Genomic DNA, 57,671 nt, shown 5'->3' on the forward strand with positions numbered 1-57,671 from the left:
GAGATTCGAACTCACACTGCACGGGTTTTGAATCCGTTTCCTCTGCCAGTTGGGATACGAGGGCCTGTTCGGCGTATTACCTTAAGCGGCCTCCCACCATAGAGGATCGGTGTGGTCACCGGTTCTCACTGCCCCCGATGTCGCTGGTCGCAGCGATCCACGAGAGAATGTTCGTCATGACAGGCCCCACGACCGACACCGACGCCGCTGTGCCGCGCCGGGTCCTGATCGCGGAAGACGAAGCGCTGATCCGTATGGACTTGGCCGAGATGCTACGAGAGGAGGGGTACGACATCGTCGGCGAGGCAGGCGACGGCCAGGAAGCCGTCGAGCTTGCCGAGCAACACAAACCCGACCTCGTGATCATGGATGTGAAGATGCCGCGCCGTGACGGCATCGACGCAGCGTCCGAGATAGCCAGCAAACGCATCGCACCCATCGTGGTGCTGACCGCGTTCAGCCAGCGTGACCTCGTCGAACGGGCGCGCGATGCCGGGGCGATGGCCTACCTGGTAAAGCCGTTCACGATCAGCGACCTGATTCCGGCCATTGAGTTGGCAGTCAGCCGATTCGGCGAGATCAGGGCGCTGGAACGCGAAGTCGAGACGCTGTCCGACCGGCTGGAGACCCGCAAGGTCGTCGAGCGCGCCAAGGGCCTGTTGCAGTCCAAGCAGGGCATGACCGAACCCGAGGCGTTCAAGTGGATTCAGCGTGCCGCCATGGATCGGCGGACCACGATGAAGCGGGTGGCCGAAGTCGTGTTGGAAACCCTCGGCGACGCGTCCGACGAGGCGTCTGGCTAGCTGCTCGTCATCGAGTGTGCGCCCGCGGCGTTGAGTGTGCGTCGAGGGCGCCCAGGATGCACACTCGCGGTTGAGCTCCGGTCTTAGGGCCCTAGCGGGCGACGATCACCGACGAACCATGGCCGAACAGGCCCTGATTGGCCGTGACGCCCACCGTGGCGTTCTCCACCTGCCGGCCGGTGGCCTGGCCACGCAGCTGCCAGGTCAGCTCGCACACCTGGGAGATGGCCTGGGCCGGAATGGCTTCGCCAAAGCACGCCAGCCCGCCGGACGGGTTGACCGGCACCTTGCCGCCGATGGTGGTCGCACCGCTGCGCAGCAGCGTCTCGGCCTCGCCCTTGGGGCACAGTCCCAGGTGCTCGTACCAGTCCAGCTCGAGCGCGGTGGACAGGTCGTAGACCTCGGCCAGGCTCACGTCCTCGGGCCCGATGCCCGCTTCCGCGTAGGCCGCATCCAGAATCTGATCCTTGAACACCCGGTCCGGCGCGGCCACGACGGCGGTGGAATCCGTTGCGATGTCCGGTAATTCGGGCAGATGCTGCGGGTACTGCGGCGTGACCGTGCTGACCGCGCGCACCGAGGGCACGCCGTCGAGCGAGCCGAGGTGCTTGCGGGTGAACTCGGCGCTGGCCACGATCAACGCAGCGGCACCATCGGAGGTGGCGCAGATGTCGAGCTGCCGCAGCGGGTCGGAGACCACCGGGCTGGCCAGCACGTCCTCGACCGACGATTCCTTGCGGTAGCGGGCATTCGGGTTCTGCAGGCCGTGCTGGGAGTTCTTGACCTTTACCTGGGCGAAGTCCTCCGACGTCGCCCCGTACAGGTCCATTCGGCGGCGCGCGAGCAGCGCGAAGTACACCGGGTTCATCGCACCGATCAGGTGGAACCGCTGCCAGTCGGGGTCGCTCTTACGTTCCCCGCCGACCGGGGCGAACGCGCCCTTCGGCGTGGTGTCGGCGCCGATCACCAGCGCGACGTCGCAGAACCCGGCCAGGATATGGGCGCGAGCGCTCTGCAGCGCCTGCGAACCGCTGGCGCAGGCGGCGTAGCTGGAGCTGACCGGCACGCCGTTCCAACCGAGCTTCTGCGCGAACGTCGACCCCGCGATGAAGCCGGGGTAGCCGTTGCGGATGGTGTCGGCCCCGGCGACCAGCTGGATTTGTCGCCAGTCCAGCCCGGCTTCGGCCAGTGCGGCGCGGGCGGCGACGACGCCGTATTCGGTGAAGTCGCGGCCCCATTTGCCCCAGGGGTGCATGCCGGCGCCGAGGATGTAGAGCGGGTCGGGAGTACTCATGTCAGGCGATCCTCCAGGCGTGCACGAGGCGCTCGACGCCGTCTTCTCCGGTGTACAGCGGCATCGTGGTCAGTTCCATCTCCATGCCGACCTTCAGGTCGGCGGCCAGCGTGCCCTCGACCACCTTGCCCAGCACGATGATTCCTTCGTTGGCCAATTCCACCGCGGCGATCGCGAACGGCTCGAACGGGTCCGCCGCGGGGTAGGGCGCAGGTGGCGGATACCGGTTTTCGGTGTAGCTCCACAGCGTTCCCCGGGACGACAATGCGACGGACTCTAGGGTGTCGCTGGCGCAGGCCGGGTTGGGGCAGTTGTTCTCCCGCGGCGGGAAGACATAGGTGCCGCACTGCGGGCACTTGCTGCCGATCAGATGGGCATTTCCCGCGTCATCGGTGGCGAACCACCCGTCGATCGCGGCTTGTGTACTGCTGACCTCTGGCACTCGGTCAGACTACCCAGCTCAAACGCAAAACTGAAACGTGTTGCAGTTCTGCCCCGGGGTTGGTCGGGGCGGCAGAGCCGTCACCCCCGGTGCCTAGAGTAAGAGCCGTGCCTGCGCCCCCCGCTGCGAAGACAGAGGAACAGACCAAGCCGACGCTGATGTTGCTGGACGGCAACTCGCTGGCTTTTCGGGCGTTCTACGCGCTGCCCGCGGAGAACTTCAAGACCCGCGGCGGCCTGACCACCAACGCGGTCTACGGCTTCACCGCCATGCTGATCAACCTGCTGCGCGACGAGGCGCCGACGCACATCGCCGCGGCGTTCGACGTGTCGCGGCAGACGTTTCGGCTGGAGCGTTATCCGGAGTACAAGGCCGGCCGGTCGGAAACCCCGGACGAGTTCCGCGGCCAGATCGACATCACCAAGGAAGTGCTGGGTGCGCTGGGCATCACGGTGCTCGCGGAGCCGGGATTCGAAGCCGACGACCTGATTGCGACGCTGGCCACGCAGGCCGAAAACGAGGGCTACCGGGTGCTGGTGGTCACCGGCGACCGCGACGCCCTGCAGCTGGTCAGTGACGACGTGACGGTGCTGTACCCGCGCAAGGGTGTCAGCGAGCTCACCCGCTTCACCCCGGACGCGGTCGTCGAGAAGTACGGGCTGACCCCCACGCAATACCCCGACTTCGCCGCGCTGCGTGGCGATCCCAGCGACAACCTGCCCGGGATTCCCGGCGTGGGGGAGAAGACCGCCTCGAAATGGATCGTCGAGTACGGATCGCTGCAGGGCCTGGTCGACAACGTCGACTCGGTGCGCGGCAAGGTGGGCGACGCGCTGCGGGAGCACCTGGCCAATGTCATCCGCAACCGGGAACTCACCGACCTCGTCAAGGACGTGCCGCTGGCTCAAACGCCGGACACGCTGCGGCTGCTGGGGTGGGATCGCGACCAGATTCACCGGCTTTTCGACGACCTCGAGTTCCGGGTGCTGCGGGACCGGCTGTTCGACACGCTGGCGTCGGTGGACCCTGAGGTGGACGAGGGATTCGAGGTGCGCGGCGGCGCGCTGGAGGCCGGTCAGCTGGCCGTCTGGCTGGCCGAGCACAGCTCGGGCAAGCGGTTCGGCCTGGCCGTCGTCGGCACCCACCTGGCCTACGACGCCGACGCGACCGCGTTGGCCATCGTGTCCTCCAACGGCGAGGGCCGCTACATCGACACCTCGGCACTGGATCCCGACGACGAGGCGGCACTGGCATCCTGGCTCGCCGACCCCGGCCCGCCCAAGGCGCTGCACGAAGCCAAGCTGGCGATGCACGACCTGGCCGGGCGCGGCTGGACGTTGGCCGGTGTCACCTCCGATACCGCACTGGCGGCCTACCTGGTGCGGCCCGGTCAGCGCAGCTTCTCCCTCGACGACCTTTCGCTTCGCTATCTTCGCCGTGAGTTGCGCGCAGAAACAGCTGAGCAGCAACAGCTTTCACTTCTCGACGATTCTGACGGTGTCGACGACCAGGCGGTGCAGACGCTGATCCTGCGGGCCATGGCGGTGCTGGATCTGGCCGATGCGCTGGACGAGGAACTGGCGCGGATCAACTCCACCTCGCTGTTGGGCGGCATGGAGCTGCCGGTGCAGCGGGTGCTGGCAGGGCTAGAGCACGTCGGCATCGCGGTGGATCTGCCGCAATTGTCGGAGCTGCAAAGCGATTTCGCCGCTCAGATCCGCGACGCGGCCGAAGCGGCCTACGAGGTGATCGGCAAGCAGATCAATCTCGGCTCGCCGAAGCAGCTGCAAACGGTGCTCTTCGACGAGCTGGGCATGCCGAAAACCAAGCGCACCAAGACCGGATACACCACCGACGCGGACGCCTTGGCGTCGCTGTTCGACAAGACCGGCCATCCGTTCCTGCAGCATCTGCTCGCGCACCGCGATGCCACTCGGCTCAAGGTCACCGTCGACGGGCTGCTGAATTCGGTGGCCTCCGACGGGCGCATTCACACCACGTTCAACCAGACCATCGCCGCGACGGGCAGATTGTCGTCGACCGAGCCGAATCTGCAGAACATTCCGATCCGCACCGAGGCCGGCCGGCGCATCCGCGACGCGTTCGTGGTCGGTGACGGCCCCGACGGACCAATGGCCGAGCTGATGACGGCGGACTACAGCCAGATCGAGATGCGGATCATGGCCCACTTGTCCGGCGACGAGGGCCTGATCGAGGCGTTCAACACCGGCGAGGACCTGCATTCCTTCGTCGCGTCCCGGGCGTTCGGCGTGCCGATCGAGGAGGTCACTCCCGAGCTGCGCCGCCGGGTCAAGGCGATGTCGTACGGCCTGGCCTACGGATTGAGCGCCTACGGGTTGGCCGCCCAGCTCAAGATCTCCACCGAGGAGGCCAAGGAGCAGATGGACCAATACTTCGCCCGATTCGGCGGTATCCGCGACTACCTGCGCGACGTCGTCGAGCAGGCCCGCAAGGACGGTTACACCTCGACGGTGTTCGGTCGTCGGCGCTATCTTCCCGAGCTGGACAGCAGTAACCGCAACGTCCGCGAGGCGGCCGAGCGGGCCGCGCTCAACGCGCCCATCCAGGGCAGCGCGGCCGACATCATCAAGGTGGCGATGATCGAGGTCGACAAGGCGATCAACGAGGCCGGGCTCACGTCGCGGATGTTGTTGCAGGTACACGACGAATTGCTGTTCGAAATCGCGCCCGGCGAGCGAGAACAGGTGGAAGCGCTGGCACGCGACAAGATGGGCGCCGCCTACCCACTTGACGTCCCGCTCGAAGTCTCCGTCGGCTATGGCCGCTCATGGGACGCCGCCGCGCACTAGCGCGGGCAAACGGGACGCGGGCGGTAATCGCGCCCGGAATTCGCCGAAATGTAACGTCCGCGTCAGATATGCAAACGCTATTGGGGGCCGAGTTTGGCCAGCGTGTGCCTAGTCGAGTAACCTCAGCAGGGTAAATCCCTGAATTGTCCCTACGATCAAACCTGTCCGGAGCAACCCAACAACATGCCGAGTCCCGCCGTCACCTCGCCGCAAGTAGCCGTCAACGACATTGGCTCCGCCGAGGACTTTCTCGCAGCAATAGACAAAACGATCAAGTACTTCAACGATGGCGACATCGTCGAAGGCACCATCGTCAAAGTTGACCGGGACGAGGTGCTCCTCGACATCGGCTATAAGACCGAAGGGGTCATCCCCGCCCGCGAACTCTCCATCAAGCACGATGTCGACCCCAACGAGGTCGTTACCGTCGGTGATGAGGTCGAAGCCCTTGTTCTCACCAAGGAGGACAAAGAAGGCCGTCTGATCCTGTCCAAGAAGCGCGCACAGTATGAGCGCGCCTGGGGCACGATCGAGGCGCTCAAGGAGAAGGACGAGGCCGTCAAGGGCACCGTCATCGAGGTCGTCAAGGGTGGCCTGATCCTCGACATCGGGTTGCGCGGCTTCCTGCCCGCGTCCCTTGTCGAGATGCGTCGAGTCCGCGATCTTCAGCCGTACATCGGCAAGGAGATCGAGGCCAAGATCATCGAGCTGGACAAGAACCGCAACAACGTGGTGCTCTCCCGCCGCGCCTGGCTGGAGCAGACCCAGTCCGAGGTGCGCAGCGAGTTCCTCAACGAGCTGCAGAAGGGCACCATCCGCAAGGGTGTGGTCTCGTCGATCGTCAACTTCGGCGCGTTCGTCGATCTCGGCGGTGTCGACGGTCTGGTGCACGTCTCCGAGTTGTCCTGGAAGCACATCGATCACCCGTCCGAGGTCGTCCAGGTTGGCGACGAGGTCACCGTCGAGGTGCTCGACGTCGACATGGACCGCGAGCGGGTTTCGTTGTCGCTCAAGGCGACTCAGGAAGACCCGTGGCGTCACTTCGCCCGCACCCACGCGATCGGCCAGATCGTTCCCGGCAAGGTCACCAAGCTCGTCCCGTTCGGCGCGTTCGTTCGTGTCGAGGAGGGCATCGAGGGTCTGGTGCACATCTCCGAGCTGGCTGAGCGCCACGTCGAGGTGCCCGACCAGGTGGTGGCCGTCGGCGACGACGCGATGGTCAAGGTCATCGACATCGACCTGGAGCGCCGCCGAATCTCGTTGTCGCTCAAGCAGGCCAACGAGGACTACACCGACGAGTTCGACCCCGCGAAGTACGGCATGGCCGACAGCTACGACGAGCAGGGCAACTACATCTTCCCCGAGGGCTTCGACTCCGAGACCAACGAATGGCTCGAAGGATTCGACACCCAGCGCAACGAGTGGGAGGCCCGGTACGCCGAGGCCGAGCGCCGGCACAAGATGCACACCGCGCAGATGGAGAAGTTCGCCGCTGCCGAAGCGGCCGGGCACGCCGACAGCGATCACGCGCCGGGCAACGGTGCGTCCTCGCCCAAGGAGGCGGGCGGCTCGCTGGCCAGCGACGCTCAGCTGGCTGCGCTGCGGGAAAAGCTCGCCGGCAACGCTTGATCTTTTTGGCCCAGTCCACGTAATGCTGCGCATCGGTTTGACCGGTGGCATCGGCGCCGGGAAATCGGCGCTGTCTGCCACGTTCGCACGCAGCGGTGGGATCATCGTCGATGGCGACGTCATTGCTCGAGAGGTCGTCCAGCCGGGCACCGAAGGGTTGGCGTCGCTCGTCGAGGCGTTCGGTGACGACATCCTGGCCGAGGATGGATCGTTGGATCGCCCGGCGTTGGCGGCCAAGGCTTTTACCGACGACGCGTCGCGTCAGAAGCTGAACGCAATCGTTCACCCGTTGGTGGGGCAGCGGCGCGCGGAGATCATCGCGGCGGTGCCGCAGGATGCGGTTGTGGTCGAAGACATTCCGCTGCTGGTGGAATCCGGCATGGCGCCGCTGTTCCCATTGGTTGTCGTGGTGTACGCCGACGTCGAGCTGCGAGTACGGCGGCTGGTCGAGCTGCGTGGCATGCCGGAAGACGACGCCCGCGCCAGGATTGCGCTGCAGGCCAATGACGAGCAGCGTCGGGCCGCCGCCGACATCTGGTTGGATAATTCGGGCAGCGAAGAGGATTTCGTCAAACGAGCTCGTGAGGTCTGGACCGACCGGATCGTGCCGTTCGCGCACAACCTGACCGAGCGACGATTCGTCCGCGCCCCGGCGCGGGTGGTGTCGGCCGATCCGACCTGGCCGGACCAGGCGCGGCGCATCGTCAACAGGCTGGCGACGTCGTGCGGCCATAAGGCGTTGCGAGTCGACCACATTGGATCGACAGCGGTGCCGGAGTTCGACGCCAAGGACGTCATCGACATCCAGATCACTGTCGAATCACTGGCCCTCGCCGACGAGCTCGGCGAGGCGTTGCTATCGGCGGGCTACCCCCGCATCGAGCACATCGACCGTGACGACGCCAAGGCCGATGCCCGCAGCACGGTCAGCGACTACGACCACACAGACGATCCAGCGTTGTGGCGCAAGCGAATTCATGCCTCGGCCGATCCCGGTCGTCCGACCAACGTGCATATCAGGGTGGCCGGCTGGCCCAATCAGCAGTTCGCCTTGCTGTTCGTCGACTGGCTGGCCGCAAACCCCGCGGAGCGGGTGAACTACCTGACCGTCAAACACGAGGCCGAAAAGCCCGCGGACGGCGACACCGCGATCTACGTCGAGGCCAAGGAGCCGTGGTTCGCCGAGGCATACCGCCGGGCGTGGGAATGGGCGGATTTCACCGGCTGGATGCCGTAGCCGTTACGTGGGCAGCGGTGCTCCGCATTGCAGCACACCGTTATTGGGGTCGGAAACCCCGGGTGACGGCCGGACCATCTGGTCGGCCTGGGTGAAAACGTCGTCGTCGACGTCGATCTCGCAGTGCACGTTCGCCGAGTACGGGAAATGCAGCACGATCCGCAGGCCTGCTTGACCAGGATCGGGCAACACGGTGTTGGCTTCGAACGCGTTGCCCGGCATCGACGGAAGGTTCGTGGTGCTGGTCTGGCCGCCGTTGGTGATGAACGTGGCCTGACTGCCGGTCGTCAGGGCGTCGATTCTCGCCTTATAGGTGATGTTGTGCAGATCTGCATGCGCCGTCGCCGGAACCAACTGCGAGCCGATCACAGTCACCGCAATCACCGACATCCACCGGCGTTTATCAGGGCTCATAGCTGCTGAGATTACGCCCAGCGTGATCGGAACAACCACACGAGTTCCGCCGGGCTTTATGGCGATTCGGCCAGATCGTCGGAGTACATCGCCGGTTCGGGTTGGCCCGTAACGGGTTTACGCCGCGGATCGACGTCCTCGTCTTTGCGCTTGAACAGCAGCCAGGTCTCGTCCTCGCCGTCCCGAATCCTGGTAAGGGCGAAGCCGCCGCACAGCTTCTCGCCCTGCAGCCAGAACGAAAGGTGGCCGCGGTCCAGGCATTCGGCCATCTCACGCTCGGTCGCGTTGGCGTAGCTGCCGCGATCCCAGACGATCGGTGCGTCGTCGCCTTCGGGGCTCCCCAGTGGGTGATCCGCGGTGCGGCGCGCCATCCGCCGCTCCCTCGGGTTTGTCGACGGCCCACTGGCGATCGCCCACGACACGAGCACGCCCTGAATCTCTAGGCGCAGGTCGTAATAGTCGCCGCGGGTTGTGTGGTGCGCGATGACGAAGCACGGCTCGTTTTTGCGGGCGCGGCGTCTGCGTCCCAGCCGGCCGCGTGGCTCGGGGCCGGGGCCAGATCGACGGTTGCGCCGGTATTCACTCAAGGGCATACCGGATAGTTACCCCCGGTGTGCCGCCGCGAAAACGAGCGGAGATCATCGACGGACCTGCCAGGTGAGCTCGATACCGTTGCCGGCCAGCCAGCGGCGCAGGTCATAGCCGTTTCGGGCAAGGCCTTCGACGGCGTGCACGGCCCGGCGCACCGCTTGCTCGGCAACTTCGGGAGTCAGCAGGCCTTGGCGCACCGCTTCCAGTAGTTCGTCGACATCGGCGAGTCCCGCCCCGGAGCCGGTGCGCACCTCGATGTCGAGGTAGTGGTCCTCGGCGTTCCACACATCCGCACCGGGCGTGTATTCGCCCACATCGAGGTAGTAGTCGTGGTCACGTTCATGGCCCGGGTTGAAGTGGAACACCGTGGCACGCAGTCCCAGCGACGGCAGCAGCCAGGACTGCAAGTAGTGGAACTGCGCTCGACCCGGGGTGGGACGGGCGACGTAGAGCCCCCACGGGTATACGGCGTACTCGTCGACCGCCCGCACTATGCCTTTGGGGTCGGTGTTGGTGCGGGCGACCAGGTCGAACGTTTCGTGCTTCGGCAGATGGATGGCGTCACCTTTCCCGAGGATCGCGATGGTCAGCGGCGCAGCCGGATTTTCCACCGGACGGAGCCGAGATAAACCAAGGACAGCGCGGCCAGCATCCCCATGTCGAGCAGCCAGGTCTTCAACGTGTGCTGCCAGAACCGGTCCTGGGAGAGCAGCGAATCCGGAACCAGGTGCCGCAGGTCGACCGTCGAGGCCGCGGCAGCGTAACCCCAGCGCGCCGGCATGGCGAACGACAGCTGGTCGAGCCCCAGGCGGCCGGTCACCGGGACCATGCCGCCGCACAACACCAGCTGCGCCATGACCGCCACCACGAACAGCGGCATGATCTGCTCGCTGGAGCGGACTAGCGACGAAATGGCAAGGCCCAGAATGGCCGACGCGACACAGGTCGCGGCGACGGTCGCGAACAGTTCGACGGTGGCGGCCGACGTGCCGTGGCCCAGCAGCAGGCCCCCTTGCGACGGTGCGCTTTTGCCGATCACCACGATCGCGGTGATGATCGCCGACTGCACGAGCGCAAACCCGCAAAAGACCGCCGTCTTAGCGAGCAGATACGCCGTCGTGGACAGCCCGACGGCTTGCTCGCGTTGGAAGATGGCGCGTTCACCGACCAGGTCGCGGATTGTCAGCGCGGTACCCATGAACGCCGCGGCGGGCATCAGCAGTGCCAGTATCTGGGCGGATTCGTCGGGCGTGCCCGCGTTGGCGCCCGGGAGATGGAAGCCATTGGCGCCCGGCACCGTCAGCGACAGCGAGCCCAGGATGAACGGCAACAGCGCCAGGAACATGAAGTAGGCGCGGTCGGCGACGACCAGTCGGATCTGCCGGCGGGCGACTGTCGAGATCTGGCGCCGCATGCTGGTATGGACTGGCTCACCCAGCTCGCCGGGCTCATCGTCCTTGGCCGCCAACGGTTTCTGCGGTCGTCGCTGCGCATCGCGCCGTTCCAGAAAGCGCCGGTTGGCTTCGTCGGGATCGGCGCCCACCTTGGTGAAGATCTTGGCCCAGTTGCTGGTGCCCATCGCCGTACCGATCTGGTCCGGCGGCCCGCAGTAGGCGGTCTTGCCGCCCGGTGCGACCAACAGCAACTGGTCGCACAGTTCGAGGTAGGACAGCATGTGCGTCACCACGATCACCACGCGGCCGGCGTCGGCCAACTGACGCAGCATCATCATGACCTGGTGGTCCAGCGCGGGGTCCAGGCCCGACGTGGGCTCGTCCAGGATCAGCAGCGACGGGCCGGTCAGCAGTTCCAGCGCCACCGACGCGCGTTTGCGCTGTCCGCCGGAGAGCTTGTCGACGCGGGTTTCGGCGTGCTTGGTCAGGTCAAGCTCCTCGAGCACCTGGGTGACGACTTTGGCGCGGTCGGTTTTGCTGGTGTCGGGTGGCAGCCGTAGTTCGGCGGCGTAGCCCAGCGCCTGGTTCACGGTCAGCGGGCGGTGCACGACGTCGTCTTGCGGGACCATGCCGATCCTGCTGCGCAGCGACGCGTACTCGGAGTGAATGTTGTGGCCCGCGAAGGTAACTGAACCAGAGCTGGGGGTGGTGTAACCGGCGATCAGGCGGGCCAGGGTGCTCTTCCCGGCGCCCGATCCACCGATGACGGCGGTCAACGTTCCGGGGCGCGCGGTCAACGAGATGTTGTCCAGCAGTTGTTTGCCGTTGTCGACAACGTACTTGACATCGCGCACTTGCAGGCCGCCGGCTCGGGTGGCTGCTTCGCTGAGTTTGATCAGCGTTGCGTCGCGGACGACCAGGTCGACATTGCCGATGGTGACGACGTCGTCGTCGCTCAAGATCGCCGACCCGACCCGGGTGCCGTTGACGAACGTTCCGTTGATGCTGTTGTCCCGGATCTCCATGCCCAGCGGCGTCGGAATCAGCGTCGCGTGTTGGCGCGAGGCCAGTACGTCGGAGACGACGATGTCGCTTTCGGGGGCGCGGCCGATCGTCTTGGCGCCGACGGTTCCCGCGGCCGATGAGGCGCGCGGTGAGAGCAGCTTCACAAAGCGTGTGGAGAGGTTCGACACGTCGGCTGTCTTGGCGTCGATCACGGTGGACTCGGCGGGGGGTGTCGCGCGTATCGGCGGTGGTATACGTGGCGGTGCTTTTCGTGGTTGCACACCGGGATACCTTGGCGGACTGGGTATTTGAGGCCGCCGGGGCAGTCGCGGGAGCGGGTGGGAGGTGGTTGTCGGCATGTCGGACAAGGCGGACCAGGCGATCGTGGGTGGCCCGGAACCAGGCGTCGACCTCGGTTGGGGCGGCCCGCTGATCTGACCCTGTTGCGGTCCGATCGCGAAGGTCAGCTGCGGACCCTGAGGGTTTCCGATGTTAATGCTCTGGCCGTCGTGAATATCGATGACCGGCATCCGGTAGCCGTTCACGTAGGTCCCGTTCAGCGAGCCGTTGTCGATGGCCAGCCAGCGGCCTTGTTCGAAGCGCAGGACCAGGTGGGCACGAGATATCCGCGGGTCGGCGATGCGCAGGTCCGCGTCTCGATCCCGGCCGACGATCACCTCGTGGCCCGCGGCGAAGGTTCTCTGAGACCCGTCGAGCCGAATTGTCAGGACAGGAGGGGCGGGTCGGCTCACTACTCAAGTATCGGTCCGTCGAGTCAATGCCTCCCCTTGGACTCGCCTGTGACTTGGCTTTGTATCGGTCGCCGGCTTCATAGCTGGTTCATAGCGTCCAACAGCCTTTTGCCTATCCGCGTCCGGCATTGTTCGAACTGAAGGAGCCAGAGGGGGATCTGTTCACACATGGACGAGGCGAAGCGCCCAACCCGGCGCGTCGGCAGCGGCCGACGGCTGCTGACTAATCCGCGACTGGCCGGTGCGGCGCTGCGCGCGGGGTTTCAATCGCTTCCGTCAGCGACCGTCGCACATCTGTTGCGCCGCGTTCCCCCGGTCAACTCGACGCCGAACGTGGAACCCCCGTACAGCCCGGTCGGTGAGGCCGGCGGATCGCGCCTGGCGATGGCCAACGGCGCTTCCTTCGCGGGCTACACCATCCTGCGGCCGCTGGGCGCCGGGGGGATGGCCGAGGTCTATCTGGCTTTGCATCCCCGGCTGCCGCGCCGCGATGTGATCAAAGTCCTTGCTGGGGCCGTCACCGCGGACAGCGAGTTCCGCGAAAGGTTCAATCGGGAAGCCGATCTCGCCGGCACTCTCTGGCACCCGCACATCGTCGGTGTGCACGATCGCGGTGAATTCGACGGCCAGCTGTGGATCTCGATGGACTACGTCGAAGGCACCGACGCGTCCCGGCTGGTGAAAGAGCGCTACTCCGACGGGATGCCGGTCAGCGAGGTATGCGCCATACTCGAAGCCGTCGCGGGCGCACTCGATTACGCGCACGATCGCGGCCTGCTGCATCGCGACGTCAAGCCTGCCAATATCCTGCTCACCCATCCCGGGTACGACGATCAGCGAATCCTGTTGGCGGACTTCGGTGTAGCGCGGCATCTGGCCAATATCAGCGGGATCACCGAAACCAATGTCGCTGTCGGGACGGTCGCGTACGCGGCGCCCGAGCAATTGACCGGATCCAACATCGATGGCCGGGCTGACCAGTATGCATTGGCCGCCACCGCATTTCATCTACTCACCGGCGCTCCGCCGTTCCGGCATTCCAACCCCATCGCGGTGATCAGCCAGCACCTGCACGAGGACCCGCCCCGGCTCAGCGATTACCGCCCGGACTTGGTGCACCTCGACGACGTGTTCTTCAAAGCCCTGGGCAAGCAACCCGCGGAGCGGTTCGAGCGGTGTCGCGCGTTCGCCGCAGCGGTCGGCGAGCAGATCGATGCCGTCGCCGAGATCGAGCCGAGTACGTCGGTTTCCGAGATCGTTCCACACCGGCGCCGCGGCGCCCGCGGCCTGGCGGCGACGGCCAAAGACAGGTTCTCGTCCAGGGTCCGCTGGTCGGCCGCGCTGGTGTGCGCGGTGCTCGTTGCCGTCGCGGCGACCTGGTCGACGCTGTACTCGTTCCAGCCGGCAAGTCCGCAACCCAACCCCGCGCTGGCATCGAGACCGTCCGCGCCGGCGGCCAGTGCCGCGCCCAGGCCCGGGGGACCGGCCCTGGGTGGCACCTACCAACTGACGTACGACCGGACCAAGCGGACCACCAACGGCGTCGCGATCCGGCACGACGGCTCCGACACCAACTGGTGGGCGTTCCGTTCCGCCTGCACCACCGACGGATGCGCTGCCACCGGCGCGAAGCTGGACGACGCCAACCACCAAGTGGCCAGCACCGCCGACGGTGGCGAAACCGACACGCTGCGGTACGCCAGCGGATATTGGCAGGGCACGCCTGCGCAGGAACGGGTCGGTTGCCGCCAGCCCAACGGGCAGGTCACGTCGACCCAGCAGGAGACCGTCGCGTGGTCGTTGGCTCCTCAGCCGGACGGCACGCTGCGGGGAACCGAAACCGAGACCGTGTTGAGCAACGAGTGCAGCGCGCAGGGCGCCGTAGTGCGGGTGCCGGTGGTAGCCACCCGGGTGGGGGATGCGCCGGCGGGGGTGACCTTGGGTGATCCCAACCAGGTGATCACCACCTCGACCTCGCCTGCGCACCCGGCACCGGCTGTTCTCGGCGGGTTGTGCACCGACGTCGACAAACTCTCCTACGACCCGACCAGTAACCAGCAGGTCGTGTGTGAAGGCAACACGTGGGACAAGGCGCCGATCGCGTCGGGCGTCCATGCCGCGGGCAGCTCTTGCGACCTGCCCGACGTCCCGGTGTTCGCGATGTCCACCTCGAACGACGGCTACCTTCTGCAATGCGATCCGGTCACTCGGATGTGGACCCGGCACTGACGGGCATTTCCGGATCGAGTGGTGGTTCCCCCGCGGTTCTGGTGTGGCAGCTGTGGTTGAGCGCGCGATTGGCAGACCGGCATCGGGACACTTGTCGGTGCGCGCCTCTACCCTGGTGGCATGGCTTTCGCCACCGAACATCCAGTAGTCGCGCATTCCGAATACCGCGCGGTCGAGGAGGCCGTGCGCGCCGGTGGCGACTTCGAGGTGGTCAGCCCGCATGATCCGGCCGGTGACCAGCCGGCCGCCATCAACGAGCTGGAACGACGGATCATGGCGGGCGAGCGCGATGTGGTGCTGCTCGGGGCGACCGGCACCGGAAAGTCGGCCACCACCGCCTGGCTGATCGAGCGCCTGCAGCGGCCCACATTGGTGATGGCACCCAACAAGACGCTAGCCGCTCAGCTGGCTAATGAACTACGAGAGATGTTGCCGCACAACGCGGTCGAATACTTCGTCTCGTACTACGACTATTACCAGCCAGAGGCGTACATCGCGCAGACCGACACCTACATCGAAAAGGACAGCTCGATCAACGACGATGTGGAGCGGCTGCGGCACTCCGCGACGTCGTCTCTGCTGTCTCGTCGCGACGTGGTGGTGGTGGCCTCGGTGTCGTGCATCTACGGCCTCGGCACGCCGCAGTCTTACCTGGACCGCTCGGTCGAGCTGCGCGTCGGTGCCGAAGTGCCGCGCGACGGGTTGCTGCGGTTGCTGGTCGACGTGCAGTACACCCGCAACGACCTGTCCTTCACCCGCGGCTCATTCCGGGTGCGCGGCGACACCGTGGAGATCATTCCGTCATATGAAGAGCTCGCGGTGCGTATCGAGTTCTTCGGTGACGAGATAGAGGCGCTGTACTACCTGCACCCACTGACCGGTGAGGTGGTCCGTCAGGTCGACTCGCTGCGGATCTTCCCGGCCACCCACTACGTGGCCGGCCCCGAGCGGATGGCGCAGGCGATCTCGACCATCGAGGAAGAGCTCGCCGAGCGGCTCGCCGAATTCGAGGGTCAGGGCAAGCTGCTGGAAGCCCAGCGACTGCGGATGCGCACCAATTACGACATCGAGATGATGCGGCAGGTCGGTTTCTGTTCGGGCATCGAGAATTATTCGCGGCACATCGACGGCCGGGGACCCGGCTCGCCTCCGGCGACGCTGCTGGACTACTTCCCCGAGGACTTTCTGCTGGTCATCGATGAGTCACACGTGACCGTGCCGCAGATCGGCGGCATGTACGAGGGCGACATGTCGCGCAAGCGCAACCTCGTCGATTTCGGGTTCCGGTTGCCGTCGGCGTGCGACAACCGCCCGCTGACCTGGGAGGAGTTCGCCGACCGGATCGGGCAGACGGTGTACCTGTCGGCCACCCCTGGCCCGTACGAGCTCAGCCAGGCCGCCGGAGAGTTCGTCGAGCAGGTGATCCGCCCTACCGGGCTGGTGGACCCGAAGGTCGTGGTCAAGCCGACCAAGGGGCAGATCGACGACCTGATCGCGGAGATCCGCAAACGGGCCGAAGCCGACGAGCGGGTGCTGGTGACGACCCTGACCAAGAAGATGGCCGAGGACCTCACCGACTACCTGTTGGAGATGGGCATCCGGGTGCGCTATCTGCACTCCGAGGTCGACACGCTGCGCCGGGTGGAACTGCTGCGCCAGCTGCGCCTGGGCGACTACGACGTCCTGGTCGGCATCAACCTGCTGCGCGAGGGCCTCGACCTGCCCGAGGTGTCGCTGGTGTCGATTCTTGACGCCGACAAGGAAGGCTTCCTGCGATCGTCGCGCAGTCTCATCCAGACCATCGGCCGCGCCGCCCGCAACGTCTCCGGCGAAGTGCACATGTACGCCGACAAGATGACCGACTCGATGACCGAGGCCATCGACGAGACCGAACGGCGGCGCGAAAAGCAGGTCGCCTACAACGAGGCGAACGGCATCGACCCGCAGCCGCTGCGCAAGAAGATCGCCGACATCCTCGACCAGGTCTATCGCGAGGCGGACGATTCCGAAACCGTGGAGATCGGCGGATCGGGACGCAACGCGTCGCGCGGCCGGCGTCCGCAGGGGGAGCCCGGACGCGCCGTCAGCGCCGGCATCATCGAGGGCCGCGACACCGCCAGCATGCCGCGCGCCGAACTGGCCGACCTGATCAAAGACCTCACCGCGCAGATGATGGCCGCGGCCCGTGACTTGCAATTCGAACTGGCCGCGCGGTTCCGCGACGAGATCGCCGATCTCAAAAAGGAACTCCGCGGAATGGACGCTGCCGGTCTGAAATGACGCTCGCGGCACCTCTTACGGTGTAAGGGTGACGGAGACGGGGAGCGACACCGGCAGTTGGCGCGAACTGTTGGGCAGCTACCTGGGCACGTCTACCATCCTGGCCGGTGGTGTTCTGCTATACGCCACCAACGAGTTTCTGACCACCAGCCTGCTGCCAAGCACGGTCGCCGAAATCGGTGGCAGCCGCCTGTATGCGTGGGTGACCACTCTGTATCTGGTCGGGTCGGTGGTCGCCGCGGCCACGGTGAACGCTTTGCGGCTGCGCATAGGTGCGCGCTCCGCATTCCTGTGGGGGCTGGCCGTCTTCGGCATCGCGAGCGTCGTGTGCGCACTGGCGCCGAACATGGAAGTTTTGGTAGGCGGGCGTGCCCTGCAAGGGGTGGCCGGCGGTCTGTTGGCCGGCTTGGGCTACGCGCTGATCAATACCGCCCTCCCGCGCTCGCTGTGGACCCGCGGCTCGGCGCTGGTGTCGGCGATGTGGGGAGTCGCGACCTTGGTCGGGCCGGCGTTAGGCGGCCTATTTGCGCAGTTTGGTTTGTGGCGGTGGGCATTTGGCGCGATGGCCATCCTTACCGCACTGATGGCCGTGTTGGTGCCAATGGCTCTCACCGACGGCGACGTCGGCTCCGATTCACAAGGTGCCGGTGCGGTCGCTCTTACTGATGGGCGCCGCTGCCCTGGCGGTCAGCGTTGCGGAGTTGCCGCACAACGTCTTCGCGACGGTGGGGCTCCTGGTCGCCGGCGCGTTGCTGGTCTGCGCATTCGTGTTCGTCGACTGGCGAACGCAGGCAGGGGTGTTGCCGCCCAGCGTATTTGGCCGCGGGCCGTTGAAATGGATCTATCTGACGATGGCGGTGCAGATGGCCGCCGTGATGGCCGACACGTACGTGCCGTTGTTCGGTCAGCGGTTGGCGCATCTGACGCCGGTCGCGGTGGGATTTTTGGGTGCCGCGTTGGCACTCGGTTGGACGATCGCCGAGATCGCCAGCGCATCGCTGAGCGACCCTCGCGTTGTCGGCCGGGTGATTGCGGCGGCACCGTTGGTGATGGCGTTGGGGCTGGCTCTTGCCGCGGCAACGCAACGCGCTGACGCTCCGATCGGGATCGTCCTGTTGTGGGCGGCCGGGTTCCTGGTCGCCGGAATCGGCATCGGGATGACCTGGCCGCATCTGTCGATGCGCGCCATGGACTCGGTCGACGACCCGTCAGAGGGGAGCGTGGCGGCCGCGGCGATCAACACCGTCCAATTGATCTCCGCTGCCTTCGGTGCCGGGCTGGCCGGCGTGGTGGTCAACAACGCCGCGGGTGGGGATTTGGCGGCGGCTCGCTGGTTGTACGCGCTCATTGCGGTGCTGGCGGCGACGGCCGTCGCCGCGTCCACAAAGGCCAGCCGGCGCGATCGTCGCGCACCGCATTAGCGCACCATGCTTGCGAGCATCATCGCCGCGATCGGCGGAGGCCTTGTCAGCGCGTCGATTTGACGACCTGCGAATAGTGGAATTGCCAACGCTCGACTATGTGGAAGCCGAGATAGCTCGGGAATCGGTACGCGGGGGCGCGGCCGAATGTGCCCGGCGACAACGACTGCCCGACTTGGTGATCGGGGAACGATTTGTCGTAGTTGGTGATAGTCCACAGCGTGGTGCACCTGTTGATTTTGGCCGTCGTCAGCCACACCGCGACGTGACCGTCCCACAGCGAACCGACCTTCGGGCCGTACACCCCGCGTTCGACGTCGATCAGCGATCGGAACGCCGCCGGTCGGGTGGCCAGCACGGCACGGATCGGGCCGGGCCGCCACGGCACCGTGTTATCGGCCAGCATGCAGTCGCCCGGAGCCGCGTGCGAACTGATCACGTCGGCCACCTGGCTGTAGTCCCAGCCCTCCTTGGCGTAGGGCCAGCGCTGCACGAAGAGGTAGTCGGGGACCGCGGCCGCGGCGAAAAGCGTTACCAGAGCGGCGATCAGCCATGCACGTCGCGCGACGGTGCCGATGCAGATCGCCAACAGAACGGCCATCGCCGGGGTTGTCAGAATCAGGTAGCGCGGAAAGTACATCGGCTCGCCGATCGCCGAATAGAGCACCACGGCGGCGGTGGGCAGCACGATCCACCCGATGCAGATCATCAGCATGCGGCGCATATCGCCCGCCGGTGGTGGCGCGCCGACCAGGCGGGCGACGATCGCGGCCAGCATGACGACCGCGCTGAGCACCGCGAACGGAACGCTGTGGTCGAAATACTGCCGCTGGGTGATGTCGAAGGCGTAGTGCCAGCTGACCGGGAAAAGCCAGTTCACCTGGAACGCCTGACCATGCGCGAACACGATGAACGGCGTCATGGCGCCGAGCGCGATCGCCGTGCTGGCCGCCCACCAGATGACCGGTGATTTCCGGGATCCCTTGGTCGTGAGCAGGGGCAGCATCACCGCGTAGACCAGAACCAGCAGGATCAAGTTGAGGCTCAGCAGAATCGACACCATCAGCGCCGCGGCGTAGCCCACCCACGGCCGGCGCCGATTGCGCCGCACCGCGTTGACGAACAACACCGTCAGCCAGATGGCCGCGGCCACCGACATGGCATACGAGCGGGCCTCGATACCCGCCCACGTGGTGCGCGGCAGGATCGAGAAGACGACACCCGCACACACCGCGATGCCACGTCCCGGCGCGAATTGCCTGGTGAACACGACGACACCGGCGGCAGCGGCCCCGACCGCGAGCGCGCTGGGAATCCGCGACCAGAACTCGGTCGGCGGAAAGACGGCGAACCAGCCGTGCATCAGTAGGTAGTACAGGCCGTGCACGGCGTCGATGTGGCCCAGCAGCCGCCACAGTTCGGGCAGAGTCCGGCTCGCCGCGGCCGAAATCGTCGCCCCCTCGTCGAACCACAGCGAAGGCTGGCATGCCCAGGCGCCGCTGATCACGGCTGCCAGGACGGCGATCACCCACGGGTCGAGCAACCTGCCACGCACGCGGGCCGGCCCGGATTCGTTGATGACATCCGGGGAGCCCTGCTCGACGGTGGGCGCAGTCATAGTGCCTGTCACTGTAAGGCGCACCCGATCGACCTGGTCATCAGCAGTCGGGCAGACCGTGCGCAACGGGCCAAGCTCGGCTCGAAGCCCTCGATCGCCGCGTGTGTCGTCCGTGGAAAGGGCCGCCACGCAAGCCCTTCGGGCCTTGGCCGGAGGCGGTCCATTGCCTCATTATCTTCAAAGGCGTCCGTTCCCGCAGCGTGGCGACATAAATGAAGGGTTGCGCCACGCCGTGGCGGTGTGGTTAATCTGACCCATCTAGATCGGACAACGCGCTACTGTCTTGGTTGGCCTGGCAAACGACACTGGGAGGGTTAATGTCCGCTTATCGGACTGTGGTGGTCGGCACTGACGGCTCGGACTCATCGTTGCGTGCCGTCGAACGGGCGGCCACCATCGCCGGGCCCGACGCCAAGCTGATCGTCGCGTCGGCGTACCTGCCCCAGCATCAGGATGGCCGGGCCGCAGACGTCCTGAAGGATGAAAGCTACAAGGTGTCGGGAACGGCTCCGATTTACGCGATCTTGCAGGACGCAAAAGAGCGTGCGCACAAGGCTGGCGCGACGAACGTCGAGGAGCGCCCGATCGAGGGCGCGCCCGTTGACGCCCTGGTCAGCCTTGCCGAAGACGTGAAAGCCGACCTGCTGGTCGTCGGTAACGTCGGCCTGAGCACGATCGCGGGCCGCTTGTTGGGCTCGGTGCCGGCCAACGTGTCACGTCGCGCGAAGGTCGACGTGTTGATCGTGCACACCACGACCTGACGGACGGGTTTTTTCCGCTACTCCGTAGTTCCCCTGGCCCACAGCGCCAGGGACCGCATCAGCACGTCGCGCTCCAGTGCCAAGTCGGAGATCTGTTTGCGCAGATCGTTGAGTTCCTCGCGGAGATTCTCGGTCAGCACGCCGTCGCCGGCCGACGCACGCGGATTCGTCCGCATCGCCTGACTGTGCATCCCCTCCTGCGGGGCGGCCGCGCGCGCCACCTGCGGAATCAACGCGGGAGGTGGGCCGTATTGGGCGGGTGTCCCGCGATCGGGTGGCGGGGTCGCGCCGCGTTGGGACGCTGCTCCGGCACGCGTGGCCGCGAAACCACCGCCGGCCGCACCGCCGCCCCCCGCTGCCGCGGCCATCAGGCTGCCCGGCAGGAACGCGCCGGCGCCGGGCCCAATGCTGTCGATCGCGGCTTCGGGCAACCCGGCCAGGGCGGCTTCCGGCAGTGCCCGGGCCGCGCTGGCGAGCACCGGTGCCGCTGAAGCCCACGCGGGCGGCACCGACAGCCCACCGACCGGCAGCGCTCGGCCCAGCCCCGCCAACACTCCGGTGCTGCCCGACGTTCCGGCGGCGGCGCCCAGGCTTGATGCGACCGGCGTCGTGTCGCTCAGCAGGCCGGCCGCCGCACCCGCCGCGCCCAGTGCCGGGGCCGCAGTACCCAGGACCGTGGCAGGTAGCACCGCGTTGACCGGGCCGGCGAACAAGGGCCCGAGGATGAACAACACCCCACTGGCGACGTAGGTACCGCTGGCCGTGATGTTGAAGATTTCCGACAGGGTGGGATTGCCCGCGTCTCCCGCGAGCGTCTGCAGCACAGTGGGCACCGTCTGGAGCACCTGGTTCAGGGCTTTGGGGCTGGCCGCTGCGGACGTGCTGGCCTGGCTGACCGCGGCCTCCTGGGCGCTGACCCCGGACGGATCGGTGGTCTGCGGCGGATCGGTGAATGCCGTCAACCTCGATGCGGCCGCTGACCCGCCGGCATAGGTGTACATCGTCGTCGCGTCTTGTGCCCACATCTCGCCGTACTGTGTCTCGGTGGCCGAGATGGCGGGGGTGTTCTGGCCGAAGATGTTGCTCGCCACCAACGACGCAAGCAGCGCACGGTTTTCGGCGATCAGCGCCGGCGGCACCGTCGCGGCAAACGCCGCCTCGTAAGCTGTCGCCGCCGCCCTGGCCTGCCGGGCGGCTTGCTTTACCTGCTCGGCGGTGGTGCTCATCCACGACGCGAAGACAATCGCTGCGGCCCGCATCGACATGGACGCCGGACCCATCCAGGCTTCAACCGTCAGCCCGGACACCACCGATCGGTACGCGGCGGCCGCCGAAGTCAGCTCCGCGCCCAGCCCGTCCCAGGCCGCCGCCGCCAGCCACATCGGCACGGACCCCGCCCCCGCGTACATCCGGCCGGAATTGATCTCCGGTGGTAGCGCTGCATAATCCATTTCCGTTTGCCAATCAGTTAATTGGCCACGACTGCCTGCGCGGCGGGCGTGAGTGCGAATGTTTGCTCGCATGCTACCCACCAACGCGCGCGGCGGAGGGTGTTTCGGCGCAGCTCAATCGGGATTTCGGCAGCCGGCCTCGCCGTGTTGGGCGGCCAGGTTCGAATGCGATGCGATAGGCACCCACTAGATCGCCGCGCCGCGGTTAAAGCGACCTTCGCCGACGGTGTCGTGGAGTTCGGATCATGTTCTGCTGCAAAGTAATTGACATGAGCAGCAGCTGGCCGCTAGTAGCCTCGCTCGCGCCATTCGTCCAGATGCGGGCGTTCGGTGCCCAGCATGGTGTCGTCGCCGTGGCCGGGATAGATGACGGTGGAATCCTCGTACATCTCGAACACCCGGCTGCTGACGTCATTGATCAGCTGGGTGAAGTCACCCGGTTGCCACGTCTTGCCCACCCCGCCGGGGAACAGGCAGTCGCCGGTGAACAGTTGCGTGACGCCACCCGTCGCCGGTCCATTGAGGGCCAGCGCGATCGATCCGGGGGTGTGCCCGCGCAGGTGGATGACGTCGAAAGTCAGCCTGCCGATTTGTACGGTGTCTCCGTTGGCCAGCAAGCGATCTGGCTTGACGGGCAGCGGCTCGGCGTCGACTTCGTGGGACGCGGTTGGCGCACCCGTGGCGGCGGCTACGGCTTCCAGCGCCTGCCAGTGGTCGAAGTGCTGATGGCTTGTCACGATCAGCGTCAAGTTTGGCGCGTACCGTTGGACCAGGTCGATCAGCACCTCGGCGTCGTTGGCCGCATCGATCAGAAGTGTCTGCCCGGTCTCCGAACATGTCACCAGGTAGGCGTTGTTGTCCATCGGGCCCACGGACGCCTTGACGATCGTCACCCCGGGCAGGGTGCGTCGGGCGGCGTTACCTGGGTCGACGTGTCCGGTGTAGTTGTCGCTGAGCTTGTCCGGGGCTGCCATAGCGGCCACGTTACTGGTCGCCGGGCAGGGATGGGTGTCTTGTCGGTGGGGGCATTTAGCATGGAATGCGCCGTGCGCAGTAGCCGCCGCTAGGCAAGCAAAGTTTCAATGAGAGGGGCAGCGTGGCTGACCGCCTGATCGTCAAGGGTGCCCGTGAGCACAACCTGCGCGGTGTCGATCTCGACCTGCCGCGCGACTCGTTGATCGTCTTCACCGGGCTGTCGGGATCGGGCAAGTCGTCGCTGGCCTTCGACACCATCTTCGCCGAGGGGCAGCGCCGCTACGTGGAGTCGTTGTCGGCGTACGCGCGCCAGTTCCTGGGCCAGATGGACAAGCCGGACGTCGATTTCATCGAGGGTCTGTCGCCGGCGGTGTCCATCGACCAGAAGTCGACGAACCGCAACCCGCGGTCGACGGTCGGCACGATCACCGAGGTTTACGACTACCTGCGGTTGTTGTACGCGCGCGCGGGCACGCCGCACTGCCCGGTCTGTGGCGAACGGATCGCCCGTCAGACCCCGCAGCAAATCGTCGATCAGGTGCTGGCGATGGAAGAGGGCATTCGATTTCTGGTACTCGCGCCGGTGGTGCGCACCCGCAAAGGCGAATTCGCCGACCTGTTCGACAAGCTCAATGCGCAGGGCTACAGCCGGGTGCGGGTCGACGGTGTGGTGCACCCGCTGGCCGACCCGCCGAAGCTGAAGAAGCAGGAGAAGCACGACATCGAGGTGGTGGTCGACCGCCTCACCGTCAAGGTCGCCGCCAAGCAACGGCTTACCGACTCGGTGGAAACCGCGCTGAACCTGGCCGACGGCATTGTGGTGCTGGAATTTCCCGATGATCGCGACGAGCATGACCACCCCCGCGAGCAGCGGTTCTCCGAGAAACTGGCCTGCCCCAACGGACACCCGTTGGCGGTCGACGACCTGGAACCGCGCTCGTTCTCGTTCAACTCGCCCTACGGCGCCTGCCCCGAATGCGTGGGCCTGGGAATCTGCAAAGAGGTTGACCCGGATCTGGTGGTGCCCGACCCCGAGCGCACCCTCGCCGAGGGCGCGGTGGCGCCGTGGTCGGCGGGGCACACCGCGGAGTACTTCACCCGGATGATGGCCGGGCTCGGCGAGGAGCTGGGATTCGACGTCGATACGCCATGGCGCAAGCTCCCGGCCAAGGCCCGCAAGGCGATCCTCGAGGGCTCCGATCATCAGGTGCATGTGCGCTACCGCAACCGGTACGGCCGAACCCGCTCGTACTACGCCGATTTCGAAGGCGTGCTGGCATTCCTGCAGCGCAAGATGGAGCAGACCGAGTCCGAGCAGATGAAGGAACGCTACGAAGGCTTCATGCGTGACGTGCCCTGCCCGGTGTGTGAGGGGACGCGGCTCAAGCCCGAGATCCTGGCGGTGACGCTGGCCGCGGGGAACCGGGGCGCGAAGTCCATCGCCGAGGTCTGTGAGCTGTCCATCTCGGACTGTGCTGATTTCCTCAACGCGCTTACCCTGGGCGCGCGCGAGCAGGCGATCGCCGGGCAGGTGCTCAAGGAAATCCAGTCGCGGCTCGGTTTTTTGCTCGATGTGGGGTTGGAGTACCTGTCGCTGTCCCGGGCGGCTGCCACGCTGTCCGGCGGTGAGGCGCAACGCATTCGGCTGGCCACTCAGATCGGCTCCGGCCTGGTGGGCGTGCTCTACGTCCTCGATGAACCGTCGATCGGGCTGCACCAGCGCGACAACCGCCGTCTCATTGAAACCCTCACCCGGCTAAGGGGATTGGGTAACACGCTGATTGTCGTCGAGCATGACGAGGACACCATCGCGCACGCGGACTGGGTTGTCGACATCGGGCCGGGCGCCGGTGAACACGGCGGCGAGATCGTGCACAGCGGGACCTATCAGGAGCTGCTGCGCAATCGGAAGTCGATCACCGGGGCTTACTTGTCGGGCCGGGAAAGCATTGCCACGCCTACGCATCGGCGTTCCGTCGACCGGAAGCGTCAGCTCACCGTCGTCGGCGCCCGTGAGCACAACCTGCGCGACATCGACGTGTCGTTTCCACTCGGTGTGCTGACCTCGGTAACCGGTGTGTCCGGTTCGGGCAAATCGACTTTGGTGAACGACATCCTGGCGGCCGTACTGGCCAACCGGCTCAACGGCGCTCGGCAGGTGCCGGGCCGGCACACCCGGGTCACCGGCCTGGACCACCTGGACAAGCTGGTGCGGGTGGACCAGTCGCCGATCGGCCGCACGCCGCGCTCCAACCCGGCCACCTACACCGGGGTGTTCGACAAGATCCGAACCTTGTTCGCTGCCACTACCGAGGCGAAAGTCCGTGGCTACCAACCGGGTCGGTTCTCGTTCAACGTGAAGGGCGGTCGCTGCGAGGCGTGCACCGGAGACGGCACGATCAAGATCGAGATGAATTTCTTGCCCGACGTGTACGTGCCGTGCGAGGTGTGCCAGGGTGCCCGGTACAACCGCGAGACCCTCGAGGTGCATTACAAGGGCAAGACGATTTCCGAAGTGCTGGACATGTCGATCGAGGAAGCGGCGGAGTTCTTCGAGCCGATCAGCGGCATCCACCGCTACCTGCGCACGCTGGTCGACGTCGGCCTCGGCTACGTCCGGCTGGGCCAGCCCGCGCCGACGCTGTCCGGGGGAGAGGCGCAGCGCGTCAAGCTGGCGTCCGAACTGCAGAAGCGATCGACCGGGCGCACCATCTACATCCTCGACGAGCCCACCACAGGGTTGCATTTCGACGATATCCGCAAGCTGCTCAGCGTCATCAATGGCCTTGTCGACAAAGGCAATACGGTTATCGTGATCGAGCACAACCTGGACGTGATCAAAACGGCCGACTGGATCGTCGACATGGGTCCGGAGGGCGGTGCCGAAGGCGGAACCGTTGTCGCACAAGGCACCCCGGAGGATGTCGCCGCGGTGCCCGAAAGCTACACCGGGAAATTCCTCGCCGAGGTCGTCGGGCGCAGCACCGCGGCGGTCAGTACCCCGTCGCGACCGCGCCGGCGGCGCAAAGTCAGCGCTTGATCGGTGCTTAGCGGGGCAGCCGGGCCGCCATCATGTTGGCGATCTGCCTGGCCTGGTTGATGGTTCCGGGTGCGCAGACGTTCACGTCGAAGACCACGTTGGATACGGCGGACAGCACGTGCTGGCACACCAATGGGCTGTTGGCCAGCGTGTGCTGCAGGGCGATATTGGGCGGATTGCCGCTGAGCTGCCCGAAGGTCCATTCGAATGTGGTTTTATTGCTGACCTGAGTGACGGTTCTTCCGGCGCAGTCCCGCCATTGAGGCGCCTGGGCCGACACAAATCCCTGGGCTTGGGCGGCGGACGCGAAAACAACCGCGCCCTGAGCCACGACGTAGGCGGGATTGCTCTGCGGCTTCTTCAGCAGCTGGGCGAGCACCCCGGTGTAGCCGCTGCTGTCGTATGTCGGGGCTTGAAAACCGATCAGCGCCGCAAGGCACTTGTCGTCCGACAACGTGTCGCCCGGGTCGAGATTTACCATCTCGGATTTGCTGTGGTCGACGACGATGCCGGTGGTGGCGACGATGGTGTTGATTTGCTCCACCGGAACCAGGAGCGAATCCAATTGTGCCGGAACCACTGTCGGGGCGGCGGTGCTACCGGTCACAATGGTCGTGCTCGGAGCCGGGGCCGCGGTGGTGCTGGTGACGGGGCGATCGGACTGGGCAGTGCCGGATTTGCGCACCGCGAACAAGATCCCGGTGCCCGCGACGGCGGCTACGACCACCACAAGCGCGCCGAAGATCAGGCCCAGTCGGCGCTTGGGCGGTGGCCACGGCGCGACGGGCTGGCTGGGGGCCCATCCCGGTGACGGCGCCGGTGCGGGCTGGCCCCAGAACTGCCCGACACGCGGCGGCGGGGCGAAGTGCTGGCTGTGCTGGATCAGGTCGGTCGCCCGGTGCTGATCGGGAGTGCTCAGCGCGCGCAGGGCGGCCTGAGCGAGATCGCCCGCGGTGATGTAGCGATCGTTGGGGTCTTTGGCCATGCCGCGCGATGACGTCGTCGAATGCCGCCGGGATGGCCGGATTTCGTCGGCTGGGCCTTGGGGCAGGCTCCATCAGGTGTGCGGCCATCAGACTGCTGAGGCTATCGGCCTGAAAAGGCGTTGCCCCCGTAAGGCATTCGTACAGAAGGGCGGCCAGAGCGTAGATGTCGACGCGGTAGGTGACGTCGTCCTTACCGAATCGTTCAGGTGCCATGTAGTTTCAACTACCCACAGCGGCACCGGTTTTGGTAACGCGCTGGTCGGTAGCAGCCGCGGCGATGCCGAAGTCGACCAGGTAGGCGAAATCACCCTCGGTGAGCAAGATGTTTTCGGGTTTGATGTCGCGATGGATGACCCCGGCGCGGTGGGCGGCATCCAATGCGGAAGCGACTTGCTCGGCGATTGCGACCGCGCGCGGGGGCGGCAGCGGCCCAGTGCGGTTCAGCACCGCGCCAACGTCTTTGCCGTCGATGAAGCGCATATCGATGAACAGTTGACCGTCGATTTCGCCATAATCGTGAATGGGCACGATGTGCGGTTCCTGTAGCCGGCCCGCGGTCTGGGCTTCACGTTGCATGCGCCGCCGAAAGACGTCGTCGGAGCTGACTTGCTCGGATACCAGCTTGAGCGCCACCACGCGGTCTTTGATGGTGTCGTAGGCCTCGTAGACCTCGCCCATTCCGCCGCGGCCCAGCAGCCGGCGCAACTGGTAATGCCCGAATCGGCTACCGACCCGGGAATCGGGCCGCGCTTGGTTCATCGATGTCCCCCCGGCGTTAAGCCAACTGTTCTAACCCTCATCCGTGCGCATCGACTCACGGATCTGCGCCAGCCGTTCGGCCGCGGCGCGTTGGCGCTCGTCGTATTGCTCGGCGACGGAGCGGCCCTCCGGGGATTCGGCGTCGAGTTCCGCGTCGCCCAGCGACGTCGCGTAGCGGCCTTCGATTTTCTCACGCACCGATTCGAAGGTGGGGACGCCCGCGCTGTCGTACCCGGGGTCGGGCGGGGCGGTGCCGGGGTTTGCTGGCTCGTCAGGCATATTCGCCACGCTACTGCCGCACCGGCCAATCCCGCCGCTCGCGCCCGAGATAGTGCACCGATTGGGTATGGCAGGATCAACAGTCATCCGCATATCCGCATATCCTAAGGCTCATGTAGCGTCGGAGGTCTACCCAGGCCCAGGGGGTCACTCAAGTGCTCCACCGGCGCTACGGACCAGTAGGTTCCCAGGAATTTTCGCTCTGCTGATTTCGCGCCAGTCCTGTTCTTGCGCGCGCCACGACCACCCAAGAGATGGGACGTCACCCGAATGCTGCCGATGGCAAACTCCTTGTGCCTGCGAGTTGCTGTGCATGCCCGCCACGCCATCGCGCGCGAAGCGCGTTGAGCGTCAATGGCCATCACTGAAGTCCCTGAATACGCCCACCTGAGTGATTCGGATCTCGACGAGTTCGGGGCCGCCTTGGAAGCGATCCGCCGCGATATCGAATCCTCGCGCGGAGCCGGCGATAGGGCATATATCAAGCGCGCCATCGCGTTTCATCGAACCCTAGAGATGGCGGCGAGACTAGTCATCGGCGCCAGCAAGGGCAAGGTCGGCTTGGCTGTCGGAATCGCCGCACTGGCCGCGGCGAAGTGCATAGAAAACATGGAGCTCGGCCATAACATCAGCCACGGTCAATGGGACTGGATGAACGACCCGGAAATTCATTCCACTACCTGGGAGTGGGATATGGCCAGTCTCAGCTCGCAGTGGCAGAACTCCCACAACTATCGCCACCACGTCTTCGCGAACGTGGTCGGCGTGGACGACGACCTCGGGTTCGGAGTCCTTCGGGTGACTCGAGACGAAAAGTGGCAACCGGTTTCTTTGGTGCAGCCGCTGCGCGCGATGCTGCTGGCGCTGTTGTTCGAGTGGGGCGTCGCACTGCATTGCTTGTATTCCGTACAGGAGCGCGAGACGACGGCCGCCGGCAAGTCCGCTCACAAAGCAGCGCTTGTCCGCAAGATCGCTCGCCAGGTTGGCAAGGACTATGTGCTGTTTCCTGCGCTGAGCCGTCGGCGGTGGTATCGCACGCTGGGAGCCAATGTGATCGCCAACGGACTGCGAAATGTGTGGGCGTTCGTGGTCATTGTCTGTGGCCACTTCGCGGACGGAGCGGAAAAGTTCACGCCGTCGGTCTTGCAGGACGAGACGAAGTCCGAATGGTATCTGCGACAAATGTTGGGAACCGCGAACTTCCGCGCCGGGCCAGTGCTTGCGTTCATGAGCGGGAACCTCTGCTTTCAGATCGAACATCATCTTTTTCCGGATCTGCCGAGTAACCGTTACCGTGAAATCGCCGAGCGGGTACGTGCGTTGTGCATTGCCTACGACTTGCCCTACACGACCGGTCCGTTGCATCGTCAGTACCTGCTGACCATGCGGACCATCTGCAAATTGGCGTTTCCGGACCGGTTTCTTACCGCGACCTCCGACGACGCGCCAGAGACCGCATCCGAGCACAGGTTTCGTGACGTCGTGCGACCGTCGCAGGCAGCAACGGTGGGCAACGAAAGAAGACGAAGCGGATTGGCAACAGCAATCCTGGCGCGCACCGATCGGCGCTAGCTTCCAGATCGGTTGATCGTGAACGAGATACGCCGCTACGAAGTCGCCTCGCCGCGCAGCCGCACCATACGTGTTGTGCTGGTTTCGTCGAGGTCGATGTGATCGCTGCGGGAGCGCAGGAAGTCGCTGAACGATTTGAAACCCAACGCCTTTTCGCTAAACGACGGGTCCATCCGTTTCATTTGGGCTTTGACCGCCGAATTATGGAGCCACTCGGCGTCTTCCTTCTCCTGGCCGATACGCAGCGCACGTTCGAGTAAACCGGTGGCGGCGGCCTGCGGATCGGCGGGCGCCGGCTCGTCGTCGTCGGATTCGGCGGGACTCGGACGTCGGTGCTTCTTAGTTTCGGGGGATTGCGCTGCGTCCGTGGGGATCCCGGGCAATGCATCGTAGCTGACGAACTCGTCGCAGGCCGCGGCCAGGGACCGACTGCTCGCGCCGGCCACCCCGATGCCCACGACGTAGCGGCCAAGACGTTTGCATCGCTGGGCCAGCGCAATGTAATCGGAATCGCCGCCGACGATGACCACATGCGTCAGGTCGGGCAACCGGAACATGTCCTCGACTGCATCCACGGCTAGCCGGATGTCGGCGCCGTTCTTCCCGTACGCGGCAGCCGGGAACAGTTGAACGAGATCGACTGCGCGGCCGACAAGCTGGCTGTGGTAGGCGGCATTGACGTCGGCGGACCAGTCCGCGTAGGCCCGAGTGAGCACCAGGGTGCCGAACGACGACGCGAAGTCGATGATGGCACCGACATCGACGGTCGCTGACCGCAGCCGATCCTTGTCGAGGCCCTTCGTCTTGTCCTTCTGGAACGAGTTGCGCCCGTGTACCTGGTCGTAGCGGGAGATCACGATGTTGTCGAAGTCGAGGTAGACGGCGACGCGCGTCGGGCCGGATTCGGTCATCGTGAATGCGCCTGCTGGACGGCCGGCTCGTGGTCGGCGGCGGCAGGTGGCTGACCCGCGGTCGGCCCGGTCAGCCGCCCTGCCTCGAATGCGATCATCCGGTCATCGTGCGCCATGAAATCCCACCCATCAAGGTTACGGTCAGCGTACCGATCACAGCGCGAACCAGTAAGCAGCGCCAGCGCCGCATCGAGTCCCGGTGCGTAGAAAGTGGTTGCGCGCCAGTCGGTTCCGTTGCTCATGCGGAATCCCGGCGTTCGCGCTCGAGATAGCGCACCATCTGCTCCCAGTAGACCAGGGTGAGCGACATCTGCAATGCGATCGCAACCGCCGCGGGCAGCGCCCGATGGCGGCGGGCGGCGACGACCGCGACCAGCGCCGACGCCGACGTCAGCCCACTGACCACGGCGGCTGGGTCACGGGGCCGGCGGGTGATCCACAGTTCTTCGCCCAACATCGCCCGCGTCGACCAGGCCCGTACCTGACGGGGTTTGCCGAAGACGAACGGGTTGGCCGCCATCCACAGCGCGAGCCACACCGCGTGGCTGCGCCGCCGTGTCCATGCCGGCACCAGGATCAAAGGCGTGCTGGCCCAGCGCGTCCACGCGCTCCACGGATTGCAGTGCCGGGCGAACAGTGCTCGTCGGAACCGCGCAATCGAGAGCACCCGCGGTTACCTCGTCGCGGTGTTGGAATGCTGCGCCGGAACCACCACAGGCACTGTCGAAGACACGTCGGCAGTCGGTGCGCCGGGCAACGGGGCGCGCGGCACGCCGGGAGTGCCCAGTTGGCCGGCCAGCCACGGTAGCGCGGCCGCGAAGACTCGGTCGGCGAACGGCCAGTCGTGCTTGCCGGGTTGGGGAAGCACGGCGCAATCGATGCCATTGGTCCGGCCCAGCGCACACAGCGAATAGGCGGCCGCAGTCTGGTTGCCCGGGTTGGCGTCGGCCTCGCGTCCCGCGAGACGCATCGCGGCGGTGTCCGCGATCGTGACGTCGCGGTGTGCCGCGGGCGGGCCGTCCGAAGAGATTGCGAACCAACCGGACACGTCGTGGTACGGGCCGTGCCGGTTGATCACGGTGCTCGGGTCGAATGACGCCCACGCGTCGGCGTTTCCGCCGAACAGCCGGCTGATGGTCTGCGCCTTGTTGCCGGCATTCGGGAAGAAGTCGCCGGCGACGTCGACGAACGCGCTGAACATGTCCGGGTGCATTACGGTCAAGTCCACCGCGCAGGTTCCGCCCATCGACCAGCCCGCCACACCCCAGTTGGAGCGGTCGGGGCTGACTCCGAAGGTCGAGACCATATAGGGAACAACATCTTTGGTCAGGTGATCGGCCGCATTACCGCGAACTCCGTTGACGCATTCGGTGTCGTTGTTGAACGCCCCGCCGGAATCCACGAACACCAGTACCGGGGCTTCGCCGTTGTGAGCAGCGGCGAAGCCATCGATCGTCTTGATCGCGTTGCCCGCACGCGTCGAGTCCGCGGGTGTATTGAACTGCCCGCCGATCATCATGATCGTCGGCAGCGCCGGCGGCGGGCTGTCCCCCGCAAGCGGGTGGTGGCGCCAGTCGAACCATTCGGGCGGCAGGTAGACCAGCTCGCCGCGGTGCTTGAAATGCGATGCGGACGAGGGGATTACCACCGGCACCACGCTGCCGTGTGACGGACGGCTTCCCTTGGCGGCCATCGCGGTAACGGTGGCCTGATCGGTCTGGTCGGGCACCGGGCCGGAGGTGAGCTGACCCCATGCGGACTGCACGGTGGGGAAGTAGCCGACCCACAGATTGAGCACCAGCGCGGCGCTCAGCACGCAGAGCGGTACCGACGCCAGGGCGGCGCTGCGTTGCCAATTGCGGGCGCCGCGCCAGCCGGTAAACAGCGCCGTCGCGGCCACACCCGTCAGCGCGGTCCAGAGCCACAGTCCTGCCGGCGCCGGTTCGTCGGACAGGCCCCGATCGACGATGTACCAGTGCGTCCCATATGCCAGTGCGCCGCCGATCGCGGCCGCCAACGGCAGGCACACCATCCGCCAGCGCCGCGATCGCCAGCCGATGGCCAGCGCCAGCACGATCGCCGTGACGACCTGGACCGCTATCGGTACCCAGCCGTGCATCAGCGAGGTATGACCGGTTGCCAATAACTGTCCGGTGGCATCGGGCGCCGGCGCTGTCACGCGATCCATTGTGATGGATCCATACCAATCCCGGAACGCAATCACTCAATGTTTCCGACGCGATCACTGGGTTTTCCGGCCGCCGGCTAATGCGGCTTGGCCAGCGGAAATGGCAATGTCTCGCGGATGCTGCGGCCGGTTATGAGCATCACGAGCCGATCGATACCCATCCCGAGCCCGCCGGTCGGCGGCATCGCGTATTCCATGGCCTGCAGGAAGTCTTCGTCGAGCTCCATTGCCTCTGGATCGCCGCCAGCTGCCAGCAGCGACTGCGCGAGCAGCCGGCGCCGCTGTTCCACCGGATCGGTGAGCTCGCTGTAGGCGGTGCCCAGCTCGACACCCCAGGCCACCAGGTCCCACCGCTCGGCCACCCCCGGTTGACTGCGGTGTGGACGGGTCAGCGGTGAGACCGACGTCGGAAAGTCGATGTAGAACGTCGGCGCCTCGGTCCGGTCCTCGACCAGGTGCTCGTAGAGCTCGAGCACCACGGCCCCGGCGTCCCAGTGGTCGCGATAGGGAAGGTGGATGCGGTCGGACAGCTTGCGCAACGCGGTCAATGACGTGTCCGGGTCGATCTGTTCGCCCAGCGCTTCGGAGACCGCGTCGTGCACGGTCTTCACCGGCCACACACCGGAGATGTCGACCGGTTCCAGCCGGGTGTCGTTGTTCGACGCGTCGCCGGGCCGCAGCACGGTCTGCGTGCCGTTGGCGGCCTCGGCGGCGTTTTGGATCAGCTCGCGGCAGCCGTCGATCCACACCCGGTAATCGGCGTGCGCCTGGTAGGCCTCCAGCAGCGTGAACTCCGGGTTGTGGCTGAAGTCGACACCTTCGTTGCGGAAGGCCCGGCCCAGTTCGAACACCCGCTCCACGCCGCCGACACACAACCGCTTCAAGTAGAGCTCGGGCGCGATACGCAAGAAGAGATCCATGTCATAGGTATTGATATGAGTGACGAACGGGCGGGCGGCGGCTCCGCCGTGGATCGGTTGCAGGATCGGGGTTTCCACCTCGATGAAGCCCTTGGCGAACAACGTTTCCCGCACCGAGCGCAGCACGCCGCTGCGGGCCGTGACGAGGTTGCGCGACTCGGTATTGACCGCCAGGTCGACATAGCGGGTGCGCACCCGTGCCTCGGGATCGGTCAGCCCGTTCCACTTATTGGGCAACGGCCGCAAGCACTTTCCGACCATCCGCCAGTCGTTCACGATCAACGAGCGGGTTCCGCGCTTGCTGAAACCCATGTGCCCGGTCATCTCGACCAGGTCACCCAGATCAATGGCCGCGGTGAAATCGGCGGTCCGGCCGGCCTCCAGCCGCGAATTGTCCAGCAGCACTTGCATTTCGCCTGACCAGTCACGGAGCTCGGCGAACAGCACGCCGCCGAAGTCACGTATTCGCAAGATGCGGCCCGCTACCGAGACGGTGTCCTGGTCGTCGGTGTCCAGCGCCTGCGCGACGGTGTGACTGGGCGGCGACCCCACCGGGTAGGCGTCAATGCCCTTGCGCTGCAGCGTCCTTAGCTTGGTCAGGCGCACCCGCACCTGTTCAGGCAGCCGGCGCCGGTACTCCTCAGAGTCGACCTCGTCGCCGCGTTGCAACCCGCTGATATCCGGAGCCGATCCGTCTTCGTGCAGCAACCCGGATTCCGCCAGCCTTTGCGGCACGGCGGGATGGTGCCCGGTATGCACCTTGTCGCGCCGGCTGAAAGGCAACACCAGGAACCCTTCGGCCATGGCCGAGGCGACGCCGACCCGGGGGATCAACCGGGCGTCCTCGTAGCAGGCGTAGCGCGGCACCCATTCGGGTTGGTATTTCACGTTCGATCGATACAGCGTCTCCAGCTGCCACCATCGGGAAAAGAACAGCAGGAACCCGCGCCACAACCGCGCGATCGGACCGGCGCCGAGTTGCGCCCCCTGCTCGAATGCCGACCGGAACATGGCGAAGTTCAGCGAAACACGGTTGATTCCAAGCCCTTCCGCATTCAGGGCAAGTTCGCTGACCATGAATTCATTGGTGCCGTTGGGGGATTGCGGTGAGCGGCGCATCAAGTCCAGGGAGACTCCGGTGCTGCCCCACGGGACCAGCGACAGCATCGCGGCGACCTGGCCGTCCCGATCCAGTGCCTCGACCAGCAGGCAATCGCCGTCGGCCGGATCGCCCAAACGGCCAAGCGCCATGGAAAACCCGCGCTCGGACTGGGTATCGCGCCAGGCATTGGCACGCGAAATCGTCTCGGCCATCTCTTCTGCGGTGATGTCACGGTGCCGCCGGACGCGAATCGTCAGCCCGGTCCGGCGCGCTCGCGTCACGGCCTGGCGCACCCCACGCATGTCCGGGCCGGACAGCTTGAAATCGGCAGTTCGCAGGATGGCCTCGTCGCCGAGCTCTAGGGCATTGAGGCCGCGTTCGCGATAAGCCTGGGCGCCCAGCAAACTGGCGCCCATCACGCCGGGTGCCCAGCCATAGGTCTTGCACAGCGCCAACCACGCGTCGACGGCCTGCGGCCATGCCCTGGGATCGCCCACCGGGTCGCCACTGGCCAGGCAGACGCCGACCTCGACCCGGTAGGTGATCGCGGCGCGTCCACTGTTTGCGAACACCACCGACTTGTCGCGACGGGTGGCGAAGTAACCGAGGGAGTCGTTCTTGCCGAACAGCTCCAGTAGTCCGCGGATCGCCGACTCGTCCTCGCCGGTGAGCGCGTTGTCCGCGCGCTGGGATTGGAACAGCACAATCGCGGCCGCGATTAGCGCGAGGGCGCCGAACAGCCCGAATATCGCATTGAGTAGGAGGTGCGGTTTGCCGGTGAACAGGTCGGGATCCGCGAGAGCGAACCCGACCACCCGGTTGGCTACATACGGCAGCCGGTCCTGTCGGGCCAGTGTTCCGGGGAACAGCTCGACCAGGCCCCAGGACAACAGGATTCCGATCACGTCCCCGACGACGAGGACGGCCGCCGCTTTGAGCAGCGCGGCCCGTCGGACCTTGGCCCAGAACTCCCGATAGCTCAACACCAGCAGGACAATCACGACGATGTGCATCGCGAACCCGAGGTTCTCGCCGAACGTTTCGGCCGCGGTGTTGTCGCCGGCGGCGATATCGGCGGCGTTCAAAAATGCGGCAAGGACCATTTGGCCCAGCAGCACCCACCAGGCGATGCGTTTGCGGGCGGTCAGCGCCGCCGCCAGCAGCGCCAGGATGAACGACCACGCGATGCTGGTGTCGGGAAAGTTGAACAGGTAGTCGTTGATGAATTCCCGTGGAGCCTTGATCAACCAACGGAGCAATGGCGACACGCTGGCCAGCAAGGACAGCGTGGCGATGACGCCAACGGTCCAGCCGGTCGCCGCCGGTACCCATCGATACCGGGAATTCGACCGGCTGCCTGAACGAGGCTTTGCGACAGTCACAGACCGCGAGGATATGCCTTCAACCCTTGCAATGCCTGGCGAAGCGCCAAGAGTGGTCGAGACTAGTTGTCGGTTCCGGGCGCAGCGCGATGGCGCAGGCCAGACGGCCATACTCGGAGGCGGCGGGCGGCTCGGATGCTCAGAAGATGCCTGATGGCTGCTAGACTTGCCCCCGCGACCATCCCGGCTATTGCCTGGGACAGTTAAGTGGAGTCCCACTCCCACCGCTAGCCGAGGAATTATTTCAAGGTGCAGCGGTCCGGTCACCGGCACCGCGAGGTGCCTGTTTCGCGCTTTGGCGCGGACGGCTTGAATGCGTTTCAGGTCGTGATCGGTCGGCATTGGGCCCTGCTTATGCAGGGCTTTTTTGCTGATGTGGTGTGTTTCCACCGCTGCATCCCGACGGGCCCAGGCACCGGTCGTAGCGAGATGACGACACAAGCCCAACAAGGGAGGCCCCATCAGCACTGAGACCCGCGTCAACGAGCGCATTCGCGTACCTGAAGTCCGATTGATCGGCCCAGGGGGAGAACAGGTAGGCATCGTGCGCATCGAAGACGCATTGCGCGTCGCCGCGGACGCCGATCTCGACCTTGTCGAAGTTGCCCCTAACGCCAGGCCACCGGTCTGCAAGATCATGGACTACGGCAAATTCAAGTACGAGGCGGCGCAAAAGGCGCGTGAATCCCGCCGGAACCAGCAGCAGACCGTGGTCAAAGAGCAAAAGCTGCGACCCAAGATCGACGATCACGATTACGAGACCAAGAAGGGCCACGTAATTCGCTTCCTGGAGGCGGGATCGAAGGTGAAGGTCACCATCATGTTCCGCGGACGTGAGCAGTCGCGGCCCGAGCTGGGCTACCGATTGCTCCAGCGTCTGGGCGGGGACGTCGCCGAATACGGATTCGTCGAAACGTCGGCCAAGCAGGACGGCCGCAACATGACGATGGTGTTGGCACCGCACCGGGGCGCGAAGACACGCGCCAGGGCGCAGCATCCAGACGACCCGAGGCCCCAAGCGGAGCACGACGTCGACGAAACGGGCGACACCGCTGCTTCACCGAACTGACCCGACAGCGAGAACAAGCGAGAACTAGAGGAAACATGCCTAAGGCCAAGTCCCACAGCGGGGCGACCAAGCGATTCCGGCGCACCGGGACCGGCAAGATCGTCCGCCAGAAAGCCAATCGCCGGCACCTGCTCGAGCACAAGGCGAGCAAACGCACCCGCCGGCTCGATGGCCGCACCACGGTCGCAGCCAATGACACCAAGCGTGTCAAAGCGCTGCTGAACGGCTGACCTTCCAACAAGCCGAGTGCCGGGCCAAGGCTTATCTGCCACCGGCAACTGAGACCATTTACGTCTGAACGAGAGTAGGAACACCCATGGCACGCGTGAAGCGGGCAGTCAACGCCCACAAGAAGAGGCGCAGCGTCCTGACGGCCTCGAAAGGCTACCGCGGCCAGCGGTCTCGGCTCTACCGCAAAGCCAAAGAGCAGCAGCTGCATTCGCTGCAGTACGCCTACCGCGACCGCAGGGCGCGTAAGGGCGAGTTCCGCAAATTGTGGATTTCACGGATCAACGCGGCGGCGCGCGCCAACGACATCACCTACAACCGGCTGATCCAGGGCCTGAAGGCTGCGGGCGTGGAAGTCGACCGCAAAAACCTTGCCGAGATTGCGATCACCGATCCGGCGGCCTTCACCGCGCTGGTCGATGTCGCTCGGGCGGCACTGCCCAAGGACGTCAACGCCCCCTCCGGAGAAGCTGCTTAACCCCGGTGCTCACGGAGCGCTCGGCCCGGGTGGCCGCGGCGGTCAAATTGCATCGCCACGTGGTGCGACGGCGGTCGAACCAGTTCCTGGCCGAAGGCCCCAATCTGGTCGAGTCCGCTTGCGCGCGCGGACTTGTCCGCGAGGTATTCGTCACCGAACTCGCGGCGCAGCGGTACGCGACATTGCTGGCCGCCCAGCGGTGTCCGGTCCATGTGGTCACCGAGCGCGCCGCAAAAGCCTTGTCCGACACCGTTACTCCGGCCGGGCTGGTGGCGGTGTGCGACCTGCCGGCGACCGGACTGCGCCAGGCGCTGGCCGGCTCGCCACGGCTGGTTGCCGTTGCCGTCGAGATCAGTGAGCCGGGCAATGCAGGCACGCTGATCCGTCTCGCCGACGCCATGGGCGCCGCGGCGGTGATCCTCGCCGGGCGCAGCGTTGACCCCTACAACGGCAAGTGCCTGCGCGCGTCGGCCGGCAGCATCTTCTCGCTTCCGGTCGTCTCCGCTCCCGACGTCGACGCGGTCTTCACCGCTGTACGTTCTGCCGGCCTGCAGGTGCTGGCCACCACCGTCGACGGCGGGACGCGCCTGGACGAGGCCGACGAGCTGCTGAGCAGGCCGACGGCTTGGCTGTTCGGCCCCGAATCGCACGGCCTGCCCGAAGAGATCACCGACCAGGCGGACCAACGTGTGCGCATCCCGATGTCGGGCGGTGCCGAGAGCCTCAACGTGGCCGCCGCCGCGGCGATCTGTCTGTATCAGAGCGCCCAGGCTCTGGGTGTTCTGCAGCGGTTTTAGGCGGCCTTGCGACGCCCACGGGCTGGGCGCAGCCCGGCCAGCGAGAGCGTGGTGTGCACCAGCGACCCGGCCCGCTCGATCAGCGACTTAGTGCGAAGGGAACCCGGGGGAAAGTAGTGCATCGGCAGCCCGCGGCGGTCGCGCGGCGGCGCCATGAACTCGGGCGCCTCGACGAGCGGCGCGTTGATCGGGGCCCGGCCCTCGGCGCGGCGGTAGGGCGCCAGCGCCCGCGGGTGCAGCCGGATCTCGTCGGGGACCGCGAGGAAAGCCAGCGCGATCAGCTTGCCGAACACCCGCAGCAAGATCTCGTCGCCCGGCGTCCAGCGCATGCCCGCCTTCTCGCGCACCGCGGGGTCGAATAGCCCGGCCGCGATCCAGCGCTGACCGGCCACCAGCGGCTTGAACATCTGATCCCAGATCGGCGTCGGCATCAGGATGAACTTCGGCTTCGGGATGCGAATTCGGAAGATGTCCAGCGTCGCCTGGTTGAGCTCCAACTCGTCGCGGCAGACCCGGTCCCAGTACTCCTGGAATTCCTCCCAGGATTGGGGCACCGGCCGCATGCTCATCCCGTACATCCGGTACCACTGGACATGCTCGTCGAATAGCTGGTGCTTCTTGGCCTCGGTCAGGCCACCACAGAAGTATTCGGCGACTTTGACGATCAGCATGAAGAACGTGGCGTGTGCCCAGTAAAAGGTCTCGGGGTTGAGCGCGTGGTAGCGGCGCCCTTCGGCATCGATCCCCTTGATGGTGTCGTGGAAGTGCTTGATCTGCGCACCGGTCAGCGCCGCGCGATCGCCGTCGTAGACAACACCCATGATCGGATACACCGATCGGGCTACCCGCTGCAGGGGCTCGCGCAGCAGGATCGAATGCTCCTCGACGCCCGCACCCAGCTGTGGGTACATGTTCTGGATCGCCCCGATCCAGACGCCCATCATTCCGGTGCGCAGATCGCCAAAGTACTTCCAGGTCAGGGAATCTGGCCCCAGCGGATCAGCGGATGTAGTCGATGCGGTAGTCATCACGACCCCCTACTTGCTCACTGTGCTCACGATAACTTTGACAACGTATGTTGTCTACGATTTCGGGGCACGGCACGCGAAGCTGTTACCGAGATTCCACAGCGGTGTGGCACCGTCGTGATCAGTGGGTTTGATGCGACGTGTGACACAACCGGACGGCCGTCATTGCCCGGGTCTGCCGAAACTACTTACCCTTGCCAGGTGGAACTCGCGCCGCGCGATCCGGATCCGGGCGAGGCCCCTGAAACAGAGCGGGAATCGGTGACGACGGCAGCGCCCCGATCGCCGGTGTCGAAAAGCGCCGCGGCACAGTGGTGGCAGACCGCCAATCGCAGCCCGGGTGTGGTGGCGTTCGTCCGGCGGGCGCGTCGGATGCTGCCTGGCGACCCCGAGTTCGGTGATCCGCTCTCGACGGCTGGTGACGGCGGCCCGCGGGCGGCGGCTCGAGCCGCCGACCGGCTGCTGGGGGATCGTGACGCGGCATCGCGCGAGGTCAGTTTGAGTGTGCTGCAGGTGTGGCAGGCGCTGACCGAGGCGGTGTCGCGACGGCCGGCGAATCCGGAGGTGACGCTGGTCTTCACCGATCTGGTTGGCTTCTCGACATGGTCGTTGCAGGCCGGTGACGACGCGGCGCTGACCCTGCTGCGCCAGACGGCGCGGGCCGTGGAGCCGCCGCTGCTCGATGCGGGCGGCCACATCGTCAAACGGATGGGCGACGGCATCATGGCGGTGTTCCGCCATCCGGATGTCGCGGTGCGGGCCGTGGTGGCCGCCGACCAGGCGATGAAGTCGGTCGAGGTGGCGGGGTATCAGCCGCGGATGCGGGTCGGGATCCACACCGGCCGGCCGCAGCGATTGGCCGCCGATTGGCTCGGCGTCGACGTCAATATCGCCGCTCGCGTTATGGAACGCGCCACAAAAGGCGGCATCATGGTATCGAATTCGGCGCTGGATCTGATCCCGCAAAGCGAGCTGGACGCGTTGGGCGTGGTCGCTAAACGCGCACGTAAATCGATGTTTTCACCAAAGACTCCGGGCATTCCGCCGGACTTGGCGATCTATCGGCTCGAATACTCTTAACAAGTTGACAGCGTCCCATCACGGGGACGAAACAATTTAGCCGTCATAATGGATTCAATGTTTGGGGGATTCTTTTCCCGGCTTGCCCGGGTCCGGTTCACCGTGGGGTACGTAACGGTTCTGCTTGTGGTCAGCTGCGCCATCCTGGTGCTCGGCCAACATGCGCACGACATCATCGTCCAGCGCGCCAGCACCAACCTGCACAACCTGGCGCACGGACGCGTGGGCACGCTGCTGGGAAGCGCTCTCGTCGTCGACGCCGGTCCGCTCTACTTCTGGTTGCCGTTCCTGACCTGCCTGCTGGCTCTCGCGGAACTGCATCTGCAGACCATTCGGCTGGTGGTGGCGTTCCTGGTCGGCCATATCGGCGCGACGCTGGTCGTGGCCGCCGCTCTGGCCGCCTCGGTCGAGTTCGGCTGGCTGCCGATATCCGTTGCCCGGGCCAGTGACGTCGGGATGAGCTACGGCGCGCTCGCGGTGCTCGGCGCGATGACGGCGGCGATACCCCAGCGGTGGCGGCCGGCGTGGGTTGGCTGGTGGATCTCGGCGGGCCTGGCCTCGGCGATCATCGGCGCCGACTTCACCGATGCCGGGCACACCGTCGCGGTGATCCTGGGCGTGCTGGTATCCGCCCGCTTCCGTCAGCCGATTCGCTGGACGCCGGTGCTGACTGCGATGTTGGTGGCGTCCTCTGGTTTCGGGTTCCTGGTGCTGGCACACGATTGGGGGACGATGGCCGCCGCGCCGGTCGTCGGTGCCCTCGGTGCGTTCGTGGCGTACAAGATCGCGCAGCTGCGGGCCGCGGGCAGCACGCCGCCGGCTTCGGCGGCACCCGACAGGGACGCGCTGGCCGACCTGCGGCCGGTCCTGGTCGGCTAACCGGCACCGGCCATCGCGGCGCGCTGGGCAAGCGCGTTCAGTTCACTGAAGTGAAGTCACATATGATCGGCACTCGACCCGTGCCGCGCTCAAGCCCGCCCGTTCGGCGACGATCCGGTCCGGAACAGCCTTCGTCAGCAAGGAGAGTGCCGCCGCGTGGGTGATCAACCCGTCGACCTGTCGCCGGAAGCGTTGGCCGAGGCGGTCAATGCCGCCCGCGGGGCTTTGGCCGGAGCTGGCAATCTGGACGCGCTGGCACACATCAAGACCGAGCACCTCGGCGACCGCTCGCCGATTGCGTTGGCCAGACAGTCGTTGGGGACACTGCCCAAACAGGAGCGTGCCGACGCGGGTAAGCGCGTCAACACCGCACGCGGCGAGGTTCAACGCAGCTACGACGAACGGCTGGCGGTGTTGCGTGCCGAGCGCGACGCCGCAGTGCTGGTCGCCGAAAGTATCGACGTGACACTGCCGTCGACGCGCCAGCCTCCCGGCGCCCGGCACCCGATCACGATCCTGGCCGAACACGTCGCCGACACCTTCATCGCGATGGGTTGGGAGCTGGCGGAGGGCCCGGAGGTCGAAACCGAACAGTTCAATTTCGACGCCCTCAACTTCCCACCCGACCATCCCGCGCGCAGTGAGCAGGACACCTTCTATGTCGCGCCGGAGGATTCCCGGCAGCTGCTGCGCACTCACACCTCGCCGGTCCAGGTACGGACCCTGCTGGAGCGTGAGCTGCCGGTCTACATCGTGTCGATCGGCCGCACGTTTCGCACTGACGAACTCGACTCCACCCACACGCCGGTGTTCCATCAGGTCGAGGGCCTGGCGGTGGACCGCGGTCTGTCGATGGCGCATCTGCGCGGCACGCTGGACGCGTTCGCGCGCGCCGAGTTCGGCCCCGAGGCGCGCACCCGGATCCGGCCGCACTTCTTCCCGTTCACCGAGCCGTCCGCCGAGGTCGACGTGTGGTTTGTCGGCAAGAAGGGCGGCGCCGGTTGGGTGGAGTGGGGCGGCTGCGGGATGGTTCACCCAAACGTGTTGCGGGCCGCCGGAATTGATCCGGAGGTTTATTCCGGCTTTGCATTCGGCATGGGCCTGGAGCGCACCCTGCAGTTCCGCAACGGCATTCCCGACATGCGCGACATGGTCGAAGGTGACGTCCGATTCTCGTTGCCGTTCGGGGTGGGTGCTTGATGCGTATTCCGTACAGCTGGTTGCGCGACGTCTTGAATGCAGGGACGGCCGCCGGGGCGCCGGGGTGGGAGGTCAGTCCCAGCGACCTCGAACAGACGCTGGTGCGCATCGGCCACGAAGTCGAGGAAGTCGTCACCCTTGGTCCGGTCGACGGCCCGCTGAGGGTGGGCCGGGTGTCCGCCATCGAGGAACTCACCGAATTCAAGAAGCCGATCCGCGCCTGCCTGGTGGACGTGGGCGAGGGCAAAGACCGTGAAATTGTCTGTGGTGCAACCAACTTCGCGGTCGACGATCTGGTCGTGGTGGCGTTGCCGGGTGCCACGCTGCCCGGCGGTTTCACCATCGCCGCCCGCAAGACCTACGGCCGTACCTCCGACGGAATGATCTGCTCGGCATCCGAACTCGGCTTGGGGACCGACCATTCCGGGATTCTGGTGCTGCCGCCGGGAACCGCCGAACCGGGTGCCGGCGGTGCCGAAGTTCTGGGGTTAGACGATGTGGTCTTCAACCTGGCCATCACCCCCGACCGCGGCTACTGCATGTCGGTGCGCGGCCTGGCCCGCGAGATCGCCTGCGCCTACGACTTGACTTTCGTCGACCCCGCAGAGGTGAAGCCGTTGCCGGCCGACGGTGAAGCGTGGCCGCTGACAGTGCAGGCGCAGACCGGTGTGCGCCGGTTCGCGCTGCGCCCGGTGACCGGAATCGACCCCGCCGCGGTGTCGCCTTGGTGGCTGCAGCGCCGGCTGCTGCTGTCCGGTGTCCGGGCGACCTCCCCGGCCGTGGACGTGACCAACTACGTGATGCTGGAACTGGGCCACCCGATGCACGCCCACGATCGCAACCGCATCACCGGCGACTTCAAGGTCCGCTTCGCCCGGGCCGGCGAGACAGTCGTCACGCTCGATGGCATTGAGCGCAAACTCGATCCGGGCGATGTGCTGATCGTCGACGACGTCGCGACGACCGCGATCGGCGGCGTGATGGGGGCGGCGAGCACCGAGGTGCGCGCCGATTCCACCGACGTGCTGCTGGAGGCCGCGGTGTGGGATCCGGCCGCGATTTCGCGCACCCAGCGGCGCCTGCACCTGCCCAGCGAGGCCGCCCGTCGTTACGAGCGCACCGTCGACCCGGCCATCTCGGTGGCGGCGCTGGACCGGTGTGCGGCGCTGCTGGCCGAGATCGCCGGGGGAGCGGTATCGCCGACCCTGACCGACTGGCGCGGCGACCCACCGGTGGGCAACTCGGCCGCCGATTGGGCCGGGTCGCCTATCTCGATCGCCGCCGACTTGCCGGACCGATTCGCCGGCGTGGCATACGCCGCGGGAACGACCGCCCGGCGCCTCACTCAAATCGGTGCTGCGGTAGCCGCAAACGGCGACACGCTGATCGTGACACCGCCGAGCTGGCGGCCCGATCTGGTGCGGCCCGCCGACCTCGTCGAGGAGGTGCTGCGGCTGGAGGGCCTCGAGGTCATCCCGTCGGTGCTGCCTTCGGCGCCCGCGGGCCGCGGCCTGTCGCGCACGCAGAAACGCCGACGCGCGATCGGTAAGTCACTCGCGCAGTCCGGTTACGTCGAGATCCTGCCGACCCCGTTCCTGCCTGCCGGTGTGTTCGATCTGTGGGGCCTACCGTCCGACGATCCGCGACGTACCACGACGCGGGTGCTCAACCCGCTGGACACCGACCGCCCGGAGCTGGCGACCACGCTACTGCCGGGATTGCTGGAAGCATTGGGCCGCAACGTATCCCGAGGCCTGGTCGATGCCGCGCTATATGCGATCGCGCAGGTGGTGCAACCGAGCGAGCGCACCCACGGCGTCGAGCTCATCCCAGTGGATCGCCGGCCGACGCAGGACGAGATCGCCATGCTCGACGCGTCGCTGCCCCGGCAGCCGCAGCATGTCGCCGCGGTGCTGGCCGGGCTGCGCGAACCGCGGGGCCCCTGGGGGCCCGGCCGTGGAGCCGACGCCGCCGACGCTCTCGAGGCCGTGCGAATCATCGCGCGTGCCAGTGGAGTTGACGTCACGCTGCGCGCGGCCCAGTACCTGCCGTGGCACCCCGGCCGGTGCGCCGAGGTCCTCGTCGGGGAAACCATCATCGGCCACGCGGGCCAATTGCATCCTGCCGTCGTCGAGCGGTCCGGCCTGCCCAAGGACACCTGCGCCCTGGAGCTCGACCTCGGTGCGCTTCCGATCACCGAGCTGCTGCCGGCGCCCCAGGTGTCGCCCTTCCCGGCCGTCTTCCAGGACGTCAGCCTGGTGGTAGCCGCGGACGTGCCGGCCCAGGCGGTGGCCGACGCGGTGCGCGAGGGAGCCGGGGAGCTGCTGGAAGACATGCAGCTCTTCGACGTGTTCACCGGCCCGCAAATCGGCGAGGATCGCAAGTCGCTGACCTTCGCGCTGCGGTTCCGCGCCCCGGACCGCACGCTGACCGAAGACGACGCCAGCGCGGCCCGCGATGCCGCTGTGCGTCACGCCGCCGAGGCGGTGGGCGCCGAACTGCGTGCGTGAGCCCGCGGCCAGGCCTGGGAATGGATTTGCAAACAGCTGCATAACCATGCAGAATTGGCTGAATGGCCGACGTAACTAGGGTGGCGATCGCCGGTGCCAGCGGCTATGCGGGCGGCGAGATTCTGCGCCTGCTGCTCGGGCACCCGGCCTACACCGACGGCCGACTTACCATCGGCTCGGTAACCGCCGCGGCCAGTGCCGGCAGCACGCTGGGTGAGCACCACCCGCACCTCACGCCGCTGGCTCAGCGAGTGGTCGAGCCCACCGAGCTTGCCGTGCTGCAGGGCCACGACGTGGTGTTTCTGGCTTTGCCGCATGGACACTCGGCGGCGCTGGCCAAGCAACTCGGCCCCGAAACGCTGATCGTCGACTGCGGCGCGGACTTCCGGCTCACCGACCCCGCAGCATGGGAACGGTTCTACGGATCCGCGCATGCCGGCAGCTGGCCTTACGGCCTGCCCGAGTTGCCCGGCGCCCGGGAACGCCTACGCGGCGCCCGCCGTATCGCGGTGCCGGGCTGCTATCCGACCGCGGCCCTGCTGGCGTTGCTGCCCGCCGTGGCCGAGGACCTCGTCGAACCCGCCGTCACGGTGGTCGCCGTCAGCGGCACCTCCGGCGCCGGTCGTGCGGCCAAGGCCGACCTGCTCGGCTCCGAGGTGATCGGATCGGCTCGGGCCTACAACATCGCCGGCGCCCACCGGCACACCCCGGAGATCGCCCAGGGGCTACGGGCTGTCACCAATCGCGATGTCACGGTGTCGTTCACTCCGGTGCTCATCCCGACTTCCCGCGGCATCCTGGCGACCTGCACCGCGCCTACTAAGGCCCCGCTGTCGCAGCTGCGGGCCGCATACGAAAAAGCATACGACGCCGAGCCTTTCATCTACCTGATGCCCGATGGGCAGTTGCCCCGCACCGGCTCGGTGATAGGCAGCAACGCCGCACAAATCGCCGTCGCGGTGGACGAGGCAGCCGAGACGTTCGTCGCGATCGCCGCGATCGACAACCTGACCAAAGGCACCGGAGGCGCCGCGGTGCAATCGATGAACCTGGCGCTGGGTTGGCCGGAGACAGCAGGCCTTTCGGTGATCGGGGTGGCACCGTGACCGACATAGCGCCCGCGACCGAGTCGGAGGCTTCCGGCACGCGGCTGGTGCGCACCCAGGGTGTCACCGCGGCCGCGGGCTTTCGCGCCGCCGGCATCGCCGCCGGGATCAAGAAGTCCGGGACACGCGACCTCGCGCTCGTTTTCAACGAAGGACCCGACTACGCGGTGGCCGGGGTGTTCACCCGCAACCAGGTGAAGGCGGCCCCGGTGCTGTGGAGCCAGCAGGTGCTCACCACCGGCCAGCTGCGCGCGGTGATCCTCAATTCCGGTGGCGCCAATGCCTGCACCGGCCCGGGCGGCTTCCAGGACACCCATGCCACCGCGGAAGCGGTCGCGGCCGCACTGTCGGACTGGGGAACCGAGACCGGGGCCATCGAGGTCGCCGTCTGTTCCACCGGGCTGATCGGCGACCGGCTGCCGATGGACAAGGTGCTGGCCGGGGTCACGCACATCGTGCACGAAATGGCCGGCGGCCTGTCCGGCGGCGACGAGGCGGCACAGGCCATCATGACCACCGACACCGTGCCCAAAAAGGTTGCACTGCACCATCAAAACAACTGGAACGTCGGCGGCATGGCCAAGGGCGCGGGCATGATGGCGCCGTCGATGGCCACCATGTTGTGCGTGCTGACCACCGACGCGGTCGCCGACTCCGCCGCGCTCGACCAGGCGTTGCGCCGGGCCAGCCTGCGCACCTTCGACCGGCTCGACATCGATGGCTGCTGTTCCACCAACGACACCGTGCTGCTGCTGGGCTCCGGCGCCAGTGGGGTTGCGCCGTCGCAGGCCGAACTCGACGACGCCGTGTTCAGGGTGTGCGACGACCTCTGCGCCCAGCTGCAAGCCGACGCCGAGGGCGTGACCAAACGGGTCACGGTCACGGTGACCGGAGCCCGCTCGGAAGACGACGCGTTCATGAGCGCCCGCTCGATCGCCCGCGACAGCCTGGTCAAGACCGCGATGTTCGGCTCGGACCCCAACTGGGGCCGAGTGGTGGCGGCAGTGGGCCTGGCGCCCGGAGTGATCATCGAACCGGATCGAATCACCGTGTCGTTCAACGGTTCTGTCGTATTCGCCGACGGCACCGGCAGCCCGGGCTCGCGCGAGGTGGATCTGTCCGGCCGCGACATAGCCGTCGTCGTCGACCTCGGCCTCGGCGATGGCCACGCCACCATCCGGACCACCGATCTGTCGCACGCCTACGTCGAAGAGAACTCGGCCTACAGCACATGACGATCAACACCGACGAATTACCCACCGGAGTCAAGGCGCAGGTACTGGCCGAGGCGCTGCCGTGGCTGCAGCAGTTGCACGGCAAGATCGTCGTGGTCAAATACGGCGGCAACGCGATGACCGACGAGTCGCTGCGGCAAGCCTTCGCCGCGGACATGGCGTTCCTGCGCAACTGCGGAATCCACCCCGTCGTCGTGCACGGCGGCGGCCCGCAGATCACCGCGATGCTGCGCCGGCTCGGCATCGACAAGGGTGACTTCAAGGGCGGGTTCCGGGTCACCACACCGGAAGTGCTCGACGTCGCGCGGATGGTGCTGTTCGGCCAGGTGGGCCGCGAACTGGTCAACCTGATCAACGCCTACGGGCCGTATGCCGTCGGCATCACCGGCGAGGACGCCCAGCTGTTCACCGCGGTGCGCCGCAGCGTCACCGTCGACGGTGTGGAAACCGACATCGGCCTGGTCGGCGACGTCGACAAGGTCAACACCGCCGCGGTGCTGGATCTGATTGCGGCACGCCGTATTCCGGTGGTGTCGACACTCGCCCCGGACGCCGAGGGTGTGGTGCACAACATCAACGCCGACACCGCCGCGGCCGCGCTGGCCGAGGCACTCGGTGCCGAAAAACTGTTGATGCTCACCGATATCGAGGGCCTGTACACCAGCTGGCCGGATCGCGATTCGCTGGTCAGCGAAATCGACACCGCCACACTGGCGCAACTGCTACCTACTTTGGAGGCGGGCATGATCCCGAAGGTCGAAGCGTGTCTGCGGGCCGTCACCGCGGGGGTGCCCAGCGCACACGTCATCGACGGCAGGGTCAAGCACTGCGTGCTCGTCGAGCTGTTCACCGATGCCGGGACCGGCACCAAGGTGGTGCCCGCATGAGTAACACGGACATCATGCGGCAGCGCTGGGAAGCCGTGATGATGAACAACTACGGCACCCCTCCGGTCGCGCTGGCCAGCGGTGCGGGCGCCGTCGTCACCGACGTCGACGGCAAGACGTACCTCGACCTGCTCGCCGGCATCGCGGTCAACGTGCTCGGGCACGGCCACCCGGCCCTGATCGAGGCGGTCACGCAACAAATGTCGACGCTGGGACACACGTCGAACCTGTACGCCACCGAACCCGGCGTCGCGCTGGCCGAGGAATTGGTCGCGCTGCTCGGCACCGACACCCGAACCCGGGTGTTCTTCTGCAACTCGGGCACCGAAGCCAACGAGATGGCGTTCAAGATGTCGCGGCTCACCGGCCGCACGAAACTGGTTGCCGCGCAAGAAGGTTTCCACGGCCGAACCATGGGCTCGCTGGCGCTGACCGGACAGCCGGCCAAGCAGGCGCCGTTCGAGCCGTTGCCGGGTGACGTCACGCACGTGCCCTACGGCGACGCCGACGCGCTGGCCGCCGCCGTCGACGGTGAGACCGCGGCGGTCTTCCTGGAGCCGATCATGGGGGAGAGCGGCGTCGTCGTCCCGCCCGCGGGCTACCTGGCAGCGGCCCGCGAGATCACCACACGGCACGGCGCCCTGCTGGTGCTCGACGAGGTGCAGACCGGAATCGGGCGCACCGGAGCCTTTTTCGCACACCAGCACGACGGCATCGCCCCGGACGTGGTGACGCTGGCCAAGGGGCTCGGCGGCGGGCTGCCGATCGGTGCGGTGCTGGCCATCGGGCCCGCGGCCGAACTGTTGACACCCGGCCTGCACGGCAGCACCTTCGGCGGCAACCCGGTGTGCACCGCGGCCGCGCGCGCGGTGCTGCGGGTGCTGGTCGACGACGACCTGATCCGGCAGGCCGAGATCTTGGGAAAGTCGTTGCGCGAGGGCATCGAATCGCTGGGCCACCCGCTGATCGACCACACCCGCGGCCGCGGGCTGCTGTGCGGCGTGGTGCTGACCGCGCCGCGCGCCAAGGATGTCGAGGCGGCTGCGCGTGACGCCGGATTCCTGGTCAACGCGGCCGCGCCCGACGTCATCCGGCTGGCGCCGCCGCTGGTGATCACCGAAGCCCAGATCCTCAGCTTCCTGGCCGCCCTGCCCGGCGTGCTCGACGCGGTGGGCGCACATGCCTAGACACTTCTTGCGCGACGACGACCTATCGCCGGCCGAACAGGCCGAGGTACTCGAGTTGGCCGCCGAGCTGAAGAAGAACCCGTTCAGTCGCCGCCCCCTGGACGGGCCGCGCGGCGTCGCGGTGCTTTTCGACAAGAACTCCACCCGCACCCGGTTCTCCTTCGAGGTGGGCATCGCGCAGCTGGGCGGGCATCCGGTCGTCGTCGACAGCGGCAGCACCCAGCTGGGCCGCGACGAGACGCTGCAGGACACCGCGCAGGTGCTGTCCCGTTATGTCGACACCATCGTGTGGCGGACCTTCGGGCAAGAGCGGCTCGACGCCATGGCCTCGACCGCGACGGTGCCGGTGGTCAACGCGCTGTCCAATGAGTTCCATCCCTGTCAGGTGCTGGCCGATCTGCAGACCATCGCCGAGCACAAGGGGTCGCTGGGCGGTTTGACGATGTCCTACTTCGGTGACGGCGCCAACAACATGGCGCATTCCCTGATGCTCGGCGGTGTCACCGCCGGCATCCATGTCAGGGTCGCGGCGCCGGAGGGCTTCACGCCGGACCCCGCCGTGCTGGCCGCCGCCGAGCAGCGCGCCGCGGACACCGGCGCCTCGGTCACCGTGACCGCCGACGCCGACGCGGCCGCCGCCGGTGCCGACGTCCTGGTGACCGACACCTGGACGTCGATGGGCCAAGAGGCCGACGGGCTGGATCGGGTCAAGCCGTTTCGCCCGTTTCAGATCAACACCCGGCTGCTCGGCCTGGCGGACTCGGAAGCCATTGTGCTGCACTGTCTTCCGGCTCACCGCGGCGACGAGATCACCGACGAGGTGATGGACGGACCGGCCAGCGTGGTGTGGGACGAGGCCGAAAACCGGCTGCACGCCCAGAAGGCGCTGCTGGTGTGGCTTTTGGAGCGATCCCGTTGACGCGCAATGCCTCTAAGACCGCTTCCGACATCACCCGCGCCGGTCGTCAGGCGCGGATCGTGGCGATCCTGTCGTCGTCGTCGATCAGCAGCCAAAGCGAACTGGCAGTACGGCTGGCCGACGAAGGCGTCGACGTCACCCAGGCCACGCTGTCGCGCGATCTCGAAGAGCTCGGCGCGGTGAAGCTGCGCGGCGCTGACGGCGGCGTGGGCGTCTACGTCGTTCCCGAAGACGGCAGCCCGGTGCGCGGCGTATCCGGCGGCACCGCGCGGTTGTCGCGGCTGCTGAGCGAGCTGCTGGTGTCCACCGACGCCAGCGCGAACCTCGCGGTGCTGCGAACTCCGCCCGGCGGAGCTGATTATTTGGCCAGCGCAATCGATCGTGCGGCGTTACCGTACGTCGTCGGTACGATCGCCGGCGATGACACCCTCTTCGTGGCTGCCCGGGAGCCGATGACGGGTGCCGAGCTGGCCAGAACCCTGGAAAACCTCAAATAGAACTGGAGATTGATTCATGTCAGAGCGCGTCATCCTGGCGTATTCCGGCGGTCTGGACACCTCGGTGGCCATCAGCTGGATAGGCAAGGAGACCGGCCGCGAAGTCGTGGCGGTCGCGATCGACCTTGGCCAGGGCGGCGAGGATATGGAGCTGATACGTCAGCGAGCGCTGGACTGCGGTGCGGTCGAGGCGGTCGTGGTCGATGCCCGCGACGAGTTCGCCGAGGGCTACTGCCTGCCGACGGTGTTGAACAACGCGCTGTACATGGACCGCTACCCGCTGGTGTCGGCCATCAGCCGGCCGCTGATCGTCAAGCACCTGGTCGCGGCAGCTCGCAAGTACGGCGGCGGCATCGTCGCGCACGGCTGTACTGGTAAGGGCAACGACCAGGTCCGCTTCGAGGTCGGATTCGGTTCGCTGGCGCCGGATTTGGAGGTGTTGGCGCCGGTCCGCGACTACGCCTGGACGCGGGAGAAGGCGATCGCGTTCGCGGAGGAGAACGCCATCCCGATCAACGTCACCAAGCGCTCGCCGTTCTCCATCGACCAGAACGTGTGGGGCCGCGCGGTGGAAACCGGCTTCCTGGAACATCTTTGGAACGCGCCCACTAAGGACGTCTACGACTACACCGAAGACCCCACGCTCAACTGGAGCACACCCGACGAGGTGATCGTCGGGTTCGAGCGCGGTGTGCCGGTGTCGATCGACGGCAAGCCGGTGTCGATGCTGGGAGCCATCGAGGAGCTCAACGCCCGCGCCGGCGCGCAGGGAGTCGGGCGGCTCGACGTGGTCGAGGACCGGCTGGTGGGCATCAAGAGCCGCGAAATCTATGAGGCGCCCGGCGCGATGGCGCTGATCACCGCGCACGCCGAACTCGAACACGTCACCCTCGAGCGCGAGCTGGGCCGGTTCAAACGCACCACCGACCAGCGCTGGGCCGAGCTGGTGTACGACGGGCTGTGGTTCTCGCCGCTGAAGACCGCCCTGGAGAGTTTCGTCGCCAAGACACAGGAGCACGTGTCCGGCGAGATCCGAATGGTGTTGCATGGCGGCCACATTGCGGTCAACGGCCGACGCAGCTCGGAATCCCTGTACGACTTCAACCTGGCCACCTACGACGAGGGCGACAGCTTCGACCAGTCGGCTGCCAAGGGCTTCGTCTACGTGCACGGGTTGTCGTCCAAGCTGTCCGCGCGCCGGGACCTGGCTGCCAAGGAAGACCCGAACGGCACGTGAGCACTCGAGAGGGATCACTGTGGGGCGGCCGGTTCGCCGATGGGCCGTCTGACGCGCTGGCCGCGCTGAGCAAGTCCACTCACTTCGACTGGGTGCTGGCGCCTTACGACGTCATCGCGTCGCGCGCGCACACCATCGTGTTGTTCCGGGCAGGGCTGCTGACCGAGGAACAGCGCGACGGGTTGCTGGCCGGCCTGGACAGCCTCACCGAAGACATTGCCGACGGCAGTTTCGGGCCGCTGGTGACCGACGAGGACGTGCACGGCGCGCTGGAGCGTGGACTGATCGACCGGGTCGGTCCCGATTTGGGCGGCCGGCTGCGGGCCGGTCGGTCCCGCAACGACCAGGTGGCCACGCTGTTCCGGATGTGGCTTCGCGACGCCGTACGACGGGTCGCCGCCGGTGCGCTGGACGTCGTCGGCGCACTGGCCGCCCAGGCCGAAGCGCACCCGACGGCGATCATGCCGGGCAAAACCCACATGCAGTCCGCCCAGCCGATCCTGCTGGCCCACCACTTGCTCGCGCACGCGCATCCCTTGCTGCGTGACGTGGACCGCATCGCCGACTTCGACAAACGCGCGGCGGTGTCGCCGTACGGGTCGGGGGCGCTGGCCGGCTCGTCGCTGGGGCTGGATCCGGACGCGATCGCCGCGGATCTGGGTTTTGCCACCGCCGCCACCAATTCCGTCGATGCGACGGCCGCCCGCGATTTTGCCGCCGAGGCGGCCTTCGTCCTGGCGATGATCGGCGTAGACCTCTCCCGGTTGGCCGAGGACATCATCATCTGGAGCTCGACGGAGTTCGGCTACGTCACGCTGCACGATTCCTGGTCGACCGGCAGCTCGATCATGCCGCAGAAGAAGAATCCCGACATCGCCGAGCTGGCCCGCGGCAAGTCCGGACGGCTGATCGGTAACTTGGCCGGGCTGCTAGCGACGCTGAAGGCCCAGCCCCTGGCCTACAACCGTGACCTGCAGGAAGACAAGGAACCGGTATTCGATTCGGTGGCTCAGCTGGAGCTGCTGTTGCCGGCGATGGCCGGGCTGGTGGGAAGTTTGACCTTCCACGTCGAGCGGATGGCGGCGTTGGCCCCGGCCGGCTACACCCTGGCCACCGACATCGCCGAGTGGCTGGTCCGCCAGGGAGTGCCGTTTCGGTCGGCACACGAGGCCGCGGGGGCAGCCGTGCGCGCCGCCGAGGGCCGCGGTGTCGGGCTCGAGGAGCTGACCGACGATGAGTTCGCGGCTATCAGCCCGGAGCTCACGCCACAGGTTCGCGAGGTGCTGACCATCGAAGGCTCGGTATCCTCGCGCGACGCCCGCGGCGGCACCGCACCCGGCCAGGTCGCCGACCAATTGCGTGGCGTGCTGGACAGCTCGGAGCGGCTGCGGGTGCAGCTTCGCCACCAATTCGAAAGCTGACACGCGCTCGGTAGAACTCCCGATTCGCTTGGCCGTTGTCTCAGGTCAGCGAGATTTTGCGGCGCGGCCCGCCTAAGACGATTAAGCTCTCAGCTCGTAGCCGTAGGGTTGAACCGGTCGACCTGCATGTTCGTCACCAAGGGGTGGGACCAATGAGTGTCATCGCAGGCGTGTTCGGCGCGTTGCCGCCGTATCGCTATTCGCAGCGAGAACTCACCGACTTTTTCCTCAGCATTCCGGGTTTTGAGGACTACGAAGACATCGTTCGGCAGCTGCACGCCAGCTCCAAAGTCAACAGCCGCCATCTGGTCATCCCGCTGGAGCGCTATCCCCGGCTGACCGACTTCGGCGTGGCGAACCAGATCTATATCGACAACGCCGTTGAGCTGGGCTGCGAGGCGTTGTCAGGCGCGCTGGACGACGCGGGCCTGCAACCGCGCGACCTCGACGTGCTGCTGACGACGACGGTCACCGGACTCGCGGTCCCGTCGATCGATGCCCGGATAGCCGGTCGGCTCGGCCTGCGCGAAGACGTGCGGCGGGTACCGCTGTTCGGCCTTGGTTGCGTAGCCGGAGCGGCCGGCGTGGCCCGGCTGAACGACTACCTGCGCGGCGATCCCGACGGTGTGGCCGCGTTGATCTCGGTGGAACTCTGCTCACTGACCTACCCGGGATATAAGCCATCGCTGGCCGGTCTGGTCGGCAGCGCCCTGTTTGCCGATGGCGCCGCAGCCGTGGTGGCCGTCGGCGAGCGTCGCGCCGAACAGATCGGTGCCGGCGGCCCGGACGTCCTCGATTCGCGCAGCCATCTCTATCCGGATTCGCTGCGCACGATGGGCTATGACGTCGGCACCGAGGGGTTCGAGCTGGTGCTGTCCAAGGACGTTGCGGCTGTTGTCGAGCAATACATCGAAGATGATGTCACCGGATTTCTGGGGGCGCACGGCCTGACGGCCAGCGACGTCGGCGCCTTCGTCAGCCACCCGGGCGGCCCCAAGGTCATCGAGGCGATCACCGCGGCACTGCGCCTGGCCCCGGACGCCCTGGAACTGACGTGGCGATCGCTCGGCGAGATCGGCAACCTCTCATCGGCTTCGGTGCTGCACGTCCTGCGCGACACCATCGCCAAGAAACCGCCCAGTGGAAGCCCGGGTCTGATGCTCGCGATGGGGCCCGGCTTCTGTTCCGAGCTTGTATTGCTGCGCTGGCACTAGACGCGGGCGGGTGGACTCTGCTTGGTCTGGTAGCTATCGCGGATTGGACGTGACGGCGATGGAGCGGCGCCGATATGTTGCTTTGAAGCGCGATTACGCAGCTTTGCCCGCTTTGGCGGGCAGCACGGAAGGCCGGGTTCGATGAATAGCAGTCCGGAAGAACTGGTCAAGGCGCTACGCGCGTCGCTGAAAGAGAACGAGCGGCTCAAGCGGGAAAATCGCGAATACCTGGCTTTGCTAACCGAGGAAGCGACCGAGCCGGTGGCCCTGGTGGGGATGGCGTGCCGTTATCCGGGTGGGGTCGATTCCCCGGAGGCGTTGTGGGAGATGGTCGTTGAGGGACGCGATGTCGTGTCGGATTTTCCGGCCGACCGCGGCTGGGATTTGGCGGGGCTGTTCGATCCCGACCCCGACGCGACCGGCAAGTCGTACAACCGCTGCGGTGGATTCCTGTCGGACGTCGCCGATTTCGATGCCGCGTTCTTCGGGATCGCACCCAGCGAGGCGCTGGCGATGGATCCTCAGCAGCGTTTGTTGTTGGAAGTCTCATGGGAGGCGTTGGAGCGGGCCGGGATTGACCCGATCACGCTGCGGGGGTCGGCTACGGGCGTGTTCGTCGGGGTCTTTCACGGTTCGTATGGGGGACAGGGCCGCGTACCGGGAGACCTGGAGCGATACGGCCTGCGTGGTTCGACGCTGAGTGTCGCGTCGGGGCGCGTCGCGTATTCGCTGGGGCTTCAGGGCCCGGCGGTATCGGTGGATACCGCGTGCTCGTCGTCGTTGGTGGCGTTGCATCTGGCCGCGCGATCGCTGCGATCTGGTGAGTGTGACGCGGCGCTGGTCGGCGGCGTGACGGTGATGGCCACCCCCGCGATGTTCGTGGAGTTCAGCCGGCAGCGGGCGCTGTCTGCCGACGGCCGGTGCAAGGCCTATGCCGGTGCCGCCGACGGAACCGGTTTCTCCGAGGGGGTCGGGGCGCTGGTGTTGGAGCGGCTGGCCGATGCCCGGCGGTTGGGTCATCGGGTACTGGCGGTGGTGCGGGGTTCGGCGGTCAACCAGGACGGTGCGTCCAACGGGCTGGCGACTCCCAATGGGCCGGCGCAGCAGCGGGTGATCCGGGCGGCGCTGGAAAGCGCACGCCTGGGTACGGCGGACGTGGATCTGGTGGAGGGTCACGGGACCGGCACCACGCTGGGCGATCCGATTGAAGCCCAGGCGATCCTGGCGACCTACGGGCAGGACCGTCCGGCCGATCGGCCGTTGTGGCTGGGTTCGATCAAGTCCAACATGGGCCATACGTCGGCGGCCGCGGGAGTCGCCGGTGTGATCAAGATGGTGCAGGCAATCCGCCATGGCGTGATGCCCAAGACGTTGCATGTGGACGTGCCTACGCCACACGTGGATTGGTCGGCGGGTGCGGTGTCGTTGCTGACCGGCCAGCGGTCGTGGCCGCCGCTGGATCGTCCCCGCCGGGCGGGGGTGTCGTCGTTCGGGATCAGCGGGACGAATGCGCATGTGATTCTCGAACAAGCTCCGCCGGTGGAAAGCGTTGGCGCATCCACTGATAGCGACATGCCGGTGGCTCCCTGGGTGTTGTCGGCCCGATCCGCCGAATCGCTGGTGGGCCAAGCGCGGCGATTGTTGGCACACGTGCGGGCCGATCAGCGGCTTGGTGTGGCCGACGTGGGGTGGTCCCTGGTGTCGACACGCTCGGCATTCGAGCACCGGGCCGTGGTCGTCGGCGGCCGCGACGAGTTGATGGCTGGGCTGGCCGGGTTGGCCGCCGGTGAGCCGGGCGCCAACGTCGTGGCGGGCCGCGCCCAGCCGACCGGCAAGACGGTGTTCGTTTTTCCCGGCCAAGGCTCGCAATGGATCGGTATGGGAGCCCAATTGCTCGACGCTGCACCGGTATTCGCCGAGCAGCTGAACCGATGCGAAAAGGCGCTCGGCGAGCACGTGGACTGGTCCTTGATCGACGTGATCCGGTGCGCGGCGGGCGCCCCGGGGCTCGATCGGGTGGACGTCGTGCAGCCGGTGCTCTGGGCGATGATGGTGTCACTGGCCGAATTATGGCGCTCGGTGGGTGTGCATCCCGATGCGGTGATCGGCCACTCGCAGGGCGAGATCGCGGCGGCATGTGTCGCCGGTGCGCTGTCGCTGGAAGATGCCGCCCGGGTGGTGGCGCTGCGCAGCCGGCTGTTGGTGCAGCTGTCGGGTGCCGGGGGCATGGTCTCGTTGGCCTGCGACCTGGCGCGAGCGCGCGAGCTGCTGGCGCCCTCGGGTGACCGCCTGAATATCGCCGCGGTCAACGGTGTCTCGGCAGTTGTCATCTCCGGCGAGGTGGACGCGTTGCAGGATTTGGTGCGGCGCTGCGAAAGCGCCGACGTGCGTGCCCGCAGGATCGATGTCGACTATGCCTCGCACTCGGCACAG

At 66.5% G+C, this 57,671-nt stretch carries 43 protein-coding genes, 1 tRNA gene and 2 pseudogenes (2 of these 46 only partly in view); 28 read left to right on the forward strand and 18 right to left on the reverse strand.

The window, feature by feature from the left end; all coding sequences use genetic code 11:
* Nucleotides 1-64: transfer RNA gene (locus tag DB708_RS14725), tRNA-Leu, on the reverse strand; it reaches 13 nt to the left of the window's first position.
* A 112-nt stretch (nucleotides 65-176) separates the two neighbouring features.
* On the opposite strand from DB708_RS14725, the gene DB708_RS14730 reads away from it, so the two are divergent.
* On the forward strand, nucleotides 177-803 hold the full coding sequence (locus DB708_RS14730) for an ANTAR domain-containing response regulator (RefSeq protein WP_108924256.1): 627 nt from the start codon (nucleotides 177-179) through the stop codon (nucleotides 801-803).
* Nucleotides 804-894: 91 nt separating this feature from the next.
* Here the strand turns inward: DB708_RS14730 and DB708_RS14735 are convergent, their stop codons facing one another.
* Together DB708_RS14735 and DB708_RS14740 are read right to left on the reverse strand one after the other, a co-directional pair.
* Nucleotides 895-2,097, reverse strand: a complete 1,203-nt coding sequence (locus DB708_RS14735; protein WP_108922963.1) for a lipid-transfer protein — start codon at nucleotides 2,095-2,097, stop codon at nucleotides 895-897.
* 1 nt (nucleotide 2,098) lies between these two features.
* On the reverse strand, nucleotides 2,099-2,539 hold the full coding sequence (locus DB708_RS14740; RefSeq protein ID WP_108922965.1) for a Zn-ribbon domain-containing OB-fold protein: 441 nt from the start codon (nucleotides 2,537-2,539) through the stop codon (nucleotides 2,099-2,101).
* Between the two features lie 158 nt (nucleotides 2,540-2,697).
* Here DB708_RS14740 and polA point away from each other — a divergent pair, with 158 nt between their 5' ends.
* From polA to coaE, 3 genes are all read left to right on the forward strand, one after another.
* On the forward strand, nucleotides 2,698-5,370 hold the full coding sequence (gene polA, locus DB708_RS14745) for a DNA polymerase I (RefSeq protein ID WP_165839859.1): 2,673 nt from the start codon (nucleotides 2,698-2,700) through the stop codon (nucleotides 5,368-5,370).
* 183 nt (nucleotides 5,371-5,553) lie between these two features.
* Nucleotides 5,554-6,999, forward strand: a complete 1,446-nt coding sequence (gene rpsA, locus DB708_RS14750) for a 30S ribosomal protein S1 (RefSeq protein ID WP_108922969.1) — start codon at nucleotides 5,554-5,556, stop codon at nucleotides 6,997-6,999.
* Between the two features lie 22 nt (nucleotides 7,000-7,021).
* A complete protein-coding gene (gene coaE / locus DB708_RS14755; protein WP_108922971.1) occupies nucleotides 7,022-8,236 on the forward strand; it encodes a dephospho-CoA kinase in 1,215 nt (404 codons plus the stop codon).
* A gap of 3 nt (nucleotides 8,237-8,239) precedes the next feature.
* Here coaE and DB708_RS14760 read toward each other — a convergent pair whose 3' ends face one another.
* From DB708_RS14760 to DB708_RS14775, 4 genes are all read right to left on the reverse strand, one after another.
* Nucleotides 8,240-8,650, reverse strand: a complete 411-nt coding sequence (locus DB708_RS14760; protein ID WP_108922973.1) for a hypothetical protein — start codon at nucleotides 8,648-8,650, stop codon at nucleotides 8,240-8,242.
* Between the two features lie 56 nt (nucleotides 8,651-8,706).
* On the reverse strand, nucleotides 8,707-9,243 hold the full coding sequence (locus DB708_RS14765; protein ID WP_108922974.1) for a DNA polymerase ligase N-terminal domain-containing protein: 537 nt from the start codon (nucleotides 9,241-9,243) through the stop codon (nucleotides 8,707-8,709).
* 45 nt (nucleotides 9,244-9,288) lie between these two features.
* Nucleotides 9,289-9,732, reverse strand: a complete 444-nt coding sequence (locus DB708_RS14770) for a DUF402 domain-containing protein (RefSeq protein ID WP_108924258.1) — start codon at nucleotides 9,730-9,732, stop codon at nucleotides 9,289-9,291.
* Nucleotides 9,733-9,827: 95 nt separating this feature from the next.
* A complete protein-coding gene (locus DB708_RS14775; RefSeq protein WP_201263522.1) occupies nucleotides 9,828-12,392 on the reverse strand; it encodes an FHA domain-containing protein in 2,565 nt (854 codons plus the stop codon).
* A gap of 168 nt (nucleotides 12,393-12,560) precedes the next feature.
* Between DB708_RS14775 and DB708_RS14780 the strand changes: the two genes are divergently transcribed.
* The 3 genes and pseudogenes from DB708_RS14780 (at nucleotide 12,561) to DB708_RS14790 (ending at nucleotide 18,322) form a co-directional block, all read left to right on the forward strand.
* A complete protein-coding gene (locus DB708_RS14780) occupies nucleotides 12,561-14,621 on the forward strand; it encodes a serine/threonine-protein kinase (RefSeq protein WP_108922978.1) in 2,061 nt (686 codons plus the stop codon).
* A gap of 120 nt (nucleotides 14,622-14,741) precedes the next feature.
* Nucleotides 14,742-16,901, forward strand: a complete 2,160-nt coding sequence (gene uvrB, locus DB708_RS14785; RefSeq protein ID WP_108922980.1) for an excinuclease ABC subunit UvrB — start codon at nucleotides 14,742-14,744, stop codon at nucleotides 16,899-16,901.
* A 28-nt stretch (nucleotides 16,902-16,929) separates the two neighbouring features.
* A pseudogene (locus tag DB708_RS14790) lies at nucleotides 16,930-18,322 on the forward strand (MFS transporter).
* A gap of 46 nt (nucleotides 18,323-18,368) precedes the next feature.
* Here DB708_RS14790 and DB708_RS14795 read toward each other — a convergent pair.
* The gene (locus tag DB708_RS14795; RefSeq protein WP_108922982.1) at nucleotides 18,369-19,940 is read right to left on the reverse strand and encodes a mannosyltransferase; all 1,572 of its coding nucleotides are present in this window, start codon (nucleotides 19,938-19,940) and stop codon (nucleotides 18,369-18,371) included.
* 317 nt (nucleotides 19,941-20,257) lie between these two features.
* Here DB708_RS14795 and DB708_RS14800 point away from each other — a divergent pair, with 317 nt between their 5' ends.
* On the forward strand, nucleotides 20,258-20,701 hold the full coding sequence (locus DB708_RS14800; RefSeq protein WP_108922984.1) for a universal stress protein: 444 nt from the start codon (nucleotides 20,258-20,260) through the stop codon (nucleotides 20,699-20,701).
* A gap of 17 nt (nucleotides 20,702-20,718) precedes the next feature.
* Here the strand turns inward: DB708_RS14800 and DB708_RS14805 are convergent, their stop codons facing one another.
* On the reverse strand, nucleotides 20,719-22,152 hold the full coding sequence (locus DB708_RS14805) for a PPE family protein (RefSeq protein ID WP_108922986.1): 1,434 nt from the start codon (nucleotides 22,150-22,152) through the stop codon (nucleotides 20,719-20,721).
* 287 nt (nucleotides 22,153-22,439) lie between these two features.
* Entirely contained in the window at nucleotides 22,440-23,126 is a 687-nt protein-coding gene (locus DB708_RS14810; RefSeq protein ID WP_108924260.1) for an MBL fold metallo-hydrolase, read from the reverse strand.
* Nucleotides 23,127-23,248: 122 nt separating this feature from the next.
* On the opposite strand from DB708_RS14810, the gene uvrA reads away from it, so the two are divergent.
* The gene (gene uvrA / locus DB708_RS14815) at nucleotides 23,249-26,167 is read left to right on the forward strand and encodes an excinuclease ABC subunit UvrA (RefSeq protein ID WP_108922988.1); all 2,919 of its coding nucleotides are present in this window, start codon (nucleotides 23,249-23,251) and stop codon (nucleotides 26,165-26,167) included.
* Between the two features lie 7 nt (nucleotides 26,168-26,174).
* On the opposite strand, the pseudogene DB708_RS14820 reads toward uvrA, so the two are convergent.
* Nucleotides 26,175-27,912, reverse strand: a pseudogene (locus tag DB708_RS14820) (serine/threonine-protein kinase PknH/PknJ).
* Between the two features lie 30 nt (nucleotides 27,913-27,942).
* Complete coding sequence (locus DB708_RS14825; protein WP_108922990.1) at nucleotides 27,943-28,191, reverse strand: PspA/IM30 family protein; 249 nt, start codon at nucleotides 28,189-28,191, stop codon at nucleotides 27,943-27,945.
* Nucleotides 28,192-28,545: 354 nt separating this feature from the next.
* Between DB708_RS14825 and DB708_RS14830 the strand changes: the two genes are divergently transcribed.
* Nucleotides 28,546-29,763: a fatty acid desaturase family protein gene (locus DB708_RS14830; RefSeq protein ID WP_108922992.1), complete on the forward strand. Its 1,218-nt coding sequence runs from the start codon at nucleotides 28,546-28,548 to the stop codon at nucleotides 29,761-29,763.
* Nucleotides 29,764-29,798: 35 nt separating this feature from the next.
* On the opposite strand, the gene DB708_RS14835 is transcribed toward DB708_RS14830, so the two are convergent.
* The 5 genes from DB708_RS14835 to lysX all read right to left on the reverse strand — a co-directional run bounded on the left by DB708_RS14835 (nucleotide 29,799) and on the right by lysX (nucleotide 36,266).
* The gene (locus DB708_RS14835; protein ID WP_108922994.1) at nucleotides 29,799-30,674 is read right to left on the reverse strand and encodes an NYN domain-containing protein; all 876 of its coding nucleotides are present in this window, start codon (nucleotides 30,672-30,674) and stop codon (nucleotides 29,799-29,801) included.
* Entirely contained in the window at nucleotides 30,671-30,916 is a 246-nt protein-coding gene (locus DB708_RS14840; RefSeq protein ID WP_108922996.1) for a hypothetical protein, read from the reverse strand. The genes DB708_RS14835 and DB708_RS14840 overlap by 4 nt, the downstream gene beginning before the upstream one ends.
* Complete coding sequence (locus DB708_RS14845; RefSeq protein WP_201263523.1) at nucleotides 30,913-31,341, reverse strand: DUF6653 family protein; 429 nt, start codon at nucleotides 31,339-31,341, stop codon at nucleotides 30,913-30,915. The genes DB708_RS14840 and DB708_RS14845 overlap by 4 nt, the downstream gene beginning before the upstream one ends.
* Nucleotides 31,342-31,347: 6 nt before the next feature.
* Nucleotides 31,348-32,862, reverse strand: a complete 1,515-nt coding sequence (locus DB708_RS14850) for an alpha/beta hydrolase (protein ID WP_201263524.1) — start codon at nucleotides 32,860-32,862, stop codon at nucleotides 31,348-31,350.
* A gap of 77 nt (nucleotides 32,863-32,939) precedes the next feature.
* Complete coding sequence (gene lysX / locus DB708_RS14855) at nucleotides 32,940-36,266, reverse strand: bifunctional lysylphosphatidylglycerol synthetase/lysine--tRNA ligase LysX (protein WP_235616768.1); 3,327 nt, start codon at nucleotides 36,264-36,266, stop codon at nucleotides 32,940-32,942.
* A gap of 460 nt (nucleotides 36,267-36,726) precedes the next feature.
* Between lysX and infC the strand changes: the two genes are divergently transcribed.
* From infC to DB708_RS14875, 4 genes are all read left to right on the forward strand, one after another.
* Nucleotides 36,727-37,335 carry a translation initiation factor IF-3 gene (gene infC, locus DB708_RS14860; RefSeq protein WP_235616824.1) on the forward strand — a complete coding sequence of 203 codons (609 nt, stop codon included), beginning with the start codon at nucleotides 36,727-36,729 and terminating at the stop codon, nucleotides 37,333-37,335.
* Nucleotides 37,336-37,370: 35 nt separating this feature from the next.
* On the forward strand, nucleotides 37,371-37,565 hold the full coding sequence (rpmI, locus tag DB708_RS14865; protein ID WP_108922998.1) for a 50S ribosomal protein L35: 195 nt from the start codon (nucleotides 37,371-37,373) through the stop codon (nucleotides 37,563-37,565).
* Between the two features lie 86 nt (nucleotides 37,566-37,651).
* Nucleotides 37,652-38,041, forward strand: a complete 390-nt coding sequence (gene rplT / locus DB708_RS14870; protein ID WP_108923000.1) for a 50S ribosomal protein L20 — start codon at nucleotides 37,652-37,654, stop codon at nucleotides 38,039-38,041.
* A gap of 5 nt (nucleotides 38,042-38,046) precedes the next feature.
* Nucleotides 38,047-38,838 carry a TrmH family RNA methyltransferase gene (locus DB708_RS14875; RefSeq protein ID WP_108923002.1) on the forward strand — a complete coding sequence of 264 codons (792 nt, stop codon included), beginning with the start codon at nucleotides 38,047-38,049 and terminating at the stop codon, nucleotides 38,836-38,838.
* Here DB708_RS14875 and DB708_RS14880 read toward each other — a convergent pair.
* The gene (locus tag DB708_RS14880; protein WP_108923004.1) at nucleotides 38,835-39,866 is read right to left on the reverse strand and encodes an oxygenase MpaB family protein; all 1,032 of its coding nucleotides are present in this window, start codon (nucleotides 39,864-39,866) and stop codon (nucleotides 38,835-38,837) included. The genes DB708_RS14875 and DB708_RS14880 overlap by 4 nt on opposite strands.
* A 288-nt stretch (nucleotides 39,867-40,154) precedes the next feature.
* On the opposite strand from DB708_RS14880, the gene DB708_RS14885 reads away from it, so the two are divergent.
* The 14 genes from DB708_RS14885 to DB708_RS14950 all read left to right on the forward strand — a co-directional run.
* Nucleotides 40,155-40,946 (forward strand): adenylate/guanylate cyclase domain-containing protein, encoded by a 792-nt coding sequence (locus DB708_RS14885; RefSeq protein WP_409347609.1) that lies wholly within the window; start codon nucleotides 40,155-40,157, stop codon nucleotides 40,944-40,946.
* Between the two features lie 57 nt (nucleotides 40,947-41,003).
* Nucleotides 41,004-41,825: a rhomboid-like protein gene (locus tag DB708_RS14890; protein ID WP_108923008.1), complete on the forward strand. Its 822-nt coding sequence runs from the start codon at nucleotides 41,004-41,006 to the stop codon at nucleotides 41,823-41,825.
* Between the two features lie 156 nt (nucleotides 41,826-41,981).
* Entirely contained in the window at nucleotides 41,982-43,025 is a 1,044-nt protein-coding gene (pheS, locus tag DB708_RS14895) for a phenylalanine--tRNA ligase subunit alpha (protein ID WP_108923010.1), read from the forward strand.
* Nucleotides 43,025-45,535: a phenylalanine--tRNA ligase subunit beta gene (pheT, locus tag DB708_RS14900; protein WP_108923012.1), complete on the forward strand. Its 2,511-nt coding sequence runs from the start codon at nucleotides 43,025-43,027 to the stop codon at nucleotides 45,533-45,535. Before pheS ends, pheT begins: the two co-directional genes overlap by 1 nt.
* Before the next feature lie 62 nt (nucleotides 45,536-45,597).
* On the forward strand, nucleotides 45,598-46,641 hold the full coding sequence (gene argC, locus DB708_RS14905) for an N-acetyl-gamma-glutamyl-phosphate reductase (protein ID WP_108923014.1): 1,044 nt from the start codon (nucleotides 45,598-45,600) through the stop codon (nucleotides 46,639-46,641).
* A 5-nt stretch (nucleotides 46,642-46,646) separates the two neighbouring features.
* The gene (argJ, locus tag DB708_RS14910; RefSeq protein WP_235616825.1) at nucleotides 46,647-47,876 is read left to right on the forward strand and encodes a bifunctional glutamate N-acetyltransferase/amino-acid acetyltransferase ArgJ; all 1,230 of its coding nucleotides are present in this window, start codon (nucleotides 46,647-46,649) and stop codon (nucleotides 47,874-47,876) included.
* Nucleotides 47,873-48,763, forward strand: a complete 891-nt coding sequence (argB, locus tag DB708_RS14915) for an acetylglutamate kinase (RefSeq protein ID WP_108923017.1) — start codon at nucleotides 47,873-47,875, stop codon at nucleotides 48,761-48,763. The genes argJ and argB overlap by 4 nt, the downstream gene beginning before the upstream one ends.
* Entirely contained in the window at nucleotides 48,760-49,950 is a 1,191-nt protein-coding gene (locus DB708_RS14920; RefSeq protein ID WP_108923019.1) for an acetylornithine transaminase, read from the forward strand. Before argB ends, DB708_RS14920 begins: the two co-directional genes overlap by 4 nt.
* Nucleotides 49,943-50,869 carry an ornithine carbamoyltransferase gene (gene argF, locus DB708_RS14925; protein ID WP_108923021.1) on the forward strand — a complete coding sequence of 309 codons (927 nt, stop codon included), beginning with the start codon at nucleotides 49,943-49,945 and terminating at the stop codon, nucleotides 50,867-50,869. The genes DB708_RS14920 and argF overlap by 8 nt, the downstream gene beginning before the upstream one ends.
* The gene (locus DB708_RS14930) at nucleotides 50,866-51,366 is read left to right on the forward strand and encodes an arginine repressor (RefSeq protein WP_108923023.1); all 501 of its coding nucleotides are present in this window, start codon (nucleotides 50,866-50,868) and stop codon (nucleotides 51,364-51,366) included. Before argF ends, DB708_RS14930 begins: the two co-directional genes overlap by 4 nt.
* Nucleotides 51,367-51,382: 16 nt before the next feature.
* Entirely contained in the window at nucleotides 51,383-52,603 is a 1,221-nt protein-coding gene (locus DB708_RS14935; protein ID WP_108923025.1) for an argininosuccinate synthase, read from the forward strand.
* The gene (gene argH / locus DB708_RS14940) at nucleotides 52,600-54,024 is read left to right on the forward strand and encodes an argininosuccinate lyase (RefSeq protein WP_108923027.1); all 1,425 of its coding nucleotides are present in this window, start codon (nucleotides 52,600-52,602) and stop codon (nucleotides 54,022-54,024) included. The genes DB708_RS14935 and argH overlap by 4 nt, the downstream gene beginning before the upstream one ends.
* Before the next feature lie 152 nt (nucleotides 54,025-54,176).
* Complete coding sequence (locus DB708_RS14945) at nucleotides 54,177-55,238, forward strand: type III polyketide synthase (protein ID WP_108923029.1); 1,062 nt, start codon at nucleotides 54,177-54,179, stop codon at nucleotides 55,236-55,238.
* 141 nt (nucleotides 55,239-55,379) lie between these two features.
* Nucleotides 55,380-57,671, forward strand: the 5' end (the start) of a protein-coding gene (locus DB708_RS14950) for a type I polyketide synthase (RefSeq protein ID WP_108923031.1). The gene runs 4,119 nt beyond the window's last position; only the first 2,292 of its 6,411 coding nucleotides appear in the window; its start codon is at nucleotides 55,380-55,382; its stop codon lies off the right edge, out of view.

Source organism: Mycobacterium montefiorense (genome assembly GCF_003112775.1).
In the GTDB taxonomy this organism is placed as follows: Bacteria; Actinomycetota; Actinomycetes; order Mycobacteriales; family Mycobacteriaceae; genus Mycobacterium; species Mycobacterium montefiorense.

Coding starts and splice junctions, on each gene's coding strand:
- DB708_RS14760 (WP_108922973.1), bottom strand. CDS start 8,650: ATGAGCCCTGATAAACGCCGGTGGATGTCGGTGATTGCGGTGACTGTG.
- argC (WP_108923014.1), top strand. CDS start 45,598: ATGGCCGACGTAACTAGGGTGGCGATCGCCGGTGCCAGCGGCTATGCG.
- rplT (WP_108923000.1), top strand. CDS start 37,652: ATGGCACGCGTGAAGCGGGCAGTCAACGCCCACAAGAAGAGGCGCAGC.
- DB708_RS14880 (WP_108923004.1), bottom strand. CDS start 39,866: ATGACTACCGCATCGACTACATCCGCTGATCCGCTGGGGCCAGATTCC.
- DB708_RS14890 (WP_108923008.1), top strand. CDS start 41,004: ATGTTTGGGGGATTCTTTTCCCGGCTTGCCCGGGTCCGGTTCACCGTG.
- DB708_RS14935 (WP_108923025.1), top strand. CDS start 51,383: ATGTCAGAGCGCGTCATCCTGGCGTATTCCGGCGGTCTGGACACCTCG.
- DB708_RS14735 (WP_108922963.1), bottom strand. CDS start 2,097: ATGAGTACTCCCGACCCGCTCTACATCCTCGGCGCCGGCATGCACCCC.
- DB708_RS14840 (WP_108922996.1), bottom strand. CDS start 30,916: ATGAGCAACGGAACCGACTGGCGCGCAACCACTTTCTACGCACCGGGA.
- DB708_RS14730 (WP_108924256.1), top strand. CDS start 177: ATGACAGGCCCCACGACCGACACCGACGCCGCTGTGCCGCGCCGGGTC.
- coaE (WP_108922971.1), top strand. CDS start 7,022: ATGCTGCGCATCGGTTTGACCGGTGGCATCGGCGCCGGGAAATCGGCG.
- polA (WP_165839859.1), top strand. CDS start 2,698: ATGTTGCTGGACGGCAACTCGCTGGCTTTTCGGGCGTTCTACGCGCTG.
- rpmI (WP_108922998.1), top strand. CDS start 37,371: ATGCCTAAGGCCAAGTCCCACAGCGGGGCGACCAAGCGATTCCGGCGC.
- rpsA (WP_108922969.1), top strand. CDS start 5,554: ATGCCGAGTCCCGCCGTCACCTCGCCGCAAGTAGCCGTCAACGACATT.
- DB708_RS14920 (WP_108923019.1), top strand. CDS start 48,760: ATGAGTAACACGGACATCATGCGGCAGCGCTGGGAAGCCGTGATGATG.
- argB (WP_108923017.1), top strand. CDS start 47,873: ATGACGATCAACACCGACGAATTACCCACCGGAGTCAAGGCGCAGGTA.
- DB708_RS14835 (WP_108922994.1), bottom strand. CDS start 30,674: ATGACCGAATCCGGCCCGACGCGCGTCGCCGTCTACCTCGACTTCGAC.
- pheT (WP_108923012.1), top strand. CDS start 43,025: ATGCGTATTCCGTACAGCTGGTTGCGCGACGTCTTGAATGCAGGGACG.
- argF (WP_108923021.1), top strand. CDS start 49,943: ATGCCTAGACACTTCTTGCGCGACGACGACCTATCGCCGGCCGAACAG.
- DB708_RS14945 (WP_108923029.1), top strand. CDS start 54,177: ATGAGTGTCATCGCAGGCGTGTTCGGCGCGTTGCCGCCGTATCGCTAT.
- DB708_RS14765 (WP_108922974.1), bottom strand. CDS start 9,243: ATGCCCTTGAGTGAATACCGGCGCAACCGTCGATCTGGCCCCGGCCCC.
- DB708_RS14830 (WP_108922992.1), top strand. CDS start 28,546: ATGGCCATCACTGAAGTCCCTGAATACGCCCACCTGAGTGATTCGGAT.
- DB708_RS14810 (WP_108924260.1), bottom strand. CDS start 23,126: ATGGCAGCCCCGGACAAGCTCAGCGACAACTACACCGGACACGTCGAC.
- uvrB (WP_108922980.1), top strand. CDS start 14,742: ATGGCTTTCGCCACCGAACATCCAGTAGTCGCGCATTCCGAATACCGC.
- DB708_RS14795 (WP_108922982.1), bottom strand. CDS start 19,940: ATGACTGCGCCCACCGTCGAGCAGGGCTCCCCGGATGTCATCAACGAA.
- DB708_RS14805 (WP_108922986.1), bottom strand. CDS start 22,152: ATGGATTATGCAGCGCTACCACCGGAGATCAATTCCGGCCGGATGTAC.
- DB708_RS14780 (WP_108922978.1), top strand. CDS start 12,561: ATGGACGAGGCGAAGCGCCCAACCCGGCGCGTCGGCAGCGGCCGACGG.
- DB708_RS14800 (WP_108922984.1), top strand. CDS start 20,258: ATGTCCGCTTATCGGACTGTGGTGGTCGGCACTGACGGCTCGGACTCA.
- DB708_RS14825 (WP_108922990.1), bottom strand. CDS start 28,191: ATGCCTGACGAGCCAGCAAACCCCGGCACCGCCCCGCCCGACCCCGGG.
- DB708_RS14850 (WP_201263524.1), bottom strand. CDS start 32,862: ATGGATCGCGTGACAGCGCCGGCGCCCGATGCCACCGGACAGTTATTG.